55 protein-coding genes (1 of these 55 only partly in view) are annotated in these 56,121 nt (G+C 65.4%); 23 read left to right on the forward strand and 32 right to left on the reverse strand.

What is annotated here, in order from left to right:
* Positions 1–337 (forward strand): transposase (locus tag B5D62_RS31080; protein WP_139374174.1); only part of this gene is annotated, 337 nt, incomplete at its 5' end.
* 78 nt (positions 338–415) lie between these two features.
* The gene (locus B5D62_RS31085; protein WP_085937986.1) at positions 416–751 is read left to right on the forward strand and encodes a DUF1491 family protein; all 336 of its coding nucleotides are present in this window, start codon (positions 416–418) and stop codon (positions 749–751) included.
* A gap of 77 nt (positions 752–828) precedes the next feature.
* On the opposite strand, the gene B5D62_RS31090 is transcribed toward B5D62_RS31085, so the two are convergent.
* The 16 genes from B5D62_RS31090 to B5D62_RS31165 all read right to left on the reverse strand — a co-directional run bounded on the left by B5D62_RS31090 (position 829) and on the right by B5D62_RS31165 (position 16,098).
* Positions 829–1,722: a M23 family metallopeptidase gene (locus tag B5D62_RS31090; RefSeq protein WP_170921242.1), complete on the reverse strand. Its 894-nt coding sequence runs from the start codon at positions 1,720–1,722 to the stop codon at positions 829–831.
* A gap of 75 nt (positions 1,723–1,797) precedes the next feature.
* The gene (locus B5D62_RS31095) at positions 1,798–2,445 is read right to left on the reverse strand and encodes a protein-L-isoaspartate(D-aspartate) O-methyltransferase (protein WP_085937988.1); all 648 of its coding nucleotides are present in this window, start codon (positions 2,443–2,445) and stop codon (positions 1,798–1,800) included.
* 15 nt (positions 2,446–2,460) lie between these two features.
* Positions 2,461–3,234, reverse strand: coding sequence for a 5'/3'-nucleotidase SurE (surE, locus tag B5D62_RS31100; RefSeq protein WP_231715009.1), 774 nt, complete (start codon positions 3,232–3,234; stop codon positions 2,461–2,463).
* Positions 3,235–3,239: 5 nt separating this feature from the next.
* Positions 3,240–4,523, reverse strand: a complete 1,284-nt coding sequence (gene serS, locus B5D62_RS31105; protein WP_085937990.1) for a serine--tRNA ligase — start codon at positions 4,521–4,523, stop codon at positions 3,240–3,242.
* Positions 4,524–4,526: 3 nt separating this feature from the next.
* Positions 4,527–5,306, reverse strand: coding sequence for a twin-arginine translocase subunit TatC (gene tatC / locus B5D62_RS31110; protein ID WP_231715007.1), 780 nt, complete (start codon positions 5,304–5,306; stop codon positions 4,527–4,529).
* A gap of 68 nt (positions 5,307–5,374) precedes the next feature.
* The gene (tatB, locus tag B5D62_RS31115; protein WP_085937992.1) at positions 5,375–5,935 is read right to left on the reverse strand and encodes a Sec-independent protein translocase protein TatB; all 561 of its coding nucleotides are present in this window, start codon (positions 5,933–5,935) and stop codon (positions 5,375–5,377) included.
* Positions 5,936–5,964: 29 nt separating this feature from the next.
* Positions 5,965–6,219: a twin-arginine translocase TatA/TatE family subunit gene (locus B5D62_RS31120; RefSeq protein WP_085937993.1), complete on the reverse strand. Its 255-nt coding sequence runs from the start codon at positions 6,217–6,219 to the stop codon at positions 5,965–5,967.
* 120 nt (positions 6,220–6,339) lie between these two features.
* Positions 6,340–7,485 carry an SMC-Scp complex subunit ScpB gene (gene scpB / locus B5D62_RS33870; RefSeq protein WP_218191397.1) on the reverse strand — a complete coding sequence of 382 codons (1,146 nt, stop codon included), beginning with the start codon at positions 7,483–7,485 and terminating at the stop codon, positions 6,340–6,342.
* Between the two features lie 4 nt (positions 7,486–7,489).
* Positions 7,490–8,296, reverse strand: coding sequence for a segregation and condensation protein A (locus tag B5D62_RS31130; protein WP_085937994.1), 807 nt, complete (start codon positions 8,294–8,296; stop codon positions 7,490–7,492).
* 55 nt (positions 8,297–8,351) lie between these two features.
* A complete protein-coding gene (gene nagZ, locus B5D62_RS31135; RefSeq protein ID WP_085937995.1) occupies positions 8,352–9,380 on the reverse strand; it encodes a beta-N-acetylhexosaminidase in 1,029 nt (342 codons plus the stop codon).
* A 42-nt stretch (positions 9,381–9,422) separates the two neighbouring features.
* Positions 9,423–10,376, reverse strand: coding sequence for an SPOR domain-containing protein (locus B5D62_RS31140; protein WP_085937996.1), 954 nt, complete (start codon positions 10,374–10,376; stop codon positions 9,423–9,425).
* A 5-nt stretch (positions 10,377–10,381) separates the two neighbouring features.
* A complete protein-coding gene (gene argS / locus B5D62_RS31145) occupies positions 10,382–12,124 on the reverse strand; it encodes an arginine--tRNA ligase (RefSeq protein ID WP_085937997.1) in 1,743 nt (580 codons plus the stop codon).
* 447 nt (positions 12,125–12,571) lie between these two features.
* Entirely contained in the window at positions 12,572–13,759 is a 1,188-nt protein-coding gene (locus B5D62_RS31150; protein ID WP_085937998.1) for a deoxyguanosinetriphosphate triphosphohydrolase, read from the reverse strand.
* A 22-nt stretch (positions 13,760–13,781) separates the two neighbouring features.
* Positions 13,782–14,423, reverse strand: a complete 642-nt coding sequence (locus B5D62_RS31155; protein ID WP_085937999.1) for a YjbE family putative metal transport protein — start codon at positions 14,421–14,423, stop codon at positions 13,782–13,784.
* A 39-nt stretch (positions 14,424–14,462) separates the two neighbouring features.
* Complete coding sequence (locus tag B5D62_RS31160; RefSeq protein ID WP_218191398.1) at positions 14,463–15,281, reverse strand: TerC family protein; 819 nt, start codon at positions 15,279–15,281, stop codon at positions 14,463–14,465.
* Positions 15,282–15,339: 58 nt separating this feature from the next.
* Positions 15,340–16,098: a YjbE family putative metal transport protein gene (locus tag B5D62_RS31165; RefSeq protein ID WP_170921243.1), complete on the reverse strand. Its 759-nt coding sequence runs from the start codon at positions 16,096–16,098 to the stop codon at positions 15,340–15,342.
* A 94-nt stretch (positions 16,099–16,192) separates the two neighbouring features.
* Here B5D62_RS31165 and gpt point away from each other — a divergent pair, with 94 nt between their 5' ends.
* The 7 genes from gpt to B5D62_RS31200 all read left to right on the forward strand — a co-directional run bounded on the left by gpt (position 16,193) and on the right by B5D62_RS31200 (position 23,666).
* Positions 16,193–16,693 carry a xanthine phosphoribosyltransferase gene (gpt, locus tag B5D62_RS31170; RefSeq protein WP_085938001.1) on the forward strand — a complete coding sequence of 167 codons (501 nt, stop codon included), beginning with the start codon at positions 16,193–16,195 and terminating at the stop codon, positions 16,691–16,693.
* 72 nt (positions 16,694–16,765) lie between these two features.
* Entirely contained in the window at positions 16,766–17,779 is a 1,014-nt protein-coding gene (locus tag B5D62_RS31175) for a zinc-dependent alcohol dehydrogenase family protein (RefSeq protein WP_085938002.1), read from the forward strand.
* Between the two features lie 17 nt (positions 17,780–17,796).
* Positions 17,797–18,768 (forward strand): Bug family tripartite tricarboxylate transporter substrate binding protein, encoded by a 972-nt coding sequence (locus B5D62_RS31180; RefSeq protein WP_170921244.1) that lies wholly within the window; start codon positions 17,797–17,799, stop codon positions 18,766–18,768.
* A 10-nt stretch (positions 18,769–18,778) separates the two neighbouring features.
* Positions 18,779–20,818 (forward strand): bifunctional aldolase/short-chain dehydrogenase, encoded by a 2,040-nt coding sequence (locus tag B5D62_RS31185; protein ID WP_085938004.1) that lies wholly within the window; start codon positions 18,779–18,781, stop codon positions 20,816–20,818.
* Between the two features lie 117 nt (positions 20,819–20,935).
* The gene (locus tag B5D62_RS31190; RefSeq protein ID WP_218191399.1) at positions 20,936–21,823 is read left to right on the forward strand and encodes a TauD/TfdA dioxygenase family protein; all 888 of its coding nucleotides are present in this window, start codon (positions 20,936–20,938) and stop codon (positions 21,821–21,823) included.
* Entirely contained in the window at positions 21,820–22,845 is a 1,026-nt protein-coding gene (locus tag B5D62_RS31195) for an aldo/keto reductase (RefSeq protein WP_085938006.1), read from the forward strand. The genes B5D62_RS31190 and B5D62_RS31195 overlap by 4 nt, the downstream gene beginning before the upstream one ends.
* 23 nt (positions 22,846–22,868) lie before the next feature.
* On the forward strand, positions 22,869–23,666 hold the full coding sequence (locus B5D62_RS31200; RefSeq protein ID WP_085938007.1) for a transporter substrate-binding domain-containing protein: 798 nt from the start codon (positions 22,869–22,871) through the stop codon (positions 23,664–23,666).
* Positions 23,667–23,669: 3 nt separating this feature from the next.
* Here the strand turns inward: B5D62_RS31200 and B5D62_RS31205 are convergent, their stop codons facing one another.
* The 4 genes from B5D62_RS31205 to B5D62_RS31220 are packed head-to-tail and all read right to left on the reverse strand — an operon-like array spanning position 23,670 to position 27,368.
* Positions 23,670–24,050, reverse strand: coding sequence for a c-type cytochrome (locus tag B5D62_RS31205; protein WP_085938008.1), 381 nt, complete (start codon positions 24,048–24,050; stop codon positions 23,670–23,672).
* Entirely contained in the window at positions 24,047–26,308 is a 2,262-nt protein-coding gene (locus B5D62_RS31210) for a xanthine dehydrogenase family protein molybdopterin-binding subunit (RefSeq protein WP_085938009.1), read from the reverse strand. The genes B5D62_RS31205 and B5D62_RS31210 overlap by 4 nt, the downstream gene beginning before the upstream one ends.
* A complete protein-coding gene (locus tag B5D62_RS31215) occupies positions 26,308–26,757 on the reverse strand; it encodes a (2Fe-2S)-binding protein (RefSeq protein WP_085938010.1) in 450 nt (149 codons plus the stop codon). The genes B5D62_RS31210 and B5D62_RS31215 overlap by 1 nt, the downstream gene beginning before the upstream one ends.
* Positions 26,757–27,368, reverse strand: coding sequence for an NADPH-dependent FMN reductase (locus tag B5D62_RS31220; RefSeq protein ID WP_085938011.1), 612 nt, complete (start codon positions 27,366–27,368; stop codon positions 26,757–26,759). Before B5D62_RS31220 ends, B5D62_RS31215 begins: the two co-directional genes overlap by 1 nt.
* Positions 27,369–27,558: 190 nt before the next feature.
* Here B5D62_RS31220 and B5D62_RS31225 point away from each other — a divergent pair, with 190 nt between their 5' ends.
* Both B5D62_RS31225 and B5D62_RS31230 read left to right on the forward strand, forming a co-directional pair.
* Positions 27,559–28,473 carry a LysR family transcriptional regulator gene (locus tag B5D62_RS31225; protein ID WP_085938012.1) on the forward strand — a complete coding sequence of 305 codons (915 nt, stop codon included), beginning with the start codon at positions 27,559–27,561 and terminating at the stop codon, positions 28,471–28,473.
* A gap of 35 nt (positions 28,474–28,508) precedes the next feature.
* Positions 28,509–29,333: an amidohydrolase family protein gene (locus B5D62_RS31230; protein ID WP_085938013.1), complete on the forward strand. Its 825-nt coding sequence runs from the start codon at positions 28,509–28,511 to the stop codon at positions 29,331–29,333.
* Here the strand turns inward: B5D62_RS31230 and B5D62_RS31235 are convergent.
* Positions 29,321–29,788: a CHRD domain-containing protein gene (locus B5D62_RS31235; protein WP_085938014.1), complete on the reverse strand. Its 468-nt coding sequence runs from the start codon at positions 29,786–29,788 to the stop codon at positions 29,321–29,323. The genes B5D62_RS31230 and B5D62_RS31235 overlap by 13 nt on opposite strands.
* A gap of 21 nt (positions 29,789–29,809) precedes the next feature.
* Positions 29,810–31,579, reverse strand: coding sequence for an NAD(P)/FAD-dependent oxidoreductase (locus B5D62_RS31240; protein WP_085938015.1), 1,770 nt, complete (start codon positions 31,577–31,579; stop codon positions 29,810–29,812).
* Positions 31,580–31,901: 322 nt separating this feature from the next.
* Between B5D62_RS31240 and B5D62_RS31245 the strand changes: the two genes are divergently transcribed.
* Entirely contained in the window at positions 31,902–33,041 is a 1,140-nt protein-coding gene (locus B5D62_RS31245; RefSeq protein ID WP_085938016.1) for an amidohydrolase family protein, read from the forward strand.
* Between the two features lie 4 nt (positions 33,042–33,045).
* On the opposite strand, the gene B5D62_RS31250 is transcribed toward B5D62_RS31245, so the two are convergent.
* Positions 33,046–33,627 carry a helix-turn-helix domain-containing protein gene (locus B5D62_RS31250; protein ID WP_085938017.1) on the reverse strand — a complete coding sequence of 194 codons (582 nt, stop codon included), beginning with the start codon at positions 33,625–33,627 and terminating at the stop codon, positions 33,046–33,048.
* Positions 33,628–33,681: 54 nt separating this feature from the next.
* Between B5D62_RS31250 and B5D62_RS31255 the strand changes: the two genes are divergently transcribed.
* On the forward strand, positions 33,682–34,683 hold the full coding sequence (locus B5D62_RS31255; RefSeq protein ID WP_085938018.1) for an NAD-dependent epimerase/dehydratase family protein: 1,002 nt from the start codon (positions 33,682–33,684) through the stop codon (positions 34,681–34,683).
* Positions 34,684–34,717: 34 nt separating this feature from the next.
* On the opposite strand, the gene B5D62_RS31260 is transcribed toward B5D62_RS31255, so the two are convergent.
* The 3 genes from B5D62_RS31260 to B5D62_RS31270 form a co-directional block, all read right to left on the reverse strand.
* Positions 34,718–35,107: a hypothetical protein gene (locus B5D62_RS31260; protein WP_085938019.1), complete on the reverse strand. Its 390-nt coding sequence runs from the start codon at positions 35,105–35,107 to the stop codon at positions 34,718–34,720.
* A 606-nt stretch (positions 35,108–35,713) separates the two neighbouring features.
* Entirely contained in the window at positions 35,714–35,917 is a 204-nt protein-coding gene (locus tag B5D62_RS31265; RefSeq protein ID WP_085938020.1) for a YgaP family membrane protein, read from the reverse strand.
* 18 nt (positions 35,918–35,935) lie between these two features.
* On the reverse strand, positions 35,936–36,247 hold the full coding sequence (locus B5D62_RS31270) for an ArsR/SmtB family transcription factor (RefSeq protein WP_085938021.1): 312 nt from the start codon (positions 36,245–36,247) through the stop codon (positions 35,936–35,938).
* A 62-nt stretch (positions 36,248–36,309) separates the two neighbouring features.
* Here B5D62_RS31270 and B5D62_RS31275 point away from each other — a divergent pair, with 62 nt between their 5' ends.
* Both B5D62_RS31275 and B5D62_RS31280 read left to right on the forward strand, forming a co-directional pair.
* The gene (locus tag B5D62_RS31275; RefSeq protein ID WP_085938022.1) at positions 36,310–37,281 is read left to right on the forward strand and encodes an efflux RND transporter periplasmic adaptor subunit; all 972 of its coding nucleotides are present in this window, start codon (positions 36,310–36,312) and stop codon (positions 37,279–37,281) included.
* Positions 37,278–40,508 carry an efflux RND transporter permease subunit gene (locus B5D62_RS31280; protein WP_085938023.1) on the forward strand — a complete coding sequence of 1,077 codons (3,231 nt, stop codon included), beginning with the start codon at positions 37,278–37,280 and terminating at the stop codon, positions 40,506–40,508. The genes B5D62_RS31275 and B5D62_RS31280 overlap by 4 nt, the downstream gene beginning before the upstream one ends.
* Positions 40,509–40,520: 12 nt before the next feature.
* On the opposite strand, the gene puuE is transcribed toward B5D62_RS31280, so the two are convergent.
* The gene (gene puuE / locus B5D62_RS31285) at positions 40,521–41,432 is read right to left on the reverse strand and encodes an allantoinase PuuE (RefSeq protein ID WP_085938024.1); all 912 of its coding nucleotides are present in this window, start codon (positions 41,430–41,432) and stop codon (positions 40,521–40,523) included.
* Between the two features lie 81 nt (positions 41,433–41,513).
* Here puuE and B5D62_RS31290 point away from each other — a divergent pair, with 81 nt between their 5' ends.
* From B5D62_RS31290 to B5D62_RS31300, 3 genes are all read left to right on the forward strand, one after another.
* A complete protein-coding gene (locus B5D62_RS31290) occupies positions 41,514–42,755 on the forward strand; it encodes a Zn-dependent hydrolase (RefSeq protein WP_085938025.1) in 1,242 nt (413 codons plus the stop codon).
* A gap of 108 nt (positions 42,756–42,863) precedes the next feature.
* Positions 42,864–44,018 (forward strand): M20 family metallopeptidase, encoded by a 1,155-nt coding sequence (locus B5D62_RS31295; protein WP_085938026.1) that lies wholly within the window; start codon positions 42,864–42,866, stop codon positions 44,016–44,018.
* A 147-nt stretch (positions 44,019–44,165) separates the two neighbouring features.
* Positions 44,166–45,761, forward strand: a complete 1,596-nt coding sequence (locus B5D62_RS31300) for a flavin-containing monooxygenase (protein WP_139374192.1) — start codon at positions 44,166–44,168, stop codon at positions 45,759–45,761.
* Between the two features lie 289 nt (positions 45,762–46,050).
* Here B5D62_RS31300 and B5D62_RS31305 read toward each other — a convergent pair whose 3' ends face one another.
* On the reverse strand, positions 46,051–47,097 hold the full coding sequence (locus tag B5D62_RS31305) for a peptidoglycan-binding domain-containing protein (protein ID WP_139374193.1): 1,047 nt from the start codon (positions 47,095–47,097) through the stop codon (positions 46,051–46,053).
* A gap of 228 nt (positions 47,098–47,325) precedes the next feature.
* Between B5D62_RS31305 and B5D62_RS31310 the strand changes: the two genes are divergently transcribed.
* Complete coding sequence (locus tag B5D62_RS31310; RefSeq protein ID WP_139374194.1) at positions 47,326–48,171, forward strand: hypothetical protein; 846 nt, start codon at positions 47,326–47,328, stop codon at positions 48,169–48,171.
* A gap of 36 nt (positions 48,172–48,207) precedes the next feature.
* On the opposite strand, the gene B5D62_RS31315 is transcribed toward B5D62_RS31310, so the two are convergent.
* The gene (locus B5D62_RS31315; protein ID WP_085938030.1) at positions 48,208–49,392 is read right to left on the reverse strand and encodes a hypothetical protein; all 1,185 of its coding nucleotides are present in this window, start codon (positions 49,390–49,392) and stop codon (positions 48,208–48,210) included.
* Positions 49,393–49,633: 241 nt separating this feature from the next.
* Here B5D62_RS31315 and B5D62_RS31320 point away from each other — a divergent pair, with 241 nt between their 5' ends.
* Positions 49,634–50,356 (forward strand): hypothetical protein, encoded by a 723-nt coding sequence (locus tag B5D62_RS31320; RefSeq protein WP_139374195.1) that lies wholly within the window; start codon positions 49,634–49,636, stop codon positions 50,354–50,356.
* Positions 50,357–50,392: 36 nt separating this feature from the next.
* Here the strand turns inward: B5D62_RS31320 and B5D62_RS31325 are convergent, their stop codons facing one another.
* A complete protein-coding gene (locus B5D62_RS31325; protein ID WP_085938032.1) occupies positions 50,393–52,048 on the reverse strand; it encodes an AMP-binding protein in 1,656 nt (551 codons plus the stop codon).
* Between the two features lie 185 nt (positions 52,049–52,233).
* Here B5D62_RS31325 and B5D62_RS31330 point away from each other — a divergent pair, with 185 nt between their 5' ends.
* Positions 52,234–53,139 carry a PhzF family phenazine biosynthesis protein gene (locus B5D62_RS31330; protein ID WP_085938033.1) on the forward strand — a complete coding sequence of 302 codons (906 nt, stop codon included), beginning with the start codon at positions 52,234–52,236 and terminating at the stop codon, positions 53,137–53,139.
* A gap of 43 nt (positions 53,140–53,182) precedes the next feature.
* Here the strand turns inward: B5D62_RS31330 and B5D62_RS31335 are convergent, their stop codons facing one another.
* Complete coding sequence (locus B5D62_RS31335) at positions 53,183–54,505, reverse strand: serine hydrolase domain-containing protein (RefSeq protein ID WP_085938034.1); 1,323 nt, start codon at positions 54,503–54,505, stop codon at positions 53,183–53,185.
* Between the two features lie 51 nt (positions 54,506–54,556).
* Here B5D62_RS31335 and B5D62_RS31340 point away from each other — a divergent pair, with 51 nt between their 5' ends.
* Positions 54,557–55,213: a TetR/AcrR family transcriptional regulator gene (locus B5D62_RS31340; RefSeq protein ID WP_170921245.1), complete on the forward strand. Its 657-nt coding sequence runs from the start codon at positions 54,557–54,559 to the stop codon at positions 55,211–55,213.
* Here B5D62_RS31340 and B5D62_RS31345 read toward each other — a convergent pair.
* A complete protein-coding gene (locus tag B5D62_RS31345; RefSeq protein ID WP_085938035.1) occupies positions 55,155–55,616 on the reverse strand; it encodes an Lrp/AsnC family transcriptional regulator in 462 nt (153 codons plus the stop codon). The two genes, B5D62_RS31340 and B5D62_RS31345, sit on opposite strands and share 59 nt — an antisense overlap.
* A 109-nt stretch (positions 55,617–55,725) precedes the next feature.
* On the opposite strand from B5D62_RS31345, the gene B5D62_RS31350 reads away from it, so the two are divergent.
* Positions 55,726–56,121, forward strand: partial view of a transketolase gene (locus B5D62_RS31350; RefSeq protein ID WP_231715008.1) — the 5' portion only. Its footprint extends 1,938 nt past the window's final position; only the first 396 of its 2,334 coding nucleotides appear in the window; it begins with the start codon at positions 55,726–55,728; the stop codon falls past the right edge of the window.

A 56,121-nucleotide genomic window follows, 5' to 3' on the forward strand; every position in this document is an offset into this window, starting at 1 on the left:
CAATACCACCGCACGATCGCTGATCGCCGACCTGCCCGAGCTCGGCACCTTGGGACGCAAGGCCATCGCCGCTTTGGTCGGCTTGGCCCCGTTCAATCGCGACAGCGGCACTCTACGCGGGCGCCGCACCATCCTCGGCGGCCGCGCAAACGTGCGGACCGCCCTGTATATGGCCACACTGGTCGCCACTCGGCGCAATCCCGTCATCGTCGACTTCTACCGACGCCTGCGCGCCGCCGGAAAACCCGCCAAGCTGGCCTTGACCGCCTGCATGCGAAAGCTCCTCACCATCTTAAACGCTGTCCTCAGGGAGCGACGTCCATGGCAAAGCGCTTGACACAAAAGACAGTCGCTCTCCCCCAACGGGGAGAGGAATTTGAAGGCACGGAAGCACACGGGTCGGTAACATGCGGCCATGGTGATGGGCCTTACGACCGGACTATGGGTGAGCGCGCAGGTGCGGCTATGCGATCGCGCGTTCATTCCCGCCGCCGTCGTGCGGCGAGGCGATCCCGATGCCGGCACGGTGCTGCTCAAGATCAATCGCTTCGAACACGGTGTGACCGTCTACACCCAGGCCAGCATGATGGATGACGGGCCCGCCTGGAGCCGCGGCACCGGGCCCGAGCCCGTCACCGAGGCCGTGGCCGACGCCTATATCGCCCGCCAGGTGCAGTACGATCCCGATGTCTGGGTGCTCGAGATCGAGGACCGCAAGGGCGTGTACAAGATCGACGGCAAGATCGTGTGATCGCGTCACCCTGGACCGCGATCCCCCGCCCGCATCATGAGAAGAGCGGGCCCGAGGCCCGCGCTCCCGGATGATCCTTACTGTCCTGGCAGCACCGTCGCGGGGTCGATCGTCTTGTTGCCGCGACGGACCTCGAAGTGCAGGCGTGGATCGGGCGCATTGCCGGTCGCGCCGACCTTGGCGATGACCTGGCCCTTCTTCACCGTCTCGCCCTTCTTCACCAGCAGGCTGTCGTTGTAGCCATACGCGGTGATGTAGCCGCCGGGATGGCTCACCAGCAGCAGATTGCCCATGCCGCGCACTTCGTTGCCGGCATAGACCACAGTGCCGGAGTCGGCGGCGTGGACCGGAGCATCCTTGTCGGCCTGGATGTCGATGCCGTCGCTCTTCTGGCCGTCGCGATTGCCGTAGGGCACCACGACCTTGCCGTGGACCGGCCATTCGAAGCGCGGCGCGGCGGCCGCCTTCTCCTTCGCGGGCGGACTGAGCGGCGTCGGCTGACCGGGTTCAGGCGTCGGCGCCGCCGATCTCGGTGCCTCCGAGCGGGATGCCTCGGAGCGGGAGGCCTCGGTCTGGCCGGGCGGCGGGGCGAGGGTCTCGCGCTTCACGCCCGACGGCTGATTGGGCGCCACGGCCTGCGTCTCGGCCGTCGCCAGCACCACCTTCGCGCCCGGAATCTCGATCGTCTGTCCGGCCTGCAGCGTGTAGGGAGACTTGAGCTTGTTGCGCTCGATGATGGCCTGCGGGCTGACGCCATAGCGCCGCGCGATGCCGTCGACCGTGTCCTTGTTCTTGACCACGTAGCTTGCCGCCGCATTCGGGGCCGCGCCCGAGCCGGGATATTCGATGGTGCCTTCGCGGGCACCATAGAAGTTGGAACAGGCGCCGAGCGCAGTGGCCAGCACCGCCATTGTACCCAGCGTGTGCAGCCGCCCGGCCCATCGCGAGGGGAAGCGAAGGGCTCTTTTCATGATTCCATTGTACTGCATTGTGATTCCGGCGGGAATCGGGCCGACGCGGATTTCTTGGGCCGGAAAACCGCGCCCTCAGCCCTGCCCCAGCACCGGCAACGGGCCGCTGACCAGCGGCACGAAGCGCACCGGCATCAACGTGTCGCGCTGCAGGCCGCTCTCGCTCTTGACGATGCGCTCCACCACCTGCGTCGTGGGATCGCGTCCCACCGGCACGATCAGGATGCCGCCGACGCCGAGCTGGTCGATCAGCGCCTGCGGCCGCTCCTCGGCGGCGGCGGTGACGATGATGCGATCGAACGGCGCCTGCCCCGGCCAGCCCTTACTGCCGTCGCCGACGTCGCACACCACGTTGTAGATGCCGAGATTGATGAGCAGGCGCTCGGCTTCCTTGGACAAGGGCTTGAAGCGCTCGATCGAATAGACGCGGCGCGCCAGCTTGGCCAGCACGGCGGCCTGGTAGCCGGAGCCGGTGCCGATCTCCAGCACCTTCATGCGCGGCCCCACCCGCAACGCCTCGGTCATGGCCGCCACCACCAGCGGCTGGCTGATGGTCTGGCCGAAGGAAATCGGCAGGGCGGTGTTCTCCCAGGCCCGTTCGGCGAAGGGCGCGGCGACGAAGCGCTCGCGATCCACGGCCCCGATCGCCGCCAGCACGTTCTCGTCCGAGATGCCCGACTGGCGCAGCTCGGCGATCAGGCGTTGCATGGCGGCAACGTTCATCGCAGCCGCCTCCGCTCAGGCCATCTCGAAATGATGGGCGAGCTTGCGGCGCGTCGCCTCGTGCGTGAGGTCGAGATGCAGCGGCGTCACCGAGATCCAGCCGCTGCGCACCGCCGTGATGTCGCTTTCCTCGTCGTGCTCGTGCTCGCCGGGCGCATAGGCGATCCAGTAGTAGGTGCCGCCGCGCGGATCGGTGCGCTCGACGATGTGGCCGCCGAAGGCGCGCACGCCCTGGCGCGTGATCTTCACGCCCTTCACGCCGTTCGCCACGACGTCGGGGAAGTTCACGTTCACCAGCACGTTGCGCGGCAGCTCCATCGACAGCACGCGACGCGCGATGTCGGCGCCGTACTGGGTCGCGGTCTCCCACTTCAGCGGATGCGGATGGGTATAGGCCTGGCTGAAGGCGATCGAGGGAATGCCGAGCAGGCAGCCTTCCATGGCGCCGGCGATGGTGCCGGAATAGGTCACGTCGTCGGCCATGTTGCTGCCGCGGTTGACGCCCGACAGGACGATGTCGGGCTTGCGATCCTTCAACAGATGCTTGACCGCGAACAGCACGCAGTCGGTCGGCGTGCCCTCGAGCGCGAACCGCTTCTCGGTGACCTGCCGCGCCCGCACCGGATGGGTGAGCGACAGCGAATGGCCGGCGCCGCTCTGGTTGAACTCCGGCGCCACGATCCAGACATCGGTCGAGAGCTGGCTGGCGATATCGATCAGGGCGTCGAGACCCGGGGCGTTGATGCCATCGTCGTTGGTGACGAGGATCCGCGCCTTGGCGAGGTTCAGGGGCTTCACTTGCCCGGTCCGGGTATGACGGCGAGCCCGCCCATGTAAGGCCGCAGCGCCTCCGGCACCGTCACCGAGCCGTCCTCGTTCTGGTAGTTCTCGAGGATCGCGACCAGGGTGCGGCCGACCGCGAGGCCCGAGCCGTTCAGCGTATGGACGAAGCGCGTTCCCTTGCCTTCCTTCGGCCGGAAGCGCGCATTCATGCGGCGGGCCTGGAAGTCACCCATGTTCGAGCAGCTCGAAATCTCGCGATAGGTGTTCTGGCCCGGCAGCCAGACCTCGATATCGAAGGTCTTGCGCGAGCCGAAGCCCATGTCGCCGCCGCACAGCACGATGGTGCGGAACGGCAGGCCAAGGCGCTTCAGCACCTCCTCGGCGCGGCCCGTCATGCGCTCGTGCTCGGCCGCCGATTGCTCCGGCGTCGTGATCGACACCATCTCGACCTTGGGGAACTGGTGCTGGCGGATCATGCCGCGCGTGTCCTTGCCGGCGGAGCCCGCCTCGGACCGGAAGCACGGCGTCCAGGCCGTGAAGCGTAGCGGCAGCTGGCTTTCGTCCAGCAGCTGGTCGTTCACCAGGTTGGTGAGCGGCACTTCCGCCGTCGGGATCAGCCAGAAGCCGTTGTCGGTATGGAACATGTCCTCGGCGAACTTCGGCAACTGACCGACGCCGTAGACCGCATTGTCCCGCACCAGGAGCGGCGGATTGACCTCAGTGTAGCCGCCTTCCTCGCTCGTATGCAGGTCGAGCATGAACTGGGCGATTGCCCGCTCCAGGCGCGCCAGATGCTTCTTGAGAACGACGAAGCGCGCCCCCGAAATCCGGCCGGCCGCGGCGAAATCCATCTCGCCGGTGGCTTCGCCGATGGCGACATGATCCTTGGGATCGAAGGCGAAGTTGCGCGGATTGCCGATGCGGCGCAGTTCGACATTGCCGGTTTCGTCGACGCCGTCCGGGACGTCGTCGAACGGCAGGTTCGGCAGCACTTCGAGCCGACGCGTCAGCTCGGCGTCGAGCTCGGCCGCCTCGGCCTCGCCCTTCTTGAGCGACTCTTCGAGAGCGGCCACCTCGGCCATCAGCGCCTCGGTCGGCTCGCCCTTGCCCTTGGCGATGCCGATCTGGCGGCTCAGCGCCTTGCGCTTGGCCTGGGCCGACTCGCTCTCGGAGATGGCGGTACGGCGACGGCGATCGATCTCCAGCAGCTCGGCGGAGAGCGGCGCCAGGTTTCTCTTCTTCAGGCCGGCATCGAAGGCGGCGGGATTGTCGCGGATGAAGCGTATGTCGTGCATGGATCAGCTGCCGGACTCTGTTTCTTCGGCCTTCTTGTCTTCCGCCGCACGCTTCTTCTCGATCCAGCTGCCGATCAGGATGCTGATCTCGTAGAAGGCGAGCAGCGGGATGGCGAGCGCGAACTGGCTGACCACATCGGGCGGCGCCAGCACGGCGGACGCTATGAAACAGATCACGATGGCGTAGCGCCGCTTCGACCTGAGCCCGTCGGCGGTGACGATGCCCACGCGCACCAGCAGGGTGAGCAGCACCGGCATCTCGAAGGCGAAACCGAAGGCGAAGACGAGCTGCAGGATGCGTTCGAGATAATCCGACGAGCGCAGCGTCTTCTCGATGTCGGGCGGCGCGTAGCGTGTCAGCATGAAGTTGATCACGTACGGCAGCACGACATAGTACATGATGGCGCAGCCGGCATAGAACATGAACGGCGTGGCGATCAGGAACGGCAGGAACGCGCGCTTCTCGTGGCGGTACAGGCCCGGCGCCACGAACGCCCAGATCTGGAAAGCGATCAAGGGGAAGCCGACGATCAGCGAGACGAACGCCGACAGCTTCACCGTGACGAAGAAGAACTCGAAGATGTCGAGGACGATGACCTTGTAGCCATCGTGGATCGCCGGCTGGATCAGGAACGAGAAGATCGGCTTGGCGAAATAGAAAGTGACGAAGAAGACGGCGAAGAAGCTGATCAGCGCGTAGATCAGCCGTTTGCGCAGCTCGATCAGGTGATCGAGCAGCGGCATTGCCTTGTCGTCTTCGGGTCCGTCGTGCGCCTGGGTCAAGGGAAGCGGCTCAAAAGTGAGTGGCGGTTATGCCGTCCTTTGCGCCGCAATTCAAAGCGCTAATTGGCCTATTCGGCCGCCGCCTTGGTGGCAGGCTTGGCCTCGACCGGCTTGACCTCGGGGGTCGGGGTCTCCGGAGCCGGGGCATGCGCAACCGGGGCTTCGGGGATCGGCGCTTCGGGGATCGGTGCGGGTTCTGCTGGCGGCGCCACAACGGGCGTCGTGTCAGCCGTGAGCTGCGGCGCCGGCTCGGCCGCAACCTGGGGAGCGGATTCCGGTTCGGCCAGTGGATTGTCGGCTAAAGGATTGGCCAGGGCGCTCTTGGCCTCGGCCATCGTCTTCTCGCCCTCGGCCATGCCTTCCTGGATGGCGCTGCGGATCTGCTTGGTCGGGTCCAGCGATTTCAGATCGACGCCGCCGGTCGCGGCCTCGAGCTGTTTCTTGACCTCGTCGAGCTCGGATTGACGAACCATCTCGTCGACATGGCCCCGGAATTCGGACGCCATGCCGCGCATCTGGGCCATCCACTTGCCCCAAGTCCGCAGAAGGCCAGGCAGCTCCTTCGGGCCGATCACGACGAGCGCCACGACCGCGATGACCAGCAGTTCAGGACTGTCGATGCCGAACATGACTTACCGCCGCAACCGGACGCGCGTTGTCAGACCTTGGCGGCAGTGTCCTGATGGACCTGGCTCGGCTGTGCCGTCGTGGCCTGGGCCGAGATCGGCTTGGCGTTGTCGCCCGGCTGTCCGTTCGAGGCCGGCGTCTCGTCCTGCCCGCCGACGCCCTTCTTGAAGGCCTGGAGGCCCTTGCCGAAGTCGCCCATGAGCTGTGAGACCTTGCCACGACCGCCGAACAGCAGCAGCACAACGGCCAGCACGATGATCCAGTGCCAGATGCTGAAGCTACCCATGTGAAAATGCTCCCAGAAATGTTTGCGATCGCTCGGGGCGATTATCGCACCCGCACGGAAGGCCCGGCAACAAGTCTAATAAGGCGGTATTTTGACCCCGATACCCTCGCGCCGAGCCCTTCACTGCCCTTGTTCTTCCGTCGCCAGGGGCTCGACGGTCTCGTCTTCCGTCGGCTCCAGCGGCAGGTCGGGCTCTTCCGGACGGAATATGGGGGGTTGGGCGCGCGGGTCCAAGAGGCCGGCAGCCTTCATTTCCTCGTGGCCCGGCAGGTCGTCCAGGCTCGGCAGGCCGAAATGCTCGAGGAAAAAGTCGGTCGTGCCCCAGGTCACGGGCTTGCCGGGAGCGCGGCGGCGGCCCATCGGCTTGATCCAGTTCTGCTCGAACAGCAGGTCGAGCGTGCCCTTGCTGAGGCCGACGCCGCGCACCTGCTCGATCTCGGCGCGGGTGACGGGTTGGTGATAGGCGATAATGGCAAGCGTCTCGATCGAGGCCCGCGACAGTTTGCGCGTCACCGGCTTCTCGATCTTGAGCTTGTCGGCCAGATCCGGGGCCGTGCGGAAGGCATAGCCGCCCGCCACCTTCACCAGGTTCACGCCCCGCGACGCGTAGAGTTCGGACAGTTCCGCCAGCAGCTGCGGCACATCGGCCCCGTCGGGAAGACGCTCGGCGAGATCCTTTTCACCAAGGGCCTGGTTGCCAGCAAAGATCAGCGCCTCCAGGAGACGCAGGCTCTGTGCATGATCCACCGGGACGACATCCGTCACCGTCGGCGCCGCTTCGGCCGCCACCAGCGCGACGGTTGCCACTTCGACCGTCTCGCCCTCGACGGCAACGACAGCCACCTCGGCAACGACCTCCTCGGTCTCTTCGCCCTCGGTGACGCCTTCTTCGGCCTCGGTGGCCACTACCTCGACCGTTTCCGACTCGGCGACGACATCTTCGCCGTCCTCGGAAGCGTCTTCTTCTTCCTCGTCGTCGTCTTCGTCTTCTTCTTCGTCGTCTTCGTACTCTTCGGCCTCGTCCTCCTCGACATCCTCATCGTCTTCGGAGTCTTCGGAGTCTTCGGCGTCCTCGGCCTCCTCGGCCTCCTTTTCGCCTTCGGCCGCGACGATTTCGGCCTCGGCATCCGGCTCCAGGCCAGGCTCCGCCGTATCCGCCTTGGCAGCCGTCACTTCGGCCTCCTGGACGGGCGTGGCTTCGTCGGCCTGGCCGGGCTCGACCTTGCCGGCGGTCTCGGGGACGTTCCGGTTTTCCGTTTCTGACATTACGTCACCGCGACTCACTACGTTTGCGCAAAAGAATGGGACCGAACCGCTCGGTCTGGCGAAGCTCGATCTGGCCGTCCTTGGCAAGCTGCAGGCCGGCCACGAAGGTGGAGGCGATGGCGGAGCGACGGCGGCTCGGATCGGTCAATCCCGCCGGCAGGAACGCCTCAAGCGTCTGCCAGTCGATGGCGATGCCCAGCATGCGGCCGAGACGCTCCGCGGCCTCCTCGACGGAGAAGAACTCCATCGGCTTGATCTGATAGGTCTCGGCGTCCTTGGGTTTGACCTGGTTGCCGTAGGCCGACAGCAAGTCGTAGAGCTTGACGTCCCATACCGTCCGCCGGACCACGACGACGCCCTCGGGCAGGCCGCGCGGGAACACATCCCTGCCGAGCTGCGGCCGCGCCATCAGCCGCACGCCCGCCTCCTGGATCGCCTCCAGTCGGCGCAGCTGCCACTGCAGGGCATCGGCCATTTCCTGGCCGGTTGGCTGCTCGTCCGCCGGCGGCTCGGGCAACAGCAGGCGTGATTTCAGATAGGCCAGCCAGGCCGCCATGACCAGGTAATCGGCCGCCAGCTCCAGCCGCATGCGCCGCGCCTGGGCGACGTGGGCCAGATACTGGTCGACCAGCGCGACCATGGAGATGCGGCGCAGATCGACCTTCTGGTCGCGGGCCAGCGCCAGCAGCAGATCGAGCGGGCCCTCGAAGCCTTCGAGGTTGACGATCAGCTCGCCCTCGCCCGGCGCGATGACGTCAGGCCCCGCGGCGGCAAAGCCGTCAGCGGCAGGTGGGGTGGCAGGTTCGGTCATGCAGCTTCGGTTTAATCCAGCCGGCGCAGCGGCCGCCACTGGATTCCAGGAAGCCTTATCCCCATTCCGGAAGAAGCGACGACAGCTTCTTTCGCGCCTCCGCCAGCCCCGACGCCCCCAGAGGCGCCCGATGGCGGCGAAGATAGCTGCGTCCGGCCTCGAAGCGGCGGCGGGTCTCCGGCGTCAGGGCACCGGTTCGCGAGACCACCTGCTCCATCTCGTCCCGGCGGCCATTGCAGTGCAGGGCGATATCGCAGCCGGCGGCCAACGCCCGCGCCGCCCGCTCGGCCAGCGAGCCGCCCAGCGCCTGCATCGACAGGTCGTCCGACAGCAGCAATCCCTCGAAGCCGATATGCTCCCGAACGATTTCACGCACGCCTCGTGCCGATACCGTCAGCGCGGCATCGGGATCGACCGCCGTATAGAGAACGTGCGCCGTCATGGCCCAGGGCAGGTCGGACAGGAGCTTGAAGGGCAGGAAGTCTATGCGCTCGAGCTCGTGTCGCGGGGCCGTCACCGTCGGCAGGGCATGATGCGAATCGACGGTGGCCCGGCCATGGCCGGGGATGTGCTTGATGACCGGCATCACCCCCTCGGCCAGCAGCCCCTCCGCCGCGGCGCGACCAAGCGCCGCCACCGGGTCCGGCAATGCGGCATAGGCGCGATCGCCGATCACGCTGTGGGTTTCGGGGAAGGCGATATCGAGCACGGGCAGGCAGTCGACGTCGCAACCGATCGAGGCGACATCGGCAGCCAGAAGCCGCGAATTGAGCCGGGTCGCTTCGAGGCCGCGCTCGGGATTGCGTTCGTAGAGTTCGCCCAACACCCGCGCCGGCGGCGCCTTGCGCCAATGCGGTGGCTTGAGCCGGGCCACCCGCCCACCTTCCTGATCGATCAGGACCGGCGCGTCGGCACGTCCGACGCTGCTGCGCAGATCCTCGACCAGACGCTGCGCCCGCTCGGGCGTGTCGATATTGCGCGCAAATAGGATGAAGCCCAGCGGGTCGGCATCGCGGAAGAAGGCCCGTTCGTCCGGCGTCAGATCTGGCCCGGAACAGCCCAGAATTACGGCCCGCGGAGTCATCTCACCCTGAAAGGCGGACCGGACGGCCCGCAGTCGAAACGATCATCGCGCCGGCGGGATGATGACGCAGTCGGCCTTGCGGCTGCGCAGCGTGCTGCACACGCTTTGGGCCTGCTTCTCGTCGAGCGGACCGGCCTGCACACGGTACCAGACGCCCTTGTCGCCGAGATCGACGCGAGTCGGCTGCATGCGCAGACTGGCCAGGACATCGCCGTGCGCCGCCTGCAGGCGGGCCCAGGTCGACTTGGCCACGTCCTCGTTCTTCACCGAGGCCACCTGGATGCGCCAGCCCCCGCTCGGCCCGGACATGTTCTCGATCAGGCTGGCGATGCTGGGACCGGTCTCCGTCGGCGTGGTGGTCGGCGCCTGGGTGACGGTCGGCTGGTTGGCGGGTGCCGGAGGGGCCGGGGTCGGGGCGGGAGTCGGACCACTCTGGCCGGCGGCCGACGCGGTGGAGGCGGCGTTCGCCGGCGCGGCGGAGCCGCCGGGCGTGGCCGAGGCGGTCTTGTCGCCTTCCGGCGGCTTGGGCGAATAAGGAACCGGCAGGCCGTTGGCCGGCAGCTTCGGAACCGTGGGGCCCGGCAGCAGCTTCTCGGGCTGGACCGGCACCGCGCCCGGAGCGACGCGGTTGTAGACTTCCTTGTCCTGGTTCGGCGGAATGTAACCGCCGGCATTCTCGGGCTTCACGCGGGCCGGATCGGCCGGCGGCTGGATGACCAGCGGTTCGAGACCCTTGCCACCAGCCCGCACATCCTGATTGTGCGCCCACCACACCACCGAGCCGAAGCTGGCGATCGCGGCAACCGACACCATCAGGGTCAGGATCTGGCCACGCCGCCGGTTGACGCGCGCGAGAAGGGAATCGCGCGGCGGCGGCGGGATCGACTCGGGTTCGTTGGCGACGGGGCGCGGAGCGGGTTCGAGCCGTACCGCGACCGACTCGTTCGGTCGGTAAATTCGTGGTCCGTCGCCGGAGGGGGGCCGGCGGATGTGCATCTCTGTTATCTCATTTCTTCGACGGGTGTGACGCCGAAGACCTTTAGACCTGATCCTATCACAAATCCGACCGCCTGTACCAATGCGAGGCGAGCGCGGCTCACTTCGGGGTCGCCCTCGACCACGAAGCGCAGGGCCGGTTCGTCCCGGCCCCGGTTCCAATGGGCATGGAACGCGGCGGCAAGATCATAGAGGTAGAAGGCGATGCGGTGCGGCTCGTGCGCCGCCGCCGCCGCCTCGACCTGGCGTGGCCACTGGGCGATCAGGCGGATGAGTCCGAGTTCTCCGGTATCGGAGAGGCGATCAAGCGAAACACCGTCCAGCCCGTCGATCGCGATGCCGGCGGCACTCGCCTGCCGCATCACCGAGCGGCTGCGAGCATGGCCATACTGGACGTACCAGACCGGGTTATCGCGTGACTGTTCTGTGGCCTTGACCAGGTCGAAATCGAACGGCGCGTCGTTCTTGCGGGTCAGCATCGTGAACCGCACGACGTCCGGTCCGACCTCGTCGAGCAGGTCGCGCAGCGTCACGAAGGTGCCGGCGCGCTTGGACATGCGAACGAGCTCGCCGTTGCGCATCACGCGCACGAGCTGGCACAGCTTCACGTCGAGCTCGCCCTTACCGGCGGTGATCGCGCTCACCGCCGCCTTCATGCGCTTCACGTAGCCGCCGTGATCGGCACCCCAGATGTCGATCATGTCGGCGAAGCCCCGCCGGAATTTGTCATGGTGGTAGGCGATGTCGTTGGCGAAATAGGTCCAGCCGCCATCCGACTTCTTGAGCGGACGGTCGACCTCGTCCCCGAACTGGGTGGCGCGGAACAGGGTCTGCTCGCGATCCTCCCAATCGTCCGGCTTCTTGCCCTTGGGCGGCTCGAGCCGACCTTGATAGATCAATCCCTGCCGGGTCAGTTCGTCGAACGCACGGTCGACGGCGCCACTCTGCACCAGCGCGCGCTCCGACGAATAGACGTCGATATCGACGCCGAGCGTGGCGAGATCGGCCTTGATCTCGGCCATCAGCGTCTCGATGGCGAAGGCCCGCATCTGCGGCAGCCAGTCGGACTCCGGCCTGTCGATCCAGCGCGCGCCATCGCGCCGCGCGATCGCCGCGCCGACCTCCTTCAGATACTCGCCAGGATACAGCCCTTCGGGAATGTCGCCGATCGACTCGCCCAGCGCCTCCTTGTAGCGAAGGTAGGTCGAACGTCCGAGGACATCGACCTGCGCGCCGGCATCGTTGATGTAATATTCCTTGGTGACATCGTAGCCGGCCTTGAGCAGCAGGTTGGCCAGCGCATCGCCGACCACGGCACCGCGGGCATGCGCGACATGCAGCGGCCCGGTCGGATTGGCCGACACGTATTCGACATTCACCTTGTGCCCGGCACCGACCCGCGAATCGCCATAGGCGAGGCCGGCCTGGAGGCAGTCGCGGAGTCGCTCGCGCCAGAAGGCATCGCGTATCTTGAGATTGATGAAACCGGGCCCGGCGACAGCTGCCTCGACGACATCGGGATTCGCTTTGAGCCGGGCCACCAGCGCCTCGGCGATGTCGCGCGGCTTCTTGCGCGCGGCCTTGGCGAGCACCATGGCGGCATTGGTGGCGATATCGCCGTGGGCCGCATCGCGCGGCGGCTCGGCCGTGATGGCGGAGAAATCGAGCGCCTCGGGCAATTCGCCCGCAGCCTGCATGGCCCGGAGCTGGGTCTCGATCTCGCCGATGAAATGACGATAGGGATTCATGGGGCGCGGGTATTGCCTAATCGAGACGATTTGTCATCCCGGCCCCGGATCCGCCCTCCCGCGGTCGCGGCCGGTTTGCCATTTAATAAATGGCTGAAAAATGGATTTACGCCTTTGGGCGGCACACGGTCACACATTTGCGCAGTCTACCGCAGCCAGGACACGGCAGCCGATTCCGGTCTCCAATGCCAGCCGGACCTATCCGCCGACCAGACGCTCACCTCCCCACCTCTCCTCCCAGCGGGGAGGTCAATCGCACATGCCAAATTCCCCCGTCGTCCCGAGCGAAGCCGAGGGACCTTTTTCGTGACGTCATCGCTAAACCGCGCATAGCCGAGACAAGCCCCTCGGCTACGCCGGCCTTCGGGCGGCTGCGCTCGGGGTGACGATAGAAACTTCATAGGAGACTGCAGCAACGGGGGTTCGCCTGATCGGGCAGCGAACACCTCACTGATAGAGATCGAACAGCCGTTTGTGCTCGTCGAGGGCGTAGCGGTCGGTCATGCCGGCGATGTAGTCGGCGACCAGGCGGGCGCGGGCCGGCCGCTCGGCGGCCTCGGCCCGTTCGCGCCACGGCGGCGGCAGGCAATTGGGTTCGGCGAACAGGAGACCGAACAGGTCCATCACGACACGGCGCGCCTTGGAGTGCGAGCGGTTGAGATGCCAATGCTCGTACATGCGCTTGTAGAGGAACGCCTTGATGACCCTGTCGTTGGCGATCATGCCTTCGGAGAACGAAACGATCGGTCGGCCCAACGCACGGATCTCGGCCACCGACCTGGGTTGCACCTCGGTCAGCCGGCGTCGCGTCTCGGCCAGCACGTCCTCGACCATGGCGTTGATCACCCGCCGCACCGCCTCGTGGATCAGGCGGCTTTGCGTCAGGCCCGGATACTTTTTCTCGACGAAGGTGAACATCTCCCCGACCAGCGGCAGGTCCCGGAGATCGGCGATCTCGAACAGGCCGGCGCGCAGGCCGTCATCGATGTCGTGATTGTTGTAGGCGATGTCGTCCGACAGAGCCGCAACCTGGGCTTCCGGACCGGCATGGCCCTCGAGCTCGAGATCGTGATCGCGGCAATATTCGACGATCGCCGCCGGAAGATCCTCGAGCGTACGGCCGCCCTTGAGCAGCGGACCGTTGTGCTTGACCGCGCCCTCGAGCGTCTCCCAGGTGAGGTTGAGACCATTGAACTCGGCGTAGCGCTCCTCGAGCTTGGTCAGGATGCGCAGCGTCTGGGCGTTGTGGTCGAAGCCGCCGAACGGCTTCATGGCCGCATGCAGCGCTTCCTCGCCAGCATGGCCGAAGGGTGTGTGGCCGAGATCGTGGGCGAGCGCCACCGCCTCCCCCAGATCCTCGTCGAAGCGCAGGGTCCGACAGATGGTACGGGCGATCTGCGCCACCTCGAGCGAATGGGTGAGGCGCGTTCGGTAGTGATCGCCCTCGTGATAGACGAAGACCTGGGTCTTGTGCTTCAGCCGCCGGAAGGCGGTCGAATGGATGATGCGGTCGCGATCGCGCTGGAACGGACTACGGGTTGGCGCCTCCGGCTCCGCATGCAGGCGGCCCCGGCTCGCCCACGGCAAGGTAGCATAGGGCGCGAGCGCCTGATGTCGCCACAACTCCTCGACCAAGCAACCTCCGTTGGGCGTCTGTTTACGCTTTCCCCGTCGCCGCAACAACCTCGTGCGTGCCGGCCCAGATCATGTCGCCCGCGACATAGACGATGATCAGGAAGCCGATCCAGGCGATCCAGTGATAGCGATCGAGGATGCGGGCGATGACGTTGGAGGCCACCGCCATCAACACGATCGACAACGCCAACCCAATCCACAGGACCGCCTTGTGGTCGCGGGCCGCGCCGGCGACCGCGAGCACGTTGTCGAGGGACATCGACAGATCGGCGGCGATGATCTGCAGCATCGCCTGACCCGCCGTCTTGGGCTTCTGCGCCTTCGCCTCGGCGCCGGATGCCTCCGGCCGGCCCTTGGCCCGCAACTCGCGGTACATGCGCCAGGCCACCCACAACAGCAGCAGTCCACCGGCCAGCGTCAGGCCGATGATCTGCAGGAGTTCCGTCGTCAGGGCGGCGAAGACGATGCGCAGGATGGTGGCGCCCGCCACCCCCAGGAAGATGATGCGCGTGCGATTCTGCTTGGGCAGACCCGCCACCGCCATGCCGATGATGATGGCGTTGTCGCCCGACATCACGAGGTCGATGAGCACGACCTGCAGGAGGGCTGGCAGGGCGTCGGCGCCCAGATGAAGTCCCAACGCTTCCATCCATCCCCCTGTCATGCGCCCGCGCCGCGGCGGTCGACTTGTCGGAGCTGCGGCTTAGGCCTTTTCAGCTTGCTTGCCGTTGCGGCGCGCCAAGACGATGCCGATCACGATGACCAGGCCGGTGCCGAGGGCGGCACAGACCATCTCCGCATGGGGAATGGTGGCATCGAGCCAGGCCGCGAGCGAGCCCGGCTTCACCACCTCGACCAGCTTGCCGGCGGCATCCACCTGATCGGTTCGGCCGTCGCCGGCGATCACTTCGCCGGCGATCCAGCCGATCAATCCCGCGCCCACCAGGGCCAGCCAGGGCAGCCGGTCGAGCGCCTTCGAGATCAGCGTCGCGCCCATCATGATGATGGGAATGGAAATCAGCAGGCCGGTCACGATCAGGGTGAAATTGCCCTTGGCCGCGGCGGCGATGGCGATGGCGTTGTCGAGGCTCATCACGGCATCGGCGATGATGATGGTCGAGATGGCGGCCCACAGGCTGGCATGGGCCTTGATGTCCCCCTCGCCCTCTTCTTCCGACACGAGCTTGATGCCGATCCACAGCAGCAGCAGGCCGCCGACCAGCTTGAGGTAGGGGACGCCCAGCAGGAGCCCGATCACGGCGCAGAACGCGATCCGCAGCACGATGGCGCCGAGGCTGCCCAGGAAGATGGCGCGGCGCCGATACTTGTCCGGCAGGTTATGGCAGGCGAGTGCGATGACGACGGCGTTGTCGCCGGACAGGACGATATTCGCCACCATGATCTTGCCGACGGCGGCCCAGAAGGCGGCTGACGAGAGCTGGGCAATGAAACCGTCCGCCAGCACCCAATCGAACATCGCCGCCAATTCAAAGAGACCGAACCCGATATCGTCCGCCTGCATCCCAAACTCCTTTCGGCCGATATGGCGAAAGCGCACTGCAGATGCAAGACTGAACGGTCTAGGACGAGGCGCTGCTGGCTGCCTTTCGGCGGGCCACCCAGAGCCCGATCACGAGGACCAGCCCAGCGCCGAACGCGCCGCAGACCTCCTCTGCATGGGGAATGAGGGCATCCAGCCAGGCGGCGCTCGAGCCCGGCGTGACGACCTCCATCAACTTGCCGCCTGCATCGACCTGATCGACCCGGCCATCACTGGCCATCACGTCGCCGGCGATCCAGCCGATCAGCCCGGCGCCGATCACGGCAACCCACGGAAAGCGATCCAGGATGGTGGAGATGATCGAGGCCCCCAGCATGATCACCGGAACGCTGACCACGAGACCGATGGCGATCATGGTCATGTCACCATGTGCCGCCGCCGCCATGGCGATCGCGTTGTCGAGGCTCATGACGGTATTGGCCAGGCTGATGGTGCCGACCGCGGCGAGCAGCGTGCCGTGCGCCTTGATCTTGCTGCCCTCCTCTTCCTCCTCCGCCAGCAACTTGATGCCGATCCACAGCAGCAGCAGGCCGCCGACCAGCTTCAGGTAGGGAACGGTGAGCAGGTAGTTAACGAGCGCACAGAAGGCGATCAGCATCACGATCGCGCCCAGACTGCCGAGCAGGATGGCGGGACGCCGGTACTTCTCTTCGAGATTGTGGCTCGCCAGGGCGATGACCACCGCGTTGTCGCCGGAGAGGATCACGTTGGCGACGATGATCTTCCAGAGAGATGCCCAGAACAGAGCCGACGTGATGACTGGAATCGAAAAATGCATGCCCCCTCCACACTTCCCCCGCCTTCCATTGGCGGGCAACATATCCCAATAGACTGTCGTGTAAATCTCGATCGTCCGGCTGACGGAAAGGCACATGGCGAGCAGCAGCGGCTACAACAAGATGTTTCCCGTGTCGTGGACGGAACTCCATCGCGACGCGCGCGCTCTCGCTTGGCGGCTCGCCGATCTCGGGCCCTTCAAGGGCCTGGTTGCGATCACGCGTGGCGGCCTGGTGCCCGCGGCGATCGTTGCGCGCGAACTGAATCTTCGGCTGATCGATACGATCTGCTCCTCGACCTACGACCGCATGGAGCGCGGCGCCAAGGTCGAGCTGCTGAAGGGCACGATCGCAGAACAGGACAAGGGCAAGGGCTGGCTGATCGTCGACGATCTGGTCGATACAGGCGTCACGGCCCGCGCGGTGCGGGCTCGCCTGCCGGAAGCGCATTTCGCGACTGTCTATGCCAAGCCGGCGGGCCGCCCCAGCGTCGACAGCTTCATCACCGAGGTGAGCCAGGATACCTGGATCCTGTTCCCGTGGGACCAAGAGGCGGTGATGGCGAAGACGATCGCGGAACTGAAGGCGGGACAGTGAAGGCGATGACGGCCGTCCACCTCGGCAACGTGTCCCGAACGCTCATCGGCTCCTACAGATAGCACGTGTGAAATGAAGACCTATATCATCCCCACCCCCAAAGGCATCGACTCGCTCACCCTGGTCGAGCGGTCGGATCCGACGCCTGGCCCGTATCAGGTCCTGGTGCGTGTGCGCGCTACGTCGCTCAACTATCGCGACCTGCTCACCATCGAGGCGCAGTACGCCCGGGCAGCGCCCAAGCCCGATCTCATTCCGCTTTCGGATGGGGCTGGCGAGGTCGTCGCCGTCGGGCCGGGCGTCACCAAGTTCAAGGTCGGAGACCGGGTCGCAGGGTGTTTCATGCAGCGCTGGATCGGCGGCGCCATCAGCGATCGGGCGATGGCCTCGGCCATGGGCGGCGCCATTGACGGCATGCTGACCGAACTGGCGGTCCTGGAGGAGGACGGTGCCGTTCGTCTGCCGCCGCATCTCAGCTTCGCGGAGGGCGCGACACTGCCGTGCGCTGCCGTCACCGCCTGGAATGCGCTGGTCGAGATCGGCGGCATCAAGGCCGGCGACACGGTCCTGATCCAGGGCTCCGGCGGCGTTTCGATCTTCGCGCTGCAATTCGCCAAGATGTCGGGCGCGCGCGTGATCGCGACCTCTAGTTCGCCCGCCAAGGCCGAGCGCCTGAAGGCCATGGGCGCCGAAGCGGTCATCGATTATCGCGCCACACCCGACTGGGACCGCGAGGCCATGACCCTCACCGGCGGCCGCGGCGCCGACATCATCGTCGAGGTCGGCGGGGCCGGCACCCTGCCGCGCTCCTTCATGGCGGCCCGGCTAGGCGGGACGATCTCCGTGATCGGCCTGCTCTCGGGCATGGCCACGCTCGATCCCATGCCGATCCTGCGGCGTAATCTCCGGGTGCAAGGCCTCTATGTCGGCAGTACTCAGATGTTCGAAGCGATGAATCGCGCCATCGAGGCGGGCGGTCTGAAACCGGTGATCGACAAGGTCTTTCCCTTTGCCGAAGCAAGGGAGGCCTATCGGCACCTCAAGGGCCAGACCCATTTCGGCAAGATCGTCATCGCGCACGATTGAGGAATGGGGAAATGTTGTTGAAGCGTCGTCTTTTCGCATCCGGACTCGCCGCCCTGCCGTTCGCGCGGTCGGCCCTCGCCGAGGGCTGGGCGCCGTCTCAGCCGATCAAGATGGTGGTGGCCTATCCGGCCGGCGGTCCGACCGACGCAATCGCTCGCATCGTCGCCGCCGACATGACCGGCCCGATCGGCCAGCAGGTGGTGGTCGAGAACATCTCGGGCGCCTCGGGAGCGATCGGCACACGCCAGGTCGCGCGCGCCAAGCCGGACGGGCTGACCATCACCTTCGGCAACAACCAGACGCACGGCAACAACATGTTCATGCTGAAGGAGCCGGGCTACGACGCCGTCAAGGACTTCGAGCCGCTGGCGGGCGCCGGCGCCTTCGAGCATGTGTTCGTCGTACGCAACGGACTGCCGGTCCATTCCATGCAGGACCTGATCAAGCTTGCGAAGGAAAAGCCGGGCACGTTGAACTTCGGCTCGACCGGCATCGGTTCAGGCTCGCACCTGTCGACCGAGCTGTTCATGGCCCGGACCGGGATCAAGATGACCCATGTGCCCTATCGCGGCGCACCGCCGCTGGTGCAGGACATCGTCGGCGAGCGCATCGACGTGTCGAACTCGACGCTGCCGAGCGTGCTGGCGCAGATCAAGGCCGGAAGCATGCGTGCCATCGGCATCTGCAGCCCCAAGCGCAATCCGAAGCTGCCCGACGTCGCGACGCTCGAGGAGCAGGGCATCACCGGCGCGAACGCGTCTTCCTGGGCCGCCTTCTTTGCGCCGGCGGGCGTACCGCAGCCCATCCTCGACCGCCTGTCGCAGGAAATCCTGGCCAGTCTGAAACGGCCGGCGGTGGTCGAAAAGATCGACGCGCTGGGCTTCACCATCGAACTGCGCGATCCGACGGCCTTCAAGCCCTACCTCGCCCAGGAAATCGCGACCTGGGTGAAAATCGCAAAGGATGCAGACGTCCAGCCCGAAGGGTAAGACTGAGCGCATGAAAAATCTCTGGTCGGACAGCGACGCGCAGGCCGCGATCGCCCATCACGCTGCCAAGGGCATCGGCGAGGATCTCGCCCTGCGCGTCTACACCACCCGTCTGCTGGGCGGCGAGCCGCGGCTGGTGCTGCATGGCGGTGGCAACACCTCGGTGAAGACCAAGGTCCCAGATATCACCGGCGCGCCGGTCGAGGTGCTGTGCGTCAAGGGCAGCGGCTGGGACATGGGCACCATCGAGGCGCCTGGCCTGCCGGCGGTGCGGCTCGCACCGCTCAAGGAACTGCACGGGCTGCAGGCGCTTTCCGACGAGGACATGGTCAATGTCCAGCGCAGCAACCTGCTCGACAGCAAGGCGCCGAACCCGTCGGTCGAGACGCTGCTGCATGCGTTCCTGCCGCACAAGTTCATCGACCACACGCATTCCAACGCGGTGCTGGCGCTGACCGACCAGCCGGACGGCGAGGAACTGGCCCGCGACGTCTATGGCAAGCGCGCCGCGCTGGTGCCGTATGTCATGCCGGGCTTCGCGCTGGCCAAGAAGACCAGCGAGATCGCCAAGGCGCATCCCGATGTCGAAGGGTTGATCCTGCTGAAGCACGGCATCTTCTCGATGGGCGCCACGGCCGAAGAAGCCTACGGGCGCATGATCGAGCTCGTGACGCTGGCCGAACAGCGGCTGGCCAAGGCAACGCGCAAGATCTTCCCGGGCGCTGCCCTGCCCGCAACACCGGCACGCGCGGCCGACGTCGCTCCGATCCTGCGCGGGCTGCTGTCGATTCCCGCCAGGAGCGGCGGACGCGAGGCGGCGCAGCGCTTCGTGTTCGAGTTCCGCACCTCGCCGGAGATCCTGGCCTATGTGAACGGCAAGGAAGTCGCGCGCTACAGCCAGCAGGGTCCGGTGACGCCCGATCATGCGATCCGCACCAAGCCGACGCCGCTCGTCGTGCCCGCCCCCGAGGCTGGCAAGCTCGACGTCTTCAAGGCGGCCGCCAAGGAAGCCTTCGACAAGTACGCCGCCGACTATCATGCCTACTTCCTTCGCCACAACGGCACTCAGGTCGTGGCGAGGAAGGAACTCGATCCGGTGCCGCGCGTGGTGCTGGTGCCGGGCGTCGGCCTGTTCGGCCTGGGCAATAGCGCGAAGGATGCCAAGATCGCCGCCGACCTGGCCGAAACGACGGTCGCGGTGATCGCCGATGCCGAGCGGCTCGGCACCTTCAACTCGATCCCCTGGCCCGACATCTTCGACATCGAGTACTGGTCGCTGGAACAGGCCAAGCTCGGGGCGGCGGCGGAGAAGCCGCTGGCACGGCGCATCGCCGTCGTCACCGGCGGCGCCTCCGGGATCGGCGCGGCGACGGCCCAGGCGCTGGCGCGCGACGGCGCCGAGGTAGCCGTGCTCGATCGCGACGTCTCGAAGGTGAAGGGCTTCCTCGCCATCGCCTGCGATGTCACCAATGCCGATCAGGTGCGCGCCGCCTTCGACCGGATCGCGGCGACCTATGGCGGCGTCGACGTCGTGGTCTCCAATGCCGGCGCGGCCTGGCAGGGCAAGATCGGCACCGTCGAGGAGAAGGTCCTGCGCGACAGCTTCGAGCTCAATTTCTGGGCCCATCAGGCCGTAGCGCAGAATGCGGTGCGCATCATGCGCGCGCAGGGACTGGGCGGCTGCCTGCTGTTCAACACCTCCAAGCAGGCCGTCAATCCGGGGCCCGATTTCGGGCCGTATGGCTTGCCGAAAGCCGCGACGCTGTTCCTCAGTCGGCAATATGCACTCGACCACGGCGCCGATGGCATCCGCTCCAACGCCGTCAATGCCGACCGCATCCGCTCGGGGCTGCTGACCGACGACATGATCGCCCAGCGCTCCAAGGCGCGCGGCCTGAGCGAGGCGGACTACATGGGCGGCAACCTGCTCGGCCTCGAGGTCACCGCCGACGACGTTGCGCAGGCCTTCCTGACGCTGGCCAAGGCCTACAAGACGACCGGGGCCGTCGTCACCGTCGACGGCGGCAATATCGCGGCCGCACTGCGATAGCAGGCGGCAACAGCTCCCAGGCTGTTCTGGACCACGGGCCTCCGGTCCGCCCATGATCCCGGGCGATGATCCCGGGCAGGCCAGAGGCGACGGCTCGCTCAGCCATGCGGAGGAAACGTGCCCCCAGAGGTACAGCCGCTGACACACCACATCGGCGCGCGGATGACCGGCATCGATGCGCGCCGACCGCTTGCTGCTGACGAAGTCGCCGCCGTCGAAGCGGCGATGGACGCCTATGCCGTTGTCGTGCTGCCGGGCCAGGACATCACCGACGAACAGCAACTCGCCTTCACCCGTGACTTCGGCCCGCTCGAGGAGGGCGCCAACTCGGGCGCGCGCGATTCGGATCTGCGCCTGCCGGTCGTCTTCGCCGACGTTTCGAATCTCGACAAGGATGGCCGCGTCGCCGCGCGCGACAACAAGAAGCGCATGGCCGCGCTCGCCAACCGGCTGTGGCATTCCGATGCCTCGTTCCGGCCGGTGCCGGCGCGTTACTCGATCCTGAGTGGCCGCGTCGTCGTCAGCGATGGCGGCAACACCGAGTTCGCCGACATGCGCGCGGCCTACGATGCGCTCGACGACCGAACCAAGGCCGAGATCGACGATCTGGTCTGCGAGCATTCGCTGATCTATTCGCGCGGCCAGCTTGGCTTCACGGAGTTCCTGCCCGACGAGCGGGTGGCGATGGCGCCGGTACGGCAGCGGCTGGTGCGCCGGCATCCCGTCACGGGCCGCAAGTCGCTGTTTCTCGCCTCCCATATCGGCACGATCGTCGGCTGGCCCAGACCGGAAGCAATGGCCTTCATCCGCGACCTGATCGAGCACGCGACGCAGCCGCAGTTCGTCTATGCGCATCGCTGGACGCAGTTCGATCTCGTGATGTGGGACAACCGCACCACCATGCATCGCGTGCGCCGCTTCGACGACCTTCACGTGGTGCGCGACATGCGCCGCACGACCACGCGCAGCGAAGGACCGACGGTGGAACAGGAGGCCGCAGCATGACTCTTCCCAAGCGACGCGTCGGCAGGACCAAGCTCGAAGTCACGACGCTGGGGCTGGGCGGCGCGCCGATGGGCGGCTTCCGCGCCACCATCTCGAATGCCAAGGCGACGGCGCTGACCAACGCCGCCTACGATGGCGGCGTGCGCTACTTCGATACCTCGCCCTTCTATGGCTACGGCCGCAGCGAACTGCGCATGGGCGCGGCCCTGCGGGAGAAGCCGCGTGACGCCTTTGTCCTTTCCACCAAGATCGGCCGCGTCATGCATGTGATGCGGCCGGGCGAGCCGAAACCCGCCGACTTCCGCGAGCATGGCCTGCCCGGCTTCGCGCCGGTGTTCGACTACACCTACGATGGCGTCATGCGCTCGCTCGAACACTCGCATCTCCGGCTGGGGCTGGCGAAGATCGACATCGCACTGGTGCACGACGTCGATTTCTGGACCATCCAGGATCGCGACATCCTGGACCAGCGCTTCAAGACGGTGATGGATTCCGGCTTCAGGGCGCTGGACGAACTGCGCAAGGCCGGGATCATCTCGGCGATCGGCGTCGGCATCAACGAAGCGGACACGAGCCTGCGCTTCATCCAGGCCGGCGACTTCGACTGCATGCTGCTGGCCGGCCGCTACACCCTGCTCGAGCAGGGCGCGCTCGAGGCGTTCCTGCCCGAATGCGTGACGCGCGGCGTGTCGGTGATCCTGGGCGGCCCTTACAATTCCGGTATTCTGGCCAGTGGCGTGACCGAGACGGCGACCCACGACTACGTGCAGGCCCCCGCCCCGCTGATCGACAAGGCGCGCAAGATCGAGGCGATCTGCGGCCGCCACGGCGTCGAGCTGGGCGCGGCGGCGTTGCAATTCCCGCTGCACCATCCCGCGCTCTGTTCGGTGATCCCCGGCGCGCTCGGCGTCGACGAGGTGAAGCAGAACGTGGCGCGCCTGTCGGCGACAATACCGGCCGAACTCTGGAGCGAGCTCAAGCACGAGCGCTTGCTCGATCCCGCCGCGCCGACGCCGAACTGAACTACGAGGAGCGAGATCCATTCATGAGGCTGGCGACGCTTCTGGCCGCGATCCTGCTGCTGTCGATCGGTCCCGCGGCACGGGCCGCCGATCCCGCCGTGCTGAAGGAGCTCGCCCCGACCGGCAAGCTACGCGTCGGCGTCGCCTATGGGCCCGTCCCCACGCCGGTATTCGTGGTCAAGCAAGCCGACGGCACCGTGCGCGGCGTGACCTACGATCTCGGCGTCGCACTGGCACGGTCGCTCGGCGTGCCGGTCGAAGTGGTCGCCAAACCCAATACCGGCGACCTGACTGAGGCCTGCGCCAATGGCAGCATCGATATCGGCTTCATGCCGGCCGACGAGGAGCGCCGCAAGCGCGTCGATTTCAGCCCGCCCTATTTCACGATCGAAAGCACCTACCTCGTGACGGCTGCGTCGGGCATCCGGACCATGACGGAAGTCGACCGTCCCGATGTGACGGTCGTCGGCATCACTGGCACGGCAACGGTCCGAGCCGCCGGCCGCAGCCTCAAGGCGGCAAAGATCGTCACCGTGCCATCGGTGGACGAGGCGATGGCGATGATGAAGGCGGGAACCGTGCAGGCCTTTGCCCTCACCCACGATTCGCTGCCGCCGTTGCAGAAGACGCTATCCGGATCTCGCATTCTCGAGGGCGCCTATCTGACGGTCGGCGTTGCCATTGGTGTCCAGAAGAACAAGCCGGCGGCACTCGCCTATGTCAGCAACTTCGTCGAACGGGCCAAGCGCGACGGCCTGTTGCGCCGCGCATTCGATGCAGCCGGCCTTCAGGACCTGCCGATCGCACCGCCTGCCCGTTAGCCCTCACGGATGCAAAGTCTTCAGGTAGGCGATGACATTGCTGCGATCCCGCTCGTTTGTCAGGGTCATGAACATCTTCGTGCCATGCACCAGACCGTCGGGACTAAGCAGGAACCTGTCCAGCGTGGCCGAGTCCCAGGTAATGCCTGCGCTCTTCAGGGACGGCGAATAGTCGTAGCCCTCGACGGTGCCGCTCTTGCGTCCAAAGACATCGGACAGTGACGGTCCGATGCCGTTCTTGCCGGGTTCGGCCGAATGGCAGGCCGCGCAACGCCCGAAGACCCGCTGACCAGCCGCCGCATTGCCCTCGGCGGCAGATGCGTTCGTTGCCAGCAGACTGGCGACGAGGGCAGCCAGCAGGGTAGTCAAGATCCTGCCGGTCATCCGCTCGCCCTCAGCGATGCCGGATCGACCGGCAGTGCCCGAATGCGCTTTCCCGTCGCCGCAAAGATCGCGTTGCAGATCGCTGCCGATACCGGTGGAACCCCCGGTTCCCCGACGCCGCCCGGTGGCGCTTCGCTCGGCACCAGGTGAACGTGCACCTCGGGAGCGGCATCGATGCGCGCCACGGTGTAATCGGTGAAGTTGCTCTGTTCGGAGCGCCCATTGCGGAACGTGATGGCGCTGTAGAGCGTGTTGCCGAGGCCCATCACCGCAGCGCCCTCGAACTGGGCGCGGGCCCGCTCTGGATGCACACAGAGACCGCAATCGACCGCCATGTCGACGCGCGGCACGGAGACCTGCCCGTCGGCGCCGACCGCGACCTCGGCGATCACGGCGACATAGGTGAGGAAGCTACGGTGGACGGCGACGCCGCGCCCATGCCGAGGCGGCAACGGCTTGCCCCAACCAGACTGGTGGCCGACCAGCTCGAGGACGCCGCGCAGCCGCTTCGTGTCGATGGGATACAGCTCTGTCGACGCGCCGTAGTTGGGATAGTCGACGCCCGAAGCCTTGAGATCGATCACCCTGTCCGGCCCGATCAGTTCATGCAGGTACTCGAGAGGATCGCGGCGGGCAGCGTGGGCGAGTTCGTCGGCGAAGGAACCAACCGCGAAGGCGTGCGGGATATTGTAGACCGAGCGATACCAGCCGATGCGCACATGCGCCGCTGCCGGACCATTCTCACAGCGGATGTTGGGGATGGCGTAGGGCATGTCGGTCACGCCCTGCTGCAGTTCCCCGGCACTGCCGAAGGTGACGCCGGTCTGGAATGTCGACTGGATCGAGGGAAACACCGTGCGATGCAGCCAGGCGACCGGATGTCCTCTGTCGTCCAGAGCTGCCTCGAGGCGCTGGGCGCACACGGCATGGTAATAGCTGTGCTGCAGTTCGTCCTCGCGCGTCCAGGTGACCTTGACCGGCGCACCGGTGCGTTGCGCGAGGATCGCGGCCTCCGCCACATAGTCCGGCTTGGACTTGCGGCCGAAGCCGCCGCCCAGCAGCGTGACATTGATCGTCACCGCCTGCTCATCGAGCTTCAGGACCTGTGCCACCGTGGTCCGAGCCGCCTGCGGATTCTGGGTCGCGGTCCAGACCTCGCACTTCCCATCGGCAACCCGGGCAACGGCTGCCAGCGGTTCCATGGGGGCATGCGCCAGATGCGGCACGTAGTATTCAGCCTCGATGCGATGGCTGCTGGCGGCCAGGGCGGCGGGCGCGTCGCCTTCGCTGCGGACCGCGTGCCCCGGCGACCGAGCCGTGTCCCGCAGGGCATTCCGATAGCTGGCGGAGTCGTAGGACGCGTTTGGACCGAAGTCCCACTCGACCTTCAAGCGCTGACGCCCCTGCTGTGCGGCCCAGCTGTTGCGCGCGATGACGGCAATGCCGCCCAGCGGCAGGAAGCCGGAGGAAATCGGCGAAGGTGCGATCTGCAATACCTGCTCCACGCCCGGCACCGACATCGCCGCCCCGGCGTCGAACGACAGTGCCCGACCGCCGTAGACGGGACAGCGTTCGATCGACGCATGTTTCATGCCCGGCACGACAGTATCGATCCCGTACTGCGCCTTGCCCATCAGGATGTCGTGCAGGTCGACAATCGGAACGCCCGTGCCGATGTAGCGTCGCTCCTGCGGCTGCTTGAGCCGCAAGGCCGATTCCGGCGGAACCGGCAGCTTGGCGGCGGTATCGACAAGGGCGCCAAAATCGACACGCCGGCCGCTTGGGATGTGCACGACCTGATGATTTTCGGCTTTGCATTCATTGGCCGCCACGCCCCATTCCGTGGCCGCCGCGCTTTCGAGCATCTGCCGTGCCGTGGCGCCGGCCAGACGCATGGGCTGATAGAACTGTCGTGTACTGCGCGAGCCATCGGTGTTCTGGTCGCCATATTTGGCATCACCCGGCGCTTGTACGACCGAAACACGTTGCCAGTCGGCCTCGAGTTCGTCGGCCAGGACCATCGGCAAGGCCGTGCGGATGCCGGTGCCCATCTCCGACCGGTGAGCGACGATCGTTACGTGCCCGGAGCGCTCGATCGAGACATAGAGATTGGGCTTCAGGTCAGCCGGCCCCGGCGGCGCGGCATAGGCTTCGGGGAACAGGCGGCGTCCGCGAATCGTGACCCCCAACATCAGGCCCGACAGACCGACGGAACCGACCAGCAACGACCGGCGGCCAAGCTTGGTGACATTACTCATCACGCACCTCCGACCGACTTGATTGCCGCCTTGATCCGCTGATAGGTGCCGCAGCGGCAGATATTGCCGCTCATGGCATCGACGATCTGGCCATCGGTCGGCTTGGGCGTTTGCTTCAGCAACGCCGCCGCCTGCATGATCTGGCCAGGTTGGCAGTATCCGCATTGAGGGACGTTGAAACTTGCCCAGGCGCGCTGCAGCGGATGGCTGCCATCGGCGCTGAGACCCTCGATGGTGGTGACCTCCTTGCCGGCGGCGTCGCTGAGGCTGGTGATGCAAGCACGCACCGCTTCGCCATCGAGATGGATCGTGCAGGCGCCGCAGGCACCGACACCGCAGCCGAACTTGGTACCCGTAAGTCCGAGCACGTCGCGCAACACCCACAACAGCGGCATCTCCGCAGGCGCGTCGACATCGCGATGCACGCCATTCAACCGAAGCTCGGCCATCAGACCGCTCCCTCTTCCAGAACATGTGAGGACGCTGCGGCAGCCGCCGGAGCGCCACGGCCGACGTCCTTCAGCAGTGCGCCGATCGTTTCCAGCGCGAAACACAGGGACGATTCGTCCACGAACCTGCCGTCCGAGATCTTCGCCGCGATGTTGCCGATCACGATCTGCGGTCCGGCCACGATCCTGGCCCGGATCGCGAGCAGTACATCGTGAAGATGTGATTGGGCGCGCACACCGCCGGTGAAAGCAGGAGAAACCGAGATCACGACCACGGGCTTGCCCGTCAGTGCGGCAGCCCCGAGCGGACGCGACGCCCAATCGAGAGCGTTCTTCAAGGCGCCGGGCAGGCTGTGATTGTACTCCGGCGTAACAATGACGACCCCGTCACTTGCGGCGATGGACGCGCGAAAGCGACGCACCTCGTGCGGCGAGGCCTCGCCGTCCTCGTCTTCGCTATACAGTGGCAGCCTGGGCTCATGCAGCGCGAGCCGGACATCGGGTGGAAGAATCGCCTGCAACGCCTCGAGGACCGATCTGCAGTAGGAGTTGCGGCGCAAGCTTCCGGAAAGGCCGAACAGGCGGACAGCCGGCTGTATGTCGATGGTCATTGCTCCACTCTCTTCGTGTCGGAGGCGGGAGACGTCCGCAGTGCGCAAGCCGGTGGGGCGCAGGGGGAATGCTTGACCGCAACCGCGGCGTCTCCCGTCGCACGAGGACATGGGCTGCGCGGATTCATCCTTCCAATGGAATATCGAGATCGGATTATTCTGTGCTTGAGCTTAATCTGGAGGAGTGATCATGGAATTGCGCCAGCTTGAGCACTTCCTTGCGGTCGCCGACGAGAAGCATTTCACCCGTGCCGCCAAGCGCGTGAACATCGTCCAATCGGGATTATCCGCATCGATCCGGTCGCTGGAGCAGGAGCTCAGGGCCGACCTGCTGATCCGCTCGACCCGGCGGGTCGAACTCACCATGGTCGGTCGCGTTTTCTATGAACAGGCGAAGCGCATCCTCAGCGCCGCCAAGGATGCGCGCGATGCTGTGGCGGCGGCTCAGAGTCTCAATGTCGGCAAACTGTCGATCGGCACCGTACAAAGTCTCGGTCCGTTCATCGATCTGCCTGTCCTGCTGGAGCGGTTTCACGCGCGCCATCCCAATATCGAAATCCAGCTCTGCCAGGGCGGATCGGCATCGCTGCTCGAGAAGATCCGAGTGGGCGAACTCGATCTTGCCTTCGCTCCCGTGCTCGATCCGCCGCGGGGAATCGAAACGACACTGATCGCCTGCGAGGAGATGGTGCTGGCCTGTCCGCGCGGCCATCGTCTTGCGGGCCACAGCAAGATCTCGCTGCTCGATCTCAAGGACGAGCCGTTCATCGATTTCCAGCTTGGCTGGGGTACCCGGCTCATCATCGACAGCGCTTTTGCCGAAGCACGTATCGGACGGCGCATGGCGTTCGAGGTCGCGGATCTCGGAACATTGCTCGATCTCGTCGCGCGCGGCCTCGGCGTCGCCCTGGTCCCCGAGCCCGTTGCGCTCGCGCGAACGAAGATCGAGGGGGGCCTCGGCATCGCCACCGCGCAGTTGACGCGGCCGGAGATCTGCTGGGAACTCGTCCTGGCCTTCTCGTCCCGCAACGGCGGCCGGCAACCAGGCAATCCAGCTGGCCGGGCCTTTGTCGACTTGCTGAAGGAAATCCGGCCGATGTCCTAGTATGACCGGAAGGACAGTCCAGGGAGGCAAAGCCAATGAAGATCGTCGACGCGCAGGTGCATATCTGGTCGCAGACCGTCACGCCGCCGACGGGCAAGCATCGCAAGATCCCGCAGGTCACCGCCGAGGACATGCTGAAGGAGATGGACGAGGCGGGCGTCGATGCGGCGTTGATCCATCCGCCCCTCTCCTGGGATCCGAGCTCCCAGGAGATGGCGCTGGCGGCGGCGCGTAAATATCCCGATCGCTTTGCCGTGATGGGCCAGTTCGATCCCCGCAATCCGGCCAACCGCACGCTCATCCATGGTTGGCGCGATCAACCCGGCATGATAGGCCTGCGCTGGGCGCTGCTGCAGCCGGAGGAGCAGAAGCTGCTGCACGAAGGCGCGCTGGATTGGATCTGGCCGGAAGCGGAGAAGGAAGGACTGGCCGTCGCCATGATGGGCGGCATCTTCCTCAAGCAGTTCCGCTCCATCGCCGAGCGCTATCCGAGGCTGAAGCTCATCCTCGACCATTGTGGACTCAATCGGCTCGGCCAAGACGCCGAAGCCTTCATCCATCTCGATGAGATGCTGGCGCTGGCCAAGCTGCCCAATGTCGCCGTCAAGGCGACAGGGGCACCGCATTACTCGACCGAACCCTACCCGTTTCGCAACATCCAGGACGGGTTGCATCGCATCTTCGATGCCTTCGGCCCCGATCGCGTCTTCTGGGGCACCGACATCACCCGCATGCCCTGCAGCTATCGCCAGTGCGTGACCTTCTTCACCGAGGAACTGCCCTGGCTGCAGGGCCAGGACCTCGAGAAGGTGATGGGCCGCGCGCTCTGCGCGTGGATCGGCTGGAACTACTCCTTCTGACGGCCCGAGGTCCGTTTCACCAAGCCCCTTATCTCGCCGTCCGGGAATTTCTCGGTCTTGATGTCGATGTACCAACGGCCCGCCAGCAGATCGGCCGCCTGCTGGGGCGTGAGCGTTGCGCTTCCGGCGTGGGTGGTACCGTCGAACGGCGCATAGAGTTCGACCAGCGCCGCGTCCTGGCCGAGCGCGTCGGGGCCATGGAACTCGGCGCGCCGGATCGGCGAACTGAGGGCGTTCACCACCAGACGCCATTTGAAGATATGCGTCGACGTCGAATAGAGCGCGGTCAGATAACCGCCAGCCTTGCTGTCGGTCGGCGGGACTTCCTGTGCACCGCTCAGCGTGCTGCCAAGATCGATATTCGATCCGACGGGATCGCTGAAGTAGGACATGCATCCGGCCAGGCCGGTCAAGGTCGCCAGCAGAAGACAGGCACGCAGTATCTTTTTCGCCATCGTCAGTCCCGTGTGTGTCGCTCAGGCCCGATGATGCACCGGCGTCATGCCGTAGACGGGCGTGGCAATTCGTTCCAGCCGCGCCTTGAGCTGCAGCGCCAGGTAGCGGGAGTAATGCCTCGACTGCGCGAGGTTACCGCCGTGGAACCAGAGCCCCTCCTGGGCGGTCGGCTTCCACATGTTGCGCAATTCGCCCTCCCACGGGCCCGGATCCTTCGCGGTATCCGATCCCAAACCCCAGCATTTACCGACCTTGTCGGCGACTTCCTGCGAGATCAGCGCGGCGGCCCATTGGTTCATCGAACCATAGCCGGTGGCATAGACCACGAGGTCGGCCGCCAGCGCCCGACCATCCTTCAGAACGACTGCGCTCTCGGTGAGGTGATCGATCTCCACTCCGGCGCAGAGCTTGATGCGGCCATCTGCAATCAGGTCCGACGCGCCGACATCGATGTAGTAGCCGGAGCCGCGGCGCATATACATCTGGCCAATGCCAGTTTCGTCCTCGCCGAAGGTCAGCTGGAATCCGGCCGCCTTCAGGCGATCGTAAAAGTCGGCGTCCTCCTTCTTCATCTGTGCCGTGACCGGCCGTGCCGCGGCCGGCTGCAACGCGTAGGGCCATGACGCGGCGGTGAAATCCGCTATTTCGGTGGTGATGCCGGCGTGCACCGCTTCCTCTGAATAGAGCGGACGGCCGATACGGGCCAACGTCTCGGAGCGCGCCACCAACGTCGGCGAGCGCTGGATCATGGTGACATCGGCACCGTGCTCCCAGAGATCCCCAGCAATGTCATGCGCCGAGTTGTTGGCGCCGACCACCACGCAACGCTTGCCGCTCCATCCTTCGCCGCCGGGATGGTCGCTCGAATGATGTTGCGTGCCCCTGAAGCGATCGGCCCCCGGGAAGCGCGGCACCTGGGGAAAGCCGGACATGCCGGTCGCCAGCACGAGATGCTTGGGCTTGAGCGTGAACGATTCGCCCGCGCGATCGACTTCGACCGTCCATTCGCTCCTGACCTCATCCCACGCCGCACTCTTGCAAGCGGTGGAGTTCCAGATGTCGAGTTCCATGATCTTGGCGTAGGCCTCGAGCCAATCGCCCATCTTGTCCTTGGGCGTATAGATCGGCCAATGATCGGGAAATGGCAGATAAGGCAGGTGGTCGTACCAGACCGGATCGTGCAGGCAGAGCGACTTGTAGCGCTTGCGCCAGGCATCGCCCGGGCGCTCGTGGCGATCGACGATCAGCGTCGGCACGCCCAGACGCTTGAGCCTCGCACCAAGGCCAAGGCCGCCCTGACCAGCGCCGACGATCAGCACGAAAGGCTGGCGAGTGATGCCGAGTTCCGCTGTGTCGGCCTGACGCCGGTCGGTCCAGGTCACACGATTGGGAATGGCGCCGTGCTGCGTACCGATCTCGCGGGTCGGGCCGCTTTTCTCCTCGAAGCTCTTGAGTTCGGTCAGCGCCGTCAGGAAGGTCCAGGCCTTGCCGTCTTTGAGCCGAAGATGGCCACGTCCGCGGCCCACTTCAGTCTCGAATGTGAACCAGCCATCGGCTCCGTCGATCACGAAGGAGTGAGGCTGCACGTCGGCAAGCCGGGCCTGCAGCATGTTGCCGATGGCGTCCTGGCCTTCGAAGGTGACGATGTTCCAGGTGAACGCGACGAGATCGCGCCAATAGCTGGTGTCAGCAAACAGTGCCAGCGCCGCGGCGATGTCGTTGTGCTGGAGCGCACGCGCAAAGCGGTCGAGCCACTGCGTCGTGGCGAGGGATTTGTCGGGGATGTTCACGCCTTGTGGTTAGCGCGCGGCTTGCAGCACCGCAACGTCCTGTCTGTTGCCCAATTTTTCTGTTCCGAGCCGCGATGGGGCACGGCCGGAGCCGACAGGAAGTCGCCCGCCCTCTTCGCGCGAGCTCGGCCGATCGACAAGCGGTGAACACGCTGGTTACGCACTTACCAGCATAACGGCCTCACTTGTACCAGCGTAAGGATTCAGGCGGATTGCCCGACAGGCGCGGCCAGTTGCGGCCGCCCAGACTTCGATCTGCGGATTTGCCTTCTTGTCGACTCTCGCCGGCCAGGAGGAAGATTACGACAGGAGGAACGCGCCAATGAAATACGACGTCATCTCCGCCGACGGCCATGTCGATCTGATCTGGCTGCCGCCTGATCTCTTCACCCGCAATGCCTCGGCAGCCTTCAAGGACCGCATGCCCTATGTTGTCGACGGTCCGAAAGGACCGGAGTGGACCAGCAGCAAGGGGGCGAAGTTCGGCCTCGTGAACGGCATGGGCTCGGCCGGGCGCGAATATGTGCCCGGTGTCATCCATCGTTCGGATCGCATGGCTTCCACGGGTCTCTATGACGACGGCAAGAAGGGGATTCGCCGCCTCACCGAGCCCGATCTGCGCCTGAAGGATCAGGATCGCGATGGCGTGCAGGCCGAGGTATTGTACGGCATCCTGGGCGCCAGCGGCCGCCTCAACGATCCGGAGGCCTCGACCGAGGTGCTGCGCATCTACAACGACTGGCTGCACGAATTCTGCAAAGCCGCACCGGACCGGCTGATCGGTCTCGCCAACATTCCCAACCACGACATGGACGTCGCCGTCACCGAGATGATGCGCAACGCCAGGCGCGGCGTGCGCGGCTTCGACGTCGCCAACAAGCCCGACATGACGCCGCTCTGGGATCCGTTCTGGGAACCGTTGTGGCAAGCGGCACACGAGACTGGCATTCCCATTCACTTCCACACGATCGGCGGCCGGTCTCCCGATACCAGCAAGATGCCGCATCACGTGGTCCGTCGCGTCCAGGCCGCGCACATCACGCATTTCCAGATGCATATGAGCTACATGCTGATGGCGCTCATCTATTCGGGCGCGCCGGAGCGCTATCCGAACCTGAAAATCGTCATCGGCGAAGCAGGTCTCGGCTGGATCCCCTATGTGCTGCAGCACATGGATCTCGAATGGGAAGACCAGTTCAAGGATCTCGATCTCAAGATGAAGCCGAGCGAGTACTGGCACCGGCAGTTCTACGCCACATACCAGACCGATCCCGTCGGCATCCGGCTGCTCGACCTGCTGGGTGAGGACAATGTCATGTGGGGTTCCGATTATCCGCATCCGGACGGCATCTGGCCGGATTCGCAGGAGTTCCTCGATCGCGAGCTCGACAGCATCGGCGCCGAAACACGGCGCAAGATTACCCGGGACAACGCGATGAAGCTTTACCGGCTGGCCAACTAGACGTTCACTCCGGTTCGCTGCCGGAGTGCATGGTCTCGACCAGGCGGGCATAGGACCCGTCGGACAGCCGAAGTCGCGTCCAGCGTACCTGGCTCGGACGAATAGGCACCTCGGCATATCTGTTCGCGCCCGTGCTCAGGATCACGGGCGCGGCCGCGGGCTCATACCAGCCGAGATCGGCGAGTTGCCGTTCAGCGTGCTGGATATCCTCGCTGGCGTAGCGCCACAACGACAGTCCGTGGAGACTCTCCGGACTGACCTGCCAGGCCTGGGCGCGCGGCCGCGACGCCGCCAGCAAGCGATGGGTCGCGTCACAGATCAGATGCACCGGCAGCCTGCTGCTGACGACGAGTTGCAGCAGGGCGGCATCGGCTGCGCCATCCGGTGTCGCGCCCAGCATCTCGCGGAGCCGGGCTGCTTCGCGGGCTGATGGCGATTGGCGTCCGCTCTCCCAACGCGAGATCGTGGCTTGCGATACGTGGAGCAGCTCGGCGGCGTGACCTTGCTTGACGCGACGCGCTTGCCGCCACGCCCTCAGGGCGCGTCCCAGTGCCGGCCGCGGCGGCAAAGGAATATCCGGTTCCATGACACGCATATCTTATACGTGGTGCTGGCGAGCCCAAAGTGGAAGGACGGAAGCATGAAGGCTCTCGTCACCGGCAGCTCCGGTCATCTGGGAGAGGCGCTGATGCGCCGTCTCGCCTGCCTGCGCCACGATGCGGTTGGTCTCGATATCATCCCCGGACCTTTCACCAGTCGCGTCGGTGGAATCGCGGATCGCCACTGTATCGCCGACTGCATGGCCGGCGTGGAGGTGGTGTTTCATGCCGCCGCCCTTCACAAGCCGCATGTCGCGACGCACAGCCGGCAGGACTTCATCGATACCAACATCACCGGGACGCTGACGCTGCTGGAGGAAGCGGTTCGCCGACAGGTCCGTGCGTTCATCTTTACCAGCACGACGAGCGTGTTCGGCGATGCCCTGATCCCGCCTCCGGAAGCGCCGTGTGCCTGGATCACCGAAGAGGTGCCGCCCGTGCCGAAGAACATCTACGGCGTCACCAAGGCGGCAGGCGAGGATCTCTGCCACCTCTTCCATCGCAACCAGGATCTGCCGTCGATCGTGCTGCGCACCTCGCGCTTCTTTCCCGAGGAAGACGACAGTGCCGACGCCCGCGCCCTCTATGACGATGCCAATCTCAAGGCCAACGAATTCCTGTTCCGCCGTGTCGAACTCGAAGATGTCGTCGAGGCGCACTTGCAGGCGGCGGCGAAGGCCGCGCAGATCGGCTTCGGCCGCTACATCGTCAGCGCCACCACACCGTTCGGTCGCCACGACCTGGCGGATCTGCGTGCCGACGCTACTGCGGTCGTGCGACGATACGTGCCGGACTATGTCCCGATCTATGAACGACGCGGCTGGACGATGATGCCGACCGTCGATCGCGTCTATGTCAACGCGCGGGCACGGTGCGATCTCGGCTGGGCACCGCACTTTGATTTCCGCACCATCCTCGACAAGCTGGAGAAGGACAACGATATCCGTAGCCCGCTCGCCAAGGCCGTGGGCTCAAAGGGCTATCACAGCGAGACGTTCGAAGAGGGGCCCTATCCCGTGGACGACTCTGCACGGCGCGGCTGACCGTGCATCACGCGACTGACGACGTTCGCTGTAGTCAGCGTCCCGAATTTTGGGCGACGGCAGCGCCGCCGCTGGTCGTCGCGGCGGCTGCCTTGATATCCGCGGCCTGCTGCGCGATCCCGAGCTTGCGATTGCACAGCGGCCAATTCCAGGCGCCATCCTTCTCGAAGATCACGAACTTCGCCAGTTCGGCCGCCTGCTGATAGTCGTGAGCGAGCGCAACCGCCTCCTTCACGGAGAGCGTCCGGCCATCCATCTGCTGCACGTAATTGATGACGGTGCGCGGGGAAAACTGGAACCGCCCGACGAAAGCACCGCGGCCGCCATAGATCGGCGTGTAGGAATCACCATGACCGCCCGTCTCGCAGACCGCGAGCTGCCGCATCATCTCGTCCTTGCGCTCATCGATCTCGCGTAGGCGCATGTCTTCAGCCGCAACGGAAGAAGCGGACTGACTTTGGACGGGAGGCTTGGTGCAGCCAGCGATTGCGAGCAGCACCAGCAGGAAGGGAAAACGAGCTGTTGTTCTCACGCGGTCGCATGATTCCTACGAATTGCGCCGGAGTAAACCCTCTATTTGTGGATTTCTTCATCCTACCTGTTCGAAGTGAACGCACCCAACATCTTGTGCGCAATTTCTTTGCGTCGCTCCCATCTACATTTGCGAAGAACGACTCATCGACATCCGCAGGATGCTTCACTGCATACACGCTGTCGCCGCGTACTTCACAGGATGTGTGATACTTTCGCGCATTCGGTTGTACGTTGGATTCCGTGACAATCTCGCTTGCGATGAGCTCGCGTTGCCGACGAACGCCCTTCCCGCTCGCCTTCTGATCTTTCCGATTAGTGCATGTGATGCAACGACGTTATTCGGTCTGCGGGAACAGCCTTGGGACAAATGCGCGGAATCTCGCCTTCGCTGAAATCCACAACATCTTGATCGCGCGCGCAGACGCGCATGCGATGTCAATCTCGTGAGATCGTTCGCAATCTGGAATTCCGACAGCGCCTCGAGCGTCCGCAGACGTCAGGAGAAGGCGCAGCCGGCCTTCATCCCGAGGCGCTTGAAGATCATCGCCGCCGGGCAAAAGCCGGTGAACGAGGCTTGCACCATGTTGAGTCCGACGAAGGCCGTGAACCACAGCCAGTAAGGGCTGTGGAGCTGGCTCAGCGCGAGGCTCACCAAAATCATCACACCGGCAAAAGCCAGAACCGCACGATCAATGGACATGGTCATCTCCTTCACAGGCTACCGCCCGCGTCGTGCGGGCCGGCAATACAGATCGTAGAGGACGCCGATCAGGCGCCTCACGCCGTCATTGGCGAGCGAATAGTGGATGGTCTGCGCCTCGCGCCGTGTCTTGACGATGCCGGCTTCACGCAGCTTGGCCAGGTGCTGCGACAGCGCTGACTGGCTCAAGCCAGCGACGGCCTCGAGTTCACCGACCGACCGCTCACCCTCCGACAGCTCGCACAGCACGATCAGCCGCCGATCATTGGCAATCGACTTCAGGAAAGCCGCCGCCTCCGACGCTTTCGCTTTGACGTCCTCAACATTCATACTTGCTAAATTAGTTTTAACTAATATATCTGTCAAGCCCGACCATCAGAAAGATCGCGAGAATGATCCGCAAAGCTCTCCTTGCTGCCGGCGCGCTGCTGGGACTCCATCTGCCCGCGGCGGCACAGGATGTCGCCGTCACGCGCCGACTGGTCGACGACCGCAAGGCCGTGATCGCGACCGTCGAGCCGATCCGCGAGCTCAAGGCACGCGCCCGTATCGGCGGGACCGTGACGGCTCTCACAGTCCGCGAAGGCGATGCGGTGCAGGCGGGTCAGCAGATCGCCACCGTCGTCGATCCCAAGCTTGCGCTGCAGATACAGGCGCTCGAATCGCGCAACGAAGCCCAGGCGGCGATACGAGAGCAGGCGCAGATCGATTTCGCCCGCGTTCAGCAGTTGCGACCCTCGGGCGCCGCGTCGCAGGCGCAGGTTGACCAGGCCCGGACGCGGCTGGAGGCGGCGGAACGCATGCTGCAGGCGCTGCGTTCGGATCGCGAGGTCGTGAATCAGCAATCGACGGAAGGTGCGGTGCTGGCGCCTGGAGCCGGACGTATCCTGAACGTGCCCATTGCCATCGGCAGCGTCGTCATGTCCGGCGAGACCATCGCCACCCTGGCGACCGACAACTACATCCTGCGCCTGCAGTTGCCGGAGCGGCATGCGCGCTTCATGAAGGTCGGCGACGCGATCCTGATCGGCGCGCGCGGCCTCCAGCAGCAGGGACAGGAGACGCTGCGGCGCGGCACGGTCCGACTCGTCTATCCGCAGATCGATCAGGGCCGCGTGATCGCCGATGCCGATGTCGAGGGGCTGGGCGATTACTTCGTCGGCGAGCGCACGCGTGCCTACGTGGCCACCGGCCAGCGTGACGCGCTGGTGGTGCCGGAAGGCTATGTCTATCGCCGCTTCGGCGTCAGCTACCTCAAGCTGAAGAGCGGCGAGGAAGTCGTCGTCCAGGTCGGCCTGCCGGTCGAGGGCGGCGTCGAGATCCTGGCTGGTGTCCGCGAAGGCGACGTGGTGGTCCGGCCATGAAACTCGGTTTTTCCGGCCTGCTGACGCGCGCGACCATCTCCTCGCCGCTGACGCCCCTGTTCCTGGTGGCGGCCCTGATCGTCGGCGTGCTGGCTCTGCTCGGCCTGCCGCGCGAGGAGGAGCCGCAGATCAGCGTCCCGATGGTCGACATCATCGTCAGCGCCAACGGCTACAAGGCCGGCGATGCGATCGAACTCATCACCAAGCCGCTCGAGGACATCGTCAAGGGCATCAGCGGCGTCGAACACGTCTACTCGACGACAGACGACGATCAGGTTCTGGTGACGGCACGCTTCCTCGTCGGCACCGACCAGGATACGGCCCTCCTGCGCATCCACGAGAAGATCCGCGCCAACATAGCCGATCTTCCCAAGGGCATTCCCGAGCCGCTGATCGTCGGCCGCGGCATCAACGACGTGGCGATCGTGACCCTCACCCTGGCGCCAAAGCCGGAGGCTGCTGCCCGCTGGACCGACAACGGCCTGTTCCAGATCGCCGACGAGCTGCGCCACGAGCTCGTCAAGGTCGACGATGTGGGATTGAGCTACATCGTCGGCGGCAGCCCCAATCAGATCCGCGTCGAGCCCGATCCGGAACGGCTGGCGCTCTACGGCATCACGCTGAACCAGCTCGTCGACAAGCTGAACAACGCCAACCGCTCCTTCCTCGTCGGTGCCTTCCGGCAACTCGACAAGAACGTCCCCGTCGTTGCCGGCCAGACTTTGCAGGGCGTGCCCGACATCGGGCTGTTGCTGCTGACCTCGCGCGACGGTCGGCCTGTCTATCTGAAGGACGTCGCGTCCGTCGTGGTCGGCGCGGCGGAACCCGGCCACCATACCTGGGCGCTCGACCGCACAGCGTCGGGGCAACTCGATAAGCGCCCGATGGTGACCGTCGCCTTCGCCAAGCGGCGCGGCGCCAATGCCGTCATCGTCGCCGATCAGATCATGGGGCGGCTGAAGACCGTGGAGGGTCGGCTGGTACCGGCCGACGTCACCGTGACCGTGAGCCGCAACTACGGCGAAACGGCAACCGAGAAGGCCGACGAGCTCCTGTTCCACCTTGCGCTCGCCACTGTCTCGATCGTGTTGCTGATCACTCTTACGGTCGGGTGGCGCGAGGGGCTGGTCGTGCTGGTCGTGATACCGACTACCATCCTGCTCACCCTCTTCGCCTCCTGGCTGATGGGCTACACGATCAATCGCGTCAGCCTGTTTGCGCTGATCTTCTCGATCGGCATCCTGGTCGACGACGCTATCGTCGTGGTGGAGAACATCGTGCGCCACTGGCAGGCCAAGCGGGGCGCCGATCTCGAGACGACCGCGGTCGAGGCCGTGGCGGAAGTCGGCAATCCGACCATCGTCGCCACCCTCACCATCGTCGTGGCCCTGCTGCCGATGATGTTCGTCAGCGGGATGATGGGGCCCTACATGAGCCCGATCCCCGCCAACGCCTCTATGGCGATGGTGTTCTCCTTCTTCGTCGCCGTCGTCATCACGCCATGGCTGCTGATCCGGATCGCCGGACGCCATGTCGCGCGCGCCGCGGCGTCGGGCGAGGTCGCGCATCATGACGAGGTCGGCGCTCTCGGCCGCTTCTATCTGCGCATCGCCCGCCCGCTGCTGACCGGCCGTCACCGCGCCAAGGTGTTCCTCGCTGCGACGACCGCGGCCACGGTGGCGGTCTGCGCCCTGTTCGCCACCAGCGACGTCACGGTCAAGCTGCTGCCTTTCGACAACAAGTCGGAGCTGCAGGTCGTGGTCGACCTCCCGCAATCGGCCACCCTCGAGGATACGGAGCGTTTCCTGACGGCGGCGGCCGAGCGCCTGAAGGATCTGCCGGAACTCACCTCCCTGCAGCTCTATGCCGGGACCTCGGCGCCGTTCAACTTCAACGGGCTGGTGCGGCACTATTATCTGCGCAGCCGCCCCGACCAGGGTGACCTGCAGATCAACCTGCTGCCAAAGGGCGAGCGCAGCCGCGCCAGCCACGCGATCGCGCTCGACGTGCGCAAGCGCCTGGAAAGTCTGCCCAAGCTCCCGGGCACGGTCGTGAAGGTGGTCGAGGTGCCGCCCGGACCGCCGGTGCTCGCCACCCTGCTGGCCGAGATCTACGGCAACGACGAGACCGCCCGGCGCGATGCAGCGGCGAAGGTCCGCGAAGCCTTCGCCAAGGTGCCATTCGTGGTCGATGTCGACGACACCTTCCATCAGCCCGGGGAGCGAGTGCGCTTCGAGATCAACCAGGAGAACCTCGAGTTCTATGGTGTCAACGAGCAGGCCGTGTACGACACCATCGCCGCTGTCCTCGGCGGCGTGAAAGTGGGCTATTCCCAGCGCGGTCACGGCGCCAAGCCGATCGAGATCGTGGTCAAGCTGCCGCGCAGCGCCGAATGGCTGGGCGAGCGCATCCTGTCGACCCCGCTCGCGGCCGGCGGCACGACGCGCCAGGGACGCAACGTCGAGCTGGGCGACGTGGTGACCGTGAAGCGCGAACCCGGCTCCTACAGCCTGTTCCGCCGCGACGGCCGCTTCGCGGAGATGGTGCAGGCCGACGTCGCCGGCCGCTTCGAGGCGCCCATCTACGGTATGCTCGCGGTCGAGGACGAGATCGCCAAGCTCGACTGGGGCAAGGCCGGACTGCTGCCCGTTCACTATCACGGCCAGCCCAAGGACGAATCGAAGCCGTCGCTGCTGTGGGATGGCGAGTGGGAGGTGACCTACGTCACCTTCCGCGACATGGGCGCAGCCTTCGGCGTCGCCATCCTCGGCATCTACCTGCTGGTGGTGGCCCAGTTCGGCTCCTACCGGTTGCCGCTGGTGATCCTGACGCCGGTGCCGCTCACCCTGATCGGCATCGTGCTCGGCCACTGGATGCTGGGCGCACCCTTCACGGCGACCTCGATGATCGGCTTCATTGCGCTTGCCGGCATCATCGTGCGCAACTCGATCCTGCTGGTGGACTTCATCCAGCGCCTGCGGGCGGAAGGAAAGGGCCTGCGTGATGCCCTGCTCGAAGCGGGTGCCATCCGCTTCAAGCCGATCTTCCTCACCGCGGCGGCGGCGATCATCGGCGCCGCCTTCATCATCGCCGACCCGATCTTCCAGGGCCTGGCGATCTCCCTGGTGTTCGGCCTCGCCTCCTCGACCGCCCTCACCGTGCTGGTGATCCCGGCGATCTATGTCTGGCTGCGCGACGACGGCAAGGCCATGAGCACGCCGCGCTGAGTGGACGGCCGGTCAGGTCCCGGCCGGATGCACCGTCATCCAGTGGCGCGCGATCTCCTCGCGCCGCGCTACCCAGACCTTGGGCTTGGAGGCGACATAGTCGAGGAAGCGCGCCAGGGTCGCGGCGCGGCTCGGCCGGCCCGCGAGCCGGCAATGGATGCCGATCGACATCATCTTGGGATGCCGTGCGCCCTCGGCATAGAGCATGTCGAAGGCATCCTTCATGGCCTGTAGCCAGCCGTCGCCAGCGCTGAAGCCGGGCGCGACGGCGAACTTCATGTCGTTCACTTCAAGCGTGTAAGGGACGATGAGATGCGGCGTACCCTCGACGCGCACCCAGTAAGGAAGGTCGTCGTTGTAGGAATCGCTCGAATAGAGGAAGCCGCCATGCTGCACGACGGCCTTGAGCGAATTCATCCCCAGCCGGCCCGTGTACCAGCCCACCGGCGGCTTGCCGGCCGTTTCCTTGATTGCCCGCACCGCCTTCCTGATGTGGTCGAGCTCCTGGTCGAGCGTGAAGTCCTTGTAGTTGATCCAGCGATAGCCGTGGCTCGCCACCTCGTGGCCTGCCTCGGCCATGGCCTTGCCCGCCGCCGGATTGAGCTCGAGCGCCCGGCCAATCGCCCAGGAGGTGAAATGCATGTTGCGTTCGCCGAACAGGCGCAGGATGCGCCAGAAGCCGGCACGGCTGCCATATTCATAGACCGACTCGGTCGACAGATCGCGCGCGCCCGGCAGCGGCACGCCGCCCGGCGTCTCGGTCAGGAAGACCTCCGAGGCCGCGTCGCCGTTCAGGATCGTGTTCTCCCCGCCCTCCTCGTAGTTCAGCACGAAGCTCACCGCGATCCGCGCCTCGTTGGGCCATTGGGGGTCCGGCGGATTGGGGCCATAGCCGATAAGATTGCGGTCGAGATGATTGTGCATGGAAGGCCCCTCGCAAACGCCAACGATTGAAGGCCGACTATGGGGCCGGTATAGCTCGGCCGACAAGCGCGAGGAGAAGGAATGAGCAGCGCTAATGCGGTGCGCGAAGACCGGTTGTGGCAACGGCATGCCGACATGGCGAAGCTGGGCGGCACGCCCAAGGGCGGCGTGAACCGTCAGGCCCTGTCGCCGGAGGATGCGGCGGCCCGCAACTTGCTGATGAGCTGGGCCAAGGCGCGCGGCTTTTCGATCTTCACCGACGTGATGGGCAACCTGTTCGTACAGCGCGCCGGCATCGACGCGAACGCGGCGCCGGTGATGAGCGGCTCGCATATGGACAGTCAGCCCACGGGCGGCCGCTTCGACGGCATGTACGGCGTGCTGGCCGCCTTCGAGGCGCTCGAGGCGCTGGAGGATGCCGGCATCCGGACCAAACGCCCCGTCATGGCGGTGGCCTGGACCAACGAGGAAGGCTCGCGCTTCCAGCCCGGCGCCATGGGCTCGGCGGTGTTCGCCGGCACGTACAAGCTCGACGAGATGCTGCAGGTGAAGGACTGGAAGGGCATCACCCTGAAGGACGCGCTGGCCGAGACGCTGAAGGCCGCGCCGGCGCCGATGCGCGACGGCAAGCCGGGCTTCGCCGTCGACTCCTATGTCGAGGCGCATATCGAGCAGGGCCCGCGGCTCGAGAACGAGAACAAGACGATCGGGGTCGTGACGGCGATCCAGGGCAGCCGCCGCTACATCGTCGAGATCGATGGCGAGGAAGCGCATGCCGGCACGACGCCGCGCAGCGCGCGCAAGGATGCCTTTGCCGCCGCGACCCGACTTGCGGCTGCGATGTACGCGACGACGACCGATGCCGACGATACGCTGCGCTTCACCATCGGCCGCGTCGAGGTCTCGCCCGGTTCGCCCAACACGGTGCCGGGCAAGGTGCTGTTCACGATCGACATGCGCCATCCCGACAATGCGGTCCTGGAAGAACACGAGAAGGCGTTGCGCGAGATCGTCGCCACCAGGGCCAAGCCCTGCCCCGCCAGGATCGAGCGCGTGACCAATGTCGCGCCCACCTATTTCGATCCCAAGGTCGTCGACCTGGTGCGCGCCAAGACCGAGGCGCTGGGCCTCAGCCACATGGACATGCCGTCCGGCGCCGGCCACGACGCCATGCATCTCGCCAAGCTGTGTCCGGCCGGCATGATCTTCGTGCCCTGCGAGCGGGGCATCAGCCACAACGAGATCGAGAACGCCACGCCCGCCGACCTTGCCGCCGGAACCCGCGTGCTTGTCGAAGTGCTGGAGGCGCTGGCCAATCGCTAATGGCCCATCGCCGTCGTCGCAAACCATAGCCGTGTCATCCCGAGCGCAGCGAGGGATCCCTCGCCGTGCTCGGGATGACACCTTTGTCTTCATCGAGGAAATACCGTCATGTCCAGGAAACTCTCCGCTGAACTCGTCTCCATCCTGTCCGATTTGATCGCGCTGCCGAGCCCCTATCCGCCCGGCACGTCGGTCGAGATCTGCGCCTACGCCGCCAAGCGGCTGAAGAAGGCCGGATACAAGGTCGAGATCGCCGCCAAGACCAAGGGCGTCGACAATGTCGTGGCCCGCCTCAAGGCGAAAACGAAAGGCCCGGTCATCGCCTTCAACGCCCATGTCGACACGGTGGGCGTGGGCGAGCGCGCCAACTGGAAGAGCGATCCCTACAAGGCGCTGGTGAAGGGCGGCCTCGTCTACGGTCTCGGCGCCGGCAACTGCAAGGGCAGCATGGCGGTGCAGCTCTGGCTGGCCGAGGAGATCGCGCGCCGCGGCGGACCAAAGAAGGGCGAATTGATCTTCACCTTCGTGGCCGACGAGGAGAACCTCGGACCGGATGGCATGTCGTTCCTGCGCGACACCGGGAAGGTGCGTCCCGACGCGTTGATCCTGGGCGCGCAGACCGAGAACAACCTGATCGTAGCCGAGCGCGGCGTGATGTGGGCCCGCATCACCACCAAGGGCAAGGCCGCCCATGCCGGCAATCCCGCCGCCGGCGACAATGCGATCCTGCGCATGATGCGCCTCGTCGGTGCCCTGCAGTCCTACTATGACAAGGCGCTGGCCAAGCGCGTCTCGGGCGCGATGAAGTCGACGGTGAACATCGGCATGTTCCATGGTGGCCACAACACCAACGTGGTGCCCTCCGCCTGCACGGTCGAGATCGATCGGCGCCTGCTGCCGGACGAGAAGGTGAAGGACGCGTTCAAGGAGCTGAAGACGATCGTCGACGGCGTCGGCGAGGCCAAGTCGCTCTACAAGGTCGAGTTCCTGACGGGGACCAACGGCTTCTACGCGCGGGAGAACGGTCAGGCGGTCGCGGCCTTCGAGGCGGCGGTGAAAAAGCAAAGCGGTCGCAAGGTCAAATTCCTCAATGCGACCGGAGTCAGCGACGGACGCTATTACGCCGACGACAAAATTGAGATCATCAATTTTGGCCCAGGCTCGGGTGCCCAGGGCCACGCCGCGAACGAGTCGGTGCCCATCGCCGAGATGGTCGAGGCGGCGAAGATCCAGTTGGAGGTGGTGCAACGCCTCCTGGATTGAGCAGCGTTTACCTCCCCCGTCATCGGGGGAGATGTCGCCGTAGGCGACGGAGGGGTCATGAGCCGCGCCAGTGGCTATGACCCCTCCGCCCCCTACGGGGGCACCTCCCCATGTGAATGGGGAGGCGGGGACAATGAGGAGTCGCGCATGAACTACGATGCCATCATCGTCGGGGCCGGGATCTCCGGCATGTACCAGCTCCTGAAGCTTCGCGAGCTCGGCATGACGGTCCGCGTGTTCGAGGCCGGCACGGGAGTCGGCGGCACGTGGTACTGGAACCGCTATCCCGGCGCCCGTTTCGATTCGGAGAGCTACTCCTACGGCTACTCCTTCTCCAAGGAACTGCTCGACGAGTGGCACTGGACGGAGCACTTCTCGCCGCAACCCGAGACGCTGCGCTATCTCAACCATGTCGCCGACAAGTTCGATCTGCGCCGCGACATCCAGTTCAAATCCAAGGTCACGGCCGCCCACTACAGCGAGGCGACGCGCAGCTGGGACGTGACACTGGAAGACGGCAGCCATCACACGGCGCGCTTCCTGATCACCGCCGTCGGTCCGCTGTCCGCGCCGACCATGCCCAAGATCCCGGGCATCGAGAGTTTCGGTGGCGAGTCCTATCACACGGCCCGCTGGCCCCATGAGCCAGTGAGCTTCGAAGGCAAGCGCGTGGCGGTGATCGGGACCGGCGCGACCGGCGTGCAGACGATCCAGGAAGTGGCCAAGACCGCGGGCACGCTCACCGTGTTCCAGCGCACCCCCAACTGGTGCGCGCCCCTGCTCAACGCCAAGATCGACGAAGCGGAAATGAGCCGCATCCGGGCGCGCTATCCCGAGATCTTCGAGCGGTGCGAGGCGACCTACGCCTGCTTCCTGCATACGCCCGATCCGCGCGGCACCTTCGAGGTGTCGCCGGAGGAGCGCGAAGCCTTCTGGGAGAAGCTCTATGCCGAACCGGGATTCGGCATCTGGCAGGGCAACTTCCGCGACATCCTGACCGATCGCAAGGCCAACGCGCTGCTCAGCGATTTCGTCGCCCGCAAGATCCGCCAGCGCGTGAAGAACCAGGCCGTCGCCGAAAAGCTGATTCCGAAGAATCACGGCTTCGGCACCCGGCGCGTGCCGCTCGAGACCAAGTACTACGAGGTCTACAACCAGCCCAATGTCAGCCTGGTCGATATCAAGGAGACGCCGATCGAGCGCATCACGCCCACCGGCATCAAGACCACGAACGCCGAGTACGAATTCGACATCATCATCTATGCCACCGGCTTCGACGCCATCACCGGCAGCTTCGACCGCATCGACATCCGGGGCGTGGACGGGCTCAAGCTCAAGGACAAATGGCGGCAGGACGGCCTGCAGACCTTCCTCGGCGTGCAGGTCGCAGGCTTTCCCAACATGTTCATGCTGGTGGGCCCGCACACCGCGTTGGGCAACATTCCACGCAGCATCGAGTACAACGTCGAATGGGTGACGGGCGTCCTGCACTACATGAAGGACCGTGGTCTGACGCGCGCCGAGTGCCGCCCCGAATCCGCCAAGGACTGGACCGACCACGTGCTCGCGCTTGCCGATGGCCTGCTGTCGATGGAGATCGATTCCTGGATGACCGGCATCAACCGCAACGTCGAGGGCAAGGATGTCCGGTCCGTCGCGCGTTACACCGGCTCCGCTCCCGCCTATCGCGCCCGTTGCGAGGAAGTGGCGGCCGGCGGCTACCGGGAACTGGCGCTGGGCTAGGTTCCCAGTCTTCCCAGGTCGCTGGGAAGTCTCCGGTGCCGATGGCGCAAGGCCTTCCGGCCGTTCTTCCCATCGTCGCCCCCCACTCCCCCGCCTTCGACGCGGAAAAAAATCCGCTCGCGAGGAAGCGCCTGAAACGCTGCAGCAACAGGCTTTCACCCAATTCCTCGCGAGGCTCGCGAGGCTCGCGAGCGCCAGCATAAAGAAACGCGAAGCGAAGCGAGCGGCGTCGTTCATGCCGCCATGATAAGCGGCGGCCGCCCTGCTCCCTATTATGGTCGCCTTCGGCTTACCGTCCGATCGACTGGAACCAGCGTGTGATGCTGTCGCCGATCTGCTGTAACGGCGCGAAGGGATCGGCGGAACGGGTTGCGTAGCGCGGCCGCGGCGGCGGATCGGGACGCACGGCCAGCTGCGGCGCCGGATCGCGGCGCAGCTGGTCGAGCAGATCGCGATCGAGCTGCCCGGTCTGCTGCAGCCCCCGCTCCTGCTGATAATGCATGATTGCGGCTCGAGTCATGGGGCCGGGTGTGCCGTCGACCGGTCCGGGATTGAAACCGAAAGAGCGCAGCCGCCCCTGCGCTTCGCGCACTTCCTCGGAGCGCAGGGGCGCTGGGGCCTGTGCCGATGGATCGAAAGGCGCCGTTGCGACCGGCGCGGAATCGGTTGCTGTCACGGAGGCGGGCGGTGGCGCGACCGCCACAGCAGGCTCCAGCGGCGAAAGCGATGGATCACGAGGAGATGGCGACGGCAGCGGTGCGACGGGCGCTGATGAGACCGGCGGAGGTGCGACCGGCGGAGGTGCGACAGGCATCGCCGGAGGCGGCGTGAGCGGAGTCGGATCGCGCTTCGCGACCGACGCCGGCGGGTCGACCGGAGGCGTCGCTGCGACGCTGCCCGACGGCGGTGACGGCAGTGAATTGGGCGTCGGCGCAAGATCGGCCGTCTGGATCGGCGGGCGCGCCGGCTGCGCGGCCGCCACGTCGGCCGTCTCGGAGTCGGGCGGCGCCGCAATCATCACCACCAGCCAGGCGATGCAGGCCGCAGCAGTCGCCGCACCCGCCGTTCCCAACACCATTTTCCAGCGTCGGGCCCGCGTCGAGAAATAAGCCCGGGCGGCCCGGCGCCGCGCTTCCACTTCAGCCTTGGGATCGACGTCCGCCTGTTGCGCGGCCCGCTCGCTCAGCCGCCGCGACAGATCGGCGATGGATTTCTTGAAGCGCGCCTCGGCCTCGGGATCGACCTGCTCCTGCAGCGGCGGCCGGCGGCCGGCGGTGAAATCCCCCGCCTTGTTACGGGCCGGCTCGGCCCTGCCTGGCTCGGGTCCCACAGTCATGCGATCGCCTGTCATTGCCCCACCTGTCTCTCCGGCGGGAGTGTCGTGGGGAAATAGCGCCGGATTCGGTATGCCGCGGTGACCAATTTGGGACCAATAGCACCTCCCGGCCGTGCTGGTTCGGAGCCGGACAGCGGCCCCGCAATAGTATCCGCCTCTGGCATCTCCTAGCGTGCCCGCGCTCGAACGGGGGGAGTGGCGTTGGTCTGGGGGCTAGAGCGGCGCAGCGTGGCAGTCGGGGTGATGGTGTTCGTACTGGCTGGGCTGGCAGAAATGGCCCACGCCCAGATCGACACCGAGCATATGTTCGGCTTCAGCGAGGGCAGCGACATCGGTCGGCGCGGCGACCGCGAGGTCGAGATCGAAACCGTCGGCGGATTTGGGCGAGACGCAAATAGTTACAGCGCCGTTACGACGAACGTCTCCTTCAAGTACGGCGTGACCGACTATTTCCGGATCGCGCCGTCGGTCGAGGTTGGCCGCTGGGACGTTGCCGGCCTTCCCGGTGTCGACGACCAGCATCAGTTCGGCGTTGATGCGCTCTCGCTGGAGATGCGATTTCATTTGCTCGATCGGCTGACGCAGCCGGTCGGACTCACCCTGATGGCCGCTCCCTTCGTCGGCTTCATCGATCCTTCCCTCGGAGTGGCCGGCGATCGCATCGGCGCGGCGTTCCTGCTCGCCGTCGACCGGGCACTGGTTCCGAACCAGCTCTTCGTCGCGCTCAATCTCCATTATGACTTCGAGAGCGATCGTCCTTCTGTGCCCGGGCTTGTCACTCAGTTGTCGAATCTCGCCTTCTCCGTGGCGTTCAGCCGACAGGTGATGCCGTGGCTCTATGTCGGCGGCGAGGCGCGCTATCTGAGAACCTATGACGGGCTCGCCTTGGGCACTCTCGCCGGTCAGGCGCTCTATGTCGGTCCGGTCTTCTACATACCGGTGTCGCGGCGCTTCACGGTGTCAGGTGCCTGGGAACCGCAAGTCTGGGGCCAGGATACCGTGGCAGGCGGCGGGCTCGATCTCCTCAATTACGAGCGCCAGCAGGTGAAGCTGCGACTGTCCCTGGCGTTGTAGGAGCGCGTTTCTCTGAAGAATGGCAACGTCCGCGGGTTAATGCACCTCGTAGGCAGCCAATGGAACGACGGCCCACTCGGTGTCGAACTGTCCTAAACGCTCCTCGCGGAACCTGCTTCTGACCACTACCCATTGGCGGTCGGGAGAAACGACATACGTGGTTATCGGATGACATAGACCACAAAATCGTGGCCTCGGCGCGCCACCCGTTCGACACGCGGCGGGAAGCTCACCGACCCAGTCAGGAGCCACCTCAACGATGCAAGCACGTCCCGCGCTGCCTCCGAAGATGTAGCCCGCGCGACCTACGCCAACGAACTCAAATTCCGGATCCTTGAAAATAGTAGGAGCAGAACGGCAATCACGAGGCCGATGTGAAACGATGGCGCAGACCGCGACGACGAGGTGCTTGTCGTCTGACACCCCGATCACAGCCAGCTTGTCTTTATCGAAGAAAAAAGACTTTACCGTCTCCGCCTTCTTAAGGAGGCTGTCTAAGGGAAGTCGATAGCCCTTGCTGGCACCGAAAGCAGAGACAAAGAGATCAAGCGCGGAAGGATCGTTCCACCGACCGGCGTCCGGGGTAGTTCTTACTGAATAGGCTATTGTCTCCCCATCGCCGCTGACCGCTGCCGCAGCAACCATATTGGAAGAAGCCTCGCCGAAAGTCCGGGAACGCTCGATTTGGGCTTTGCCATCAGCAGTGGCGGCGATTTTCACGGATTCGATCGTGCCCGTCCACCAATCGGGATCTTTGTTGAGCGAACGGGCCAGAATGAAAGTGCGACGAGCACCATCGACCGACAGAAGATTGGCTGCATATCCCAGCCCGACACTTCGCTTGTTCCTGTCCACAAGCGCGTACTCTCCACCGATCCTTGCATCCGTTCCTGACGAACGAGTCACGACCTCCGATGCATCCGCATTACAGGCGACAATTCCTGCCTCCAGCCGATCGCGCCGGGTTACCGTCTTGCGGTCGATATCGTAGAGCGTGATCCATTCGCGCCCACCGTTCATCCCTTTTCCAGGGAACGCGACTATAGTGGATCCGCACCAGACGGGATCGTCAAACTCATATTCGACGCCGGGCAGCCTTAAGACGGCTGCGTTGTCTGATACGTCCACTTCGAGCGAAGGCTCCTCTTGAGCAGCTGCGATATTGAAACAAGCCGCTACGATCATAATGGCAGAGCAAAATATCAGCCGATCGATGACCATCTCTCAACTCACGGTAGACTCGCACCGTGAACTCCAGCCTAAATTCTGTCCATAGACGAGACCGGCAGGGCGTCGATTTTGACGCGCTGATGCATGATTGCCACTGGCACCGCTGTACTACCTCCGCACTCGAAAACTATTTCCGCTGCAAGCAAGGCGCGCTTCGGGGCGGTCAGGCCCATCACACATTTCTGAACGACGACAACTTGATGATCGGCACAACGCCACCGATATGCCGAAAATGCCTGCGATAAAGGCCCTGGCCACGATCGCCCTTGCGCTGGCCGCCACCCCCATGGCGACGACAGTAACCCATGCCCAGGGCGTCGGCGTTGCCCCCGGCGGCAGTACCGCCAATACCACCGGCATCGGCAGCGGGCTGGGCGATCCGCGCGGTACCGGGCCGCATTATCCCAATGGAACGACCCAACCGGTGTTGCCGCCTCCGCCGCCGCCCGGCGGCTACAACCCGTCGCTTCCGCCGGTTCCGTCCTTTTCGACCAGTTCGCGTCCGCCCTCCTATCCGCAACCGACGGCGCCCTTTGGCCCGCCCGTGTCCGGCCCTTCGACCTCGGGCGCTTCCCTGCCAGCGCTCGCGCTCCCGGCGGCGCCGGTCAGCGATCTGTCGTTCCTCAAGGGCTGCTGGCGCACCGACGTGTTCCAGTATTCGAACCAGCCGGGCGTCTCGACCTATTGCTTCGACGCCCAGGGACGCGGACGATTTCTCTACAAGCGCCTCAACCAGCCGGACTATGCCTGCCAGGCCACGGCGCAGGCCGACTATGTCGGACCGCAGCTCCGCTTCCACACCTCGAACATGACCTGCAGCGACGGGCGCAGCGCCTACCCCGCCAATCTCGATTGCGCCGGCGGCGGCTCGGGCGAGGCGGCGCAGTGCACCAGCACGGCCGAAACGCAGGCCGGCGCCGAGACCTGGTCGGTCCATCTGCGCCGCATCCGCTGACGCCCCTGCAGGGGCCGTCATTGCAGAGGGGTGGTGTCAGGCGGTCTTCTGCATCTTGAGCCCGAGCTTGCCGATCGTCTCCTCGCGCATGACGAACTTCTGGATCTTGCCCGTGATGGTCATGGGGAAGGCATCGACGAACTCGACATAGCGCGGGATCTTGTAATGGGCGATCTGGCCCTTGCAGAATTCCTTGATCTCCTCGGGCGTCGCGCTCTGGCCGTCTCGCAGCTTGATCCAGGCGCAGATCTCCTCGCCGTACTTCTGATCGGGAACGCCGATCACCTGCACGTCCTGCACCTTGGGGTGGCGATAGAGAAATTCCTCGATCTCGCGCGGATAGACGTTCTCGCCGCCGCGGATCACCATGTCCTTCAAGCGACCGACGATATTCACGTACCCCTCGGCGTCCATGGTGGCGAGATCGCCGGTATGCATCCAGCCGCCATCGTCGATCGCCTCGGCGGTCTTCTCGGCATCGTTCCAGTAGCCCTTCATCACCGAATAGCCGCGGGTGCAGAATTCACCGGTCTCGCCGCACGGCACGATCCTGCCTTCGGAATCGACGATCTTGATCTCGAGATGCGGCATCACCTGGCCTACGGTGGAGACGCGCCGTTCCACCGGATCGTCCGTCGCGCATTGCGTCGACACGGGCGAGGTCTCGGTCATGCCGTAGGCAATGGTCACCTCGTGCATGTGCATCTGGCTTTGCACCCGCTTCATCACCTCGATGGGGCATGGCGATCCCGCCATGATGCCGGTGCGCAGGCTCTTGAGATCGAACTTGCCGAACTCTGGGTGATCGAGCTGGGCGATGAACATGGTGGGCACGCCGTAAAGCGCCGTGCAACGCTCCTCGGCGACCGCCTGCAGGGTCGCCAGCGGATCGAAAGCCTCGGCCGGATAGACCATGGTGGCGCCGTGCGTCAGGCAGCCGAGATTTCCCATCACCATGCCAAAGCAATGATAGAGCGGCACGGGGATGCACAGGCGATCGGTGGCGGTGAGCTTCAGTCCTTCACCGACGAAATAGCCGTTGTTCAGGATGTTGTGATGGGTGAGCGTCGCCCCCTTGGGAAAACCCGTCGTTCCCGAGGTGAACTGGATATTGATGGCATCGTCGAACTGCAGCTTGGGGCCGATCTCGGCCAGCTTCGCCTTTTCGGCCTTGCCGCCGGCCTTGGCGACATCGTCGAAATTCAGCATGCCCGGCGTCTTCTCCGCGCCGAGACGGACGATGTGCTTGAGATGTGGCAGCTTCCGGTCCTTGACCAGGTCGGCCACAATCTCGAGATAATTGGAGGTCTTGAGCGAAGGCGCCAGGATCAGCGCCTTGCACTCGACCTTGTTCATCGCATATTCGAGCTCGGCGCGGCGGTAGGCGGGGTTGACGTTCACCAGCACCAGACCGGCCTTGGCGGTGGCGAACTGGGTCAGCGTCCATTCCGAATTGTTGGGCGACCAGATTCCGATGCGATCGCCGCGCTCCAACCCCAGGGCCAGCAGACCGGCGGCCAGATCGTCGACGCGGCGGCCGAGTTCGCTCCAGCTCCAGCGGATGTTCTGATGCTTCACCACCAGCGCCTCGCGTTCGCGATGGGTCTCCACGGTGCGATCGAAGAAGGCGCCGATCGTCTCGCCGATCAGCTTCTTGGGCGAAACGCCGTGGTCATAGGAAATGCGGGTCATCGGTAAGGCCTCAACGCTGAGTTTCTAGTTGGAGCGCATCCAGGCCGCCGGAGTACGGACCGACACAAAGCTGTCATGCCGGCCACAGCCGGGTCCGTGACTATCCGATTGGCCAAGTGTTTTTCCTCCCAGACACAAGTTAATCTCGCTCAGCCCCCTTTCGGCAAGCGGTTAGGGTCCCCGCCATGCAAATCCCCTTCACGACCGTAGATGTCTTCACCGACCGCCAATTCGGCGGCAATCCGCTGGCCGTGGTCACCGACGCCCGCGGCCTGTCGGGCGAGCAGATGCAGGCCATCGCTGCCGAGTTCAATCTGGCCGAGACGACGTTCGTGCTGCCGCCGCAGGATGCGTCGCACACGGCGCAGGTGCGCATCTTCACGCCCAAGGCCGAGATGCCGTTTGCCGGACACCCCAATGTCGGCACCGCGTTCGTGCTGGCACGGGCGGGCCAGTGCCTCGGCCGCAAGATCACCGGCGACCGCCTGCTGTTCGAGGAGAAGGCCGGCGTCGTGCCGCTCGACCTCGTGCGCGACAACGGCGTCGTGATCGCCACCCGCCTGGCGGCGCCGCAGCCACTCACCTTCGGCGAGGAGATCCCTGTCGAGATCGTGGCCACAGCGGCGTCCCTGAAGCCGGCCGACATCAAGACGGATATCCATCGGCCGGTCGTTGCCTCCTGCGGTGCCGGGCTGCTGTTCGCGGAGCTCGTGTCGCGGGAAGCGCTGAAGGCCGCCGCCCCGCGCGCCGACGTCTTCGCCCGCGACCTGCCGCGGGATCGTACGGTCGGTCTTCACCTCTATGTCCGGGCCGCGGACGGCGACATCGACATCCACACCCGCATGTTCGCGCCGGAGCACGGCATTCCCGAGGATCCGGCAACGGGCGCCGCCAACGTGGCGCTGATCGGGCTGCTGGCCCACTTCGACGACAGTGCCGACCTGACGCTCAACCGTACCATCGGCCAGGGCTTCGACATGGGCCGGCCGAGCGTCCTGCAGGCGTGCGCAGAGAAGAAGGGCGGCAAGGTGATTGCCACCTACATCGGCGGCCGTTGCGTGCCGATGATGACGGGCATGATCGAGCTTTAGCCGCTCCTGGCCGTTGGCGGAGGCTTGCGGCCCGACACTTCAGTCACCTCGCCGATCCAAGGTCGGCAAGGGCTTGCGCCAGCCGCGCGACGGCTTCGACCGGAGTGTGGTTGGTGGGATCGAGCGAGAAGCCCAGGCTCACGATCACCAGCCGCCGCGACGGCGCGATCAGCACGATCTGGCCCGAATTGCCGAGCGCGAAGAAGGAGTCGGCCGGCATGCCCCAGGAACGGCGACGGCGGGCACCCTCTGACTCGCCGCGATTGGTCCAGAAGCCGGCGCCATAGCCCGCCTCCGCCGGCGGCGTCGGCCGGGCCGAATAGTCGACCCAGCCCTCGGGCAGCAGGCGTCGGCCCTCGACCACGCCATCGTTCAGATAGAGCAGCCCGAAGCGCGCCCAGTCGCGGGCGGACGCAAAGGCCCAGCTCGCCCCCATCGGCGTCCCGGCTTCGTCGAACTCCAGCAATGCGCTCTTCATGCCGGCCGGCCCGAACAGTTCCCGGCGCGCGAAATTGGCCACAGCGTCGGGCGTGCCGCCAGCGGCACGTCGGACGATGCCCGACAGGAGCTGGTAGTTGGCGTCGGTATAGGACCAGCGCTCCCCCGGCTTGCCCTCGAAGCGGGTCGCGGCGAATGCTGCGGTGTCGGCCTCGAGAAACTGCATGCGGCTGGACAGGTCGAAACCGCTGTTCGACGAGCCGAACGGCTGGCCGCTGGTCTGGCGCAGCAGGTGGTCGACCGTGATGCCATTGGGCAATCCCGGGACCGGCTGGTCGAGCGCGAGCTTGCCGTTGCGGACGAGGATGCCGATCAGGGCGTTGGTGATCGACTTGGCCATCGACCAGCTTTGCAGGCGTGTGTCGGCCCTGTCGCCCGCGGCGTAACGCTCGCCCACGATGTTGCCGTCCTGGACGATGACCAGAGCGCGGCGGTCGGGCGTGAAGGCGCGATCGATTGCGGCCGTCAGGCGCGGATCGGGGGCCTGCGGCAAGGGCACATCGGCAAACGCCACCGGGTCGAGAACAAGCGGCGCGGGCGGAGCGGCGGACCGGTTCATCACCGTGCAGCCGCGGCCCTCCGCATAGACGGCGCGTGCGGCAAACGCATGTCCCACCGTTGCCGTCACCTGTCGCCGCTCGTGGTCGACAGTGTAATGCAGCCGGTCGGCGACGATCCGCACGCCGATGAAGGGCTGAAGGTAATCGTGGAAGACCGGTTCGGGATCACGACCTTCGACGAAGGCCACGGAGCAGAGCTCGTGAGCCGTCAGCGACGACGCGACGTGCAGGGCGCGGTCCACGCCGCAGCCACCCAGCATCAAGGGCAAGAGGAAGGAGATCAGGATCGCCGTTGCCGTTCGCTTCATGGCCGATTAGATACGACGATTGCTCGGATTCACCTACTCGGATTGCCCGATATGGCCGCAGCCAAATCGCAACGACGGAAAAAGCCGAAGATTCAACGGCGGGCGCCCCAGCAGAGGCGTGCGCAGGCGACGTATGATGCAGCCCTCGAGGCCGCGGCTCGGATCGTACGCCGGGACGGGCTGGCCGGACTCAACACCAACCGCATCGCCGAGCGGGCGGGCATCAGTGTCGGTACGCTCTACGGCTACTTTCCCGACAAGACGGCGATCCTGGTGGCTCTGGCGCGCCGCCTGCTGGCCGAGGACCAGATAGCGATGACGGCGGCCTTGGCCTCCGATCCGGGCGATCGCGTGCGCTTGATCGTACGGACCCTGGTGGCGCGCCATCGTACCGACCGCGAACTGCGCCGCGCCGTGATGTCGGTGCATCTCGGCCAGGGTCATGGTGACGAGCACAGCGAGGGCGTCGAGCAGTTCATTGCCAGCCTGGGCTCGAAGCATGGGCTCTCGCAGATCGGCGCGCTGCGCCTGTTCGTGGCGACGCGGGCGGCGCTCGGGGTCGCGCGGGCGCTTGTGGAGGAGCACAAGGCGGCGCAATTCTCCGATGCCGAGATCGAGGACGAGATCGTTGCGCTCGTCGAGGCCTATCTCAGCCGAGCGGCAGGGCCGTCCCCTGCTTCACGGGGCGCAGCGCGAACGAGCTCCTGATCTGGGCGATGCCGGGAATCTTGGTGAAATCCATGACGAAGCGCTCGTAGGCTTCCAGGTCGGGCACGACGATGCGCAGCAGATAATCGCTGTCGCCGGTCATGAGATAGCATTCCATCACTTCCGGGCGCGCCGCCGCCGCTCGCTCGAAGTCCTTCAGCGACTTCTCGTTCTGGGTCGACAGCGAGACGCTCATGAAGACGTTCACCGACAGGCCGACCGTCTTGGCATCGACCAGGGCGGCATAGCCCTTGATCACGCCCGCCTCCTCGAGCGCCTTCACCCGCCGCCAGCAGGGCGACGAGGACAGGCCGACCTTCTCCGCCAGCTCGGTATTGCTGAGGCGGCCGTCCTGCTGCAGCTTCTCCAGGATGCGCCGGTCGATGGCGTCGAGGGAGATCATTGCTTCAATTTCCTGATTTTGGCGCAATTTTACCCTATACAGCGGCGGAACGGGTCCAAACGCAAGGATATTCCCCGATGCCGAGCGTATCCCGGTTGTCATGACCTCCATGGCCCCCGTCCAACGCCTGAAGCTCCTGCGCGACCTGGAACGCAAGGTTCTGTGGCTTTCCGCCTGGACCATCCATCACGCCAACCATGTGCGACCGAACCGCGACGGGCTCAAGGTCGGCGGCCATCAGGCGTCGTGCGCGTCGCTCGCGACCGTGATGACGGCGCTCTATTTCTCGGTGCTGCGCCCGGAGGATCGCGTCGCGGTGAAGCCGCATGCCTCACCGGTGTTCCATGCCATCCAGTATCTGTTCGGGCATCAGACCCAGGACAAGCTCGAACACTTCCGCAGCTATGGCGGCGCGCAGTCCTATCCCTCGCGCACCAAGGATGTCGACGACGTCGATTTCTCGACCGGCTCGGTCGGTCTCGGCGTGGCGATGACGCTCTTCTCG

Origin of the sequence: Enhydrobacter aerosaccus (assembly GCF_900167455.1) — a bacterium.
GTDB lineage: Bacteria > Pseudomonadota > Alphaproteobacteria > Reyranellales > Reyranellaceae > Reyranella > Reyranella aerosaccus.

Excerpts from the sequence above, each read along its gene's own strand:
- B5D62_RS31085 (WP_085937986.1), top strand. The coding sequence starts at position 416 with ATGGTGATGGGCCTTACGACCGGACTATGGGTGAGCGCGCAGGTGCGG.
- B5D62_RS31090 (WP_170921242.1), bottom strand. The coding sequence starts at position 1,722 with ATGAAAAGAGCCCTTCGCTTCCCCTCGCGATGGGCCGGGCGGCTGCAC.
- B5D62_RS31095 (WP_085937988.1), bottom strand. The coding sequence starts at position 2,445 with ATGAACGTTGCCGCCATGCAACGCCTGATCGCCGAGCTGCGCCAGTCG.
- serS (WP_085937990.1), bottom strand. The coding sequence starts at position 4,523 with ATGCACGACATACGCTTCATCCGCGACAATCCCGCCGCCTTCGATGCC.
- tatB (WP_085937992.1), bottom strand. The coding sequence starts at position 5,935 with ATGTTCGGCATCGACAGTCCTGAACTGCTGGTCATCGCGGTCGTGGCG.
- B5D62_RS31120 (WP_085937993.1), bottom strand. The coding sequence starts at position 6,219 with ATGGGTAGCTTCAGCATCTGGCACTGGATCATCGTGCTGGCCGTTGTG.
- scpB (WP_218191397.1), bottom strand. The coding sequence starts at position 7,485 with ATGTCAGAAACGGAAAACCGGAACGTCCCCGAGACCGCCGGCAAGGTC.
- B5D62_RS31130 (WP_085937994.1), bottom strand. The coding sequence starts at position 8,296 with ATGACCGAACCTGCCACCCCACCTGCCGCTGACGGCTTTGCCGCCGCG.
- nagZ (WP_085937995.1), bottom strand. The coding sequence starts at position 9,380 with ATGACTCCGCGGGCCGTAATTCTGGGCTGTTCCGGGCCAGATCTGACG.
- B5D62_RS31140 (WP_085937996.1), bottom strand. The coding sequence starts at position 10,376 with ATGCACATCCGCCGGCCCCCCTCCGGCGACGGACCACGAATTTACCGA.
- argS (WP_085937997.1), bottom strand. The coding sequence starts at position 12,124 with ATGAATCCCTATCGTCATTTCATCGGCGAGATCGAGACCCAGCTCCGG.
- B5D62_RS31155 (WP_085937999.1), bottom strand. The coding sequence starts at position 14,423 with ATGACAGGGGGATGGATGGAAGCGTTGGGACTTCATCTGGGCGCCGAC.
- B5D62_RS31160 (WP_218191398.1), bottom strand. The coding sequence starts at position 15,281 with ATGCAGGCGGACGATATCGGGTTCGGTCTCTTTGAATTGGCGGCGATG.
- B5D62_RS31165 (WP_170921243.1), bottom strand. The coding sequence starts at position 16,098 with ATGCATTTTTCGATTCCAGTCATCACGTCGGCTCTGTTCTGGGCATCT.
- gpt (WP_085938001.1), top strand. The coding sequence starts at position 16,193 with ATGGCGAGCAGCAGCGGCTACAACAAGATGTTTCCCGTGTCGTGGACG.
- B5D62_RS31175 (WP_085938002.1), top strand. The coding sequence starts at position 16,766 with ATGAAGACCTATATCATCCCCACCCCCAAAGGCATCGACTCGCTCACC.
- B5D62_RS31185 (WP_085938004.1), top strand. The coding sequence starts at position 18,779 with ATGAAAAATCTCTGGTCGGACAGCGACGCGCAGGCCGCGATCGCCCAT.
- B5D62_RS31195 (WP_085938006.1), top strand. The coding sequence starts at position 21,820 with ATGACTCTTCCCAAGCGACGCGTCGGCAGGACCAAGCTCGAAGTCACG.
- B5D62_RS31200 (WP_085938007.1), top strand. The coding sequence starts at position 22,869 with ATGAGGCTGGCGACGCTTCTGGCCGCGATCCTGCTGCTGTCGATCGGT.
- B5D62_RS31205 (WP_085938008.1), bottom strand. The coding sequence starts at position 24,050 with ATGACCGGCAGGATCTTGACTACCCTGCTGGCTGCCCTCGTCGCCAGT.
- B5D62_RS31210 (WP_085938009.1), bottom strand. The coding sequence starts at position 26,308 with ATGAGTAATGTCACCAAGCTTGGCCGCCGGTCGTTGCTGGTCGGTTCC.
- B5D62_RS31215 (WP_085938010.1), bottom strand. The coding sequence starts at position 26,757 with ATGGCCGAGCTTCGGTTGAATGGCGTGCATCGCGATGTCGACGCGCCT.
- B5D62_RS31220 (WP_085938011.1), bottom strand. The coding sequence starts at position 27,368 with ATGACCATCGACATACAGCCGGCTGTCCGCCTGTTCGGCCTTTCCGGA.
- B5D62_RS31225 (WP_085938012.1), top strand. The coding sequence starts at position 27,559 with ATGGAATTGCGCCAGCTTGAGCACTTCCTTGCGGTCGCCGACGAGAAG.
- B5D62_RS31230 (WP_085938013.1), top strand. The coding sequence starts at position 28,509 with ATGAAGATCGTCGACGCGCAGGTGCATATCTGGTCGCAGACCGTCACG.
- B5D62_RS31235 (WP_085938014.1), bottom strand. The coding sequence starts at position 29,788 with ATGGCGAAAAAGATACTGCGTGCCTGTCTTCTGCTGGCGACCTTGACC.
- B5D62_RS31245 (WP_085938016.1), top strand. The coding sequence starts at position 31,902 with ATGAAATACGACGTCATCTCCGCCGACGGCCATGTCGATCTGATCTGG.
- B5D62_RS31250 (WP_085938017.1), bottom strand. The coding sequence starts at position 33,627 with ATGGAACCGGATATTCCTTTGCCGCCGCGGCCGGCACTGGGACGCGCC.
- B5D62_RS31255 (WP_085938018.1), top strand. The coding sequence starts at position 33,682 with ATGAAGGCTCTCGTCACCGGCAGCTCCGGTCATCTGGGAGAGGCGCTG.
- B5D62_RS31260 (WP_085938019.1), bottom strand. The coding sequence starts at position 35,107 with ATGCGCCTACGCGAGATCGATGAGCGCAAGGACGAGATGATGCGGCAG.
- B5D62_RS31265 (WP_085938020.1), bottom strand. The coding sequence starts at position 35,917 with ATGTCCATTGATCGTGCGGTTCTGGCTTTTGCCGGTGTGATGATTTTG.
- B5D62_RS31270 (WP_085938021.1), bottom strand. The coding sequence starts at position 36,247 with ATGAATGTTGAGGACGTCAAAGCGAAAGCGTCGGAGGCGGCGGCTTTC.
- B5D62_RS31275 (WP_085938022.1), top strand. The coding sequence starts at position 36,310 with ATGATCCGCAAAGCTCTCCTTGCTGCCGGCGCGCTGCTGGGACTCCAT.
- B5D62_RS31280 (WP_085938023.1), top strand. The coding sequence starts at position 37,278 with ATGAAACTCGGTTTTTCCGGCCTGCTGACGCGCGCGACCATCTCCTCG.
- puuE (WP_085938024.1), bottom strand. The coding sequence starts at position 41,432 with ATGCACAATCATCTCGACCGCAATCTTATCGGCTATGGCCCCAATCCG.
- B5D62_RS31290 (WP_085938025.1), top strand. The coding sequence starts at position 41,514 with ATGAGCAGCGCTAATGCGGTGCGCGAAGACCGGTTGTGGCAACGGCAT.
- B5D62_RS31295 (WP_085938026.1), top strand. The coding sequence starts at position 42,864 with ATGTCCAGGAAACTCTCCGCTGAACTCGTCTCCATCCTGTCCGATTTG.
- B5D62_RS31300 (WP_139374192.1), top strand. The coding sequence starts at position 44,166 with ATGAACTACGATGCCATCATCGTCGGGGCCGGGATCTCCGGCATGTAC.
- B5D62_RS31305 (WP_139374193.1), bottom strand. The coding sequence starts at position 47,097 with ATGACTGTGGGACCCGAGCCAGGCAGGGCCGAGCCGGCCCGTAACAAG.
- B5D62_RS31315 (WP_085938030.1), bottom strand. The coding sequence starts at position 49,392 with ATGGTCATCGATCGGCTGATATTTTGCTCTGCCATTATGATCGTAGCG.
- B5D62_RS31320 (WP_139374195.1), top strand. The coding sequence starts at position 49,634 with ATGCCTGCGATAAAGGCCCTGGCCACGATCGCCCTTGCGCTGGCCGCC.
- B5D62_RS31325 (WP_085938032.1), bottom strand. The coding sequence starts at position 52,048 with ATGACCCGCATTTCCTATGACCACGGCGTTTCGCCCAAGAAGCTGATC.
- B5D62_RS31330 (WP_085938033.1), top strand. The coding sequence starts at position 52,234 with ATGCAAATCCCCTTCACGACCGTAGATGTCTTCACCGACCGCCAATTC.
- B5D62_RS31335 (WP_085938034.1), bottom strand. The coding sequence starts at position 54,505 with ATGAAGCGAACGGCAACGGCGATCCTGATCTCCTTCCTCTTGCCCTTG.
- B5D62_RS31340 (WP_170921245.1), top strand. The coding sequence starts at position 54,557 with ATGGCCGCAGCCAAATCGCAACGACGGAAAAAGCCGAAGATTCAACGG.
- B5D62_RS31345 (WP_085938035.1), bottom strand. The coding sequence starts at position 55,616 with ATGATCTCCCTCGACGCCATCGACCGGCGCATCCTGGAGAAGCTGCAG.